Source organism: Microbacterium sp. SWDP-B6, from assembly GCF_059803615.1.
This window is the reverse complement of record NZ_JAPFGV010000001.1, coordinates 845,309-898,723: the sequence shown is the minus strand read 5'-3', so window position 1 is coordinate 898,723 and position 53,415 is coordinate 845,309. Positions and strand designations below refer to the sequence as shown.

Sequence of the window (53,415 nt, the reverse complement as noted above, 5' to 3'; positions counted from 1 at the left end):
CCCCCCCCCCCCCCCCCGACGCGATCATCGAGGACTATGCACTCACGGAGTCGCTGCTGCCGGCCGAGCGGTCGCATCGCATCGCCGCGTACCTGAGGTCGCAGCATCCGCAGGCGGTGCACGCGGTCGCGTTGGCCACGCAGTCGCCTGCGCCCGTGATGAGGGCGCTGCTCGAGCAGGTCGACGAGCGGTGGGGCTCGGCCGCCGGCTACCTTCGCGCGAACGGCATGACGGATCAGGAGCTCGAGGCTCTTCGGGCGGCGCTCGTGGAAGAAGTTGCTGAGCAAGGTTAGGCAACCCTTCGCGTCCTGTATGATGGATGCATCATGGAGACCTTCCTCGAGACCCGCAGCACGCGTGCCGAGCGCCGCGCCGCACGTCGTCGCGCTCACCACCTGGTGACCGCCGACGAGCATTCGCTCGCCGAACTCGAGGTCTTCCTCACGACTCTGCCGCTGTGCGCATCGGGCCGGATCTTCATCGAGGTCGCCGACGCATCGGACATCGGCGTGATCGACGCTCCCGGACGCATGACCGTCACCTGGCTCGCTCGAGCCCAGCGATCGGGAGCACCCGGAACCGGGCGGGCCTGCGCGCCCGGACAGGCCCTCGCGCGAGCAACCTGCGCCTGGGCTGACGAGATGCTCTGCGACGACGAGCTCGAGACCCACATCACCCTTCTCGGCGGCTACCTCGGCACGGCCGACATCGTCGAGCACCTGACCGGCACCCTCGACATCCAGCCCGCTCAGATCTACGCCCCCGAACGGTTCGGACTTCTTCCCGTCGACCGCTGAGGGCTCTGCCCGTCTACGGCTGATGGCTCTGCCTGTGTGCAGCTGAGAGCTCTGCCCTCTACGGATCAGGGCTCTGCCCGTCTACGGCTGCCCGTCTACGGCTGAGGGCGGCTGCGGCGGACGTAGTTGCCGTCTTCGAGGCCCGCTTCGATCTCGAAGCGGTTGTGCAGGGGATCCCGGCCTGCGAAGAGATAGAGCACCGGAAGCAGGAATCCATAGCGCAGCCACTGTGCTTTGTGCACCGCCTCGTGGCGCAGCATCGCGTCGCTGGGTCGGGCGTCACCGGTGAGGAAGCAGCCGCCCACGCAGACCCCGCCGCGATTGAACGTCCAGTTCGGCATCCCTCGGAACACCCAGAGGCCTGCTCGTCGTTCCACGGGGCCCGTGCTCCACAGTGAGCCCCAGATCCAGCCGACCGCCGTGCCCCACCAGTATCCGATCCGACTGACCGGCGAGCGGAGGAGGAACGAGGGGATTCTCCGGTCGAGTCGTCGACCGCGCGCCAGGGCGAGCTCGGCAGCGGGCCGCCAGTCAGCCGTCATGCGACAGCACCGACGAGGCGGAGCAGCGCTCCCAGGTCGTCGACCGCATCGGCGGGCGACCGCGGGGCGAATCCGGCGATGGTCGCGCCGGCCAGCGGCACGCGTGACCGCAGCGCGCGGATCGCTGCGCTGAGGGCCGCAGGCGCGAGCCCGAACGGGGCAGGGGAGGAGACGCCGGCGATCTCGGCGGGATCGAGCACGTCGACGTCGATGTGCACCCATACGCGGCGTGCGCCGGTCGCCTCGACCGCGTCGGCCAGGGCATCAGGCGAGTCGAGATCTTCGACGGAGAGCTGCGTGAGTCCGTCGAGAGCAGTGACCTCGGCATCGTCGAGATTGCGCATGCCCACCGTGACCACTCGATCGCGTGCGATTCCGGGCGCGAGCGTGAGCTGAGGTTCTCCCTCGCCCAGCACGGCTCGGAGCGCCATGCCCGAGAACGCGCCGGAGGGGGAGGTGTCGGGCGTGTGCATATCGGCATGGGCGTCGCACCACACGACGGCGAGGTCATCGGTGCCGCCGGGGAGAGCTGCCAGGGCGGCGACCGTCACGCTGCAGTCGCCGCCGATGATCACCGTGTCGGCCGTCATGCTCGCATCGACGAGTTCTCTGGTGCGAAGAAGCGCGCTGAGGCGTCGAACGCCCGTGCCCAGGGACTCGCCCGCCTCCACCGGCACATCGAGCACGGTGGTCGCCGCGCGCGGAAGGTCGCCGGCGATCGCCGAGGCGCCGTCGACGAGGAGCATCGCGCGCGGGGCAGGGGAGCCCTGCCATTGCGGGACGACGAGGAAACGCACCATGGGTGCCTCCAGCTGTGAAGAGGAGCGGGTGCCTCGGACACGAGGATCCGAGGCACCCGCAGGTGTATCAGGAGCCTTCGATGGCCTGACGAGGGGCGGAGCCGCCCGCCTTCAGCTCGGCGAGACGAGCCTCGACCTCGGTGAGCTCACCGAGGTCTTCGAGGCTCTCGAACTGCGCGTCGAGGCTGGAGGCCGCGAGTTCGATCTTGCCCTGGGCAAGGGCCTCCTGGCGGCGGACCTTGTCTTCGAAACGGCCCAGCTCGCTGGTGGGGTCGAGGACGTTGATCGACGAGACCGCGTCCTGGACCTTCGTCTGCGCCTCGGCGACCTTCGCGCGGGCGAGCAGCTCGCTGCGCTTGTTCTTGAGCTCGCCGAGCTTGTCCTTCATGCCGTTGAGGCCGGACTTGAGCTTGTCGACGATCTCGGTCTGTGCCGCGATCTGGGGCTCGGCCCCGGTCGCCTCGCGCTCGGCGCTGATCTGACGCTGAAGAGCGATCTTCGCGAGGTTGTCGAACTTGTCGGCGTCGGCCGCGTCGCCCTTGGTGCGCATCTCGTCGGCCTTGCGGCTGGCGGCGAGGGCCTTGTTGCCCCACTCGGTGGCCGCCTGGACGTCTTCTTCGTGGTCGCGCTCGAGCAGGCGCAGGTTGCCGATGGTCTCTGCGATGGCCGACTCCGCATCGGCGATGCTGTTCGTGTAGTCGCGAACCAGCTGGTCGATCATCTTCTGCGGGTCTTCCGCAGAGTCCAGGAGGGAGTTGATGTTCGCGCGGACGAGGGTCGAGATACGTCCGAAGATGGACTGCTTGGTCATGCGTGGTTCCTTTCAGAGGGTCGGACTCGATGTCTGGGGTCGATGTGTGTGCGGTTCAGAAGCGTCGCCCTCCCGAACGGCCGCTGCGGCCACTGGAGCGGCTGCCGCCGCCTCCGCCGAAACCGGAGCTGCGGAAACCGCCGCCTCCGCTGGAGCGCCAGCTGCTGCTGCGGGAGGAGCCACCGCCGCCTCCACCACCGGAGAGCAGACCGCCGATGATGCCGCCGAGGATGTCGCCGCCGAGGCCCGAGCCGCCGGAACCGGATCCGCCGAAGATGCTGCCACCTCCGCCGCCCCAGCTGTCGTTCTGGTACCGGCTCGGATTCATCGCCTCGACGTCGGCCTGCGCGGACGACGTGGCCTGACGGACGAGATCGAGCGAGCGACCGGCTTCGGTGAGCGCCGCCACGGGGTCGGTCGCGCGCAGGTTCAGTGCCTGGGTGAGGGAGGCCTCGGCCTGCGACAGCCGGGTTCGTGCGGTCGACCCGACCGTGCCGCGGCGCGTCTCGATGTACTCACGGGTCGCGCGGATCTCGGAGCCGGCCTGGGTCAGCGTCTGCTCGAGCATCTGCTGGGCTCGACGGGCACGCTCCGCGGCCTGCGTGCCCTGGGCGATCGCGGCATCGATCTGCGTGTTCGCGGCAGTGAGGGCGTCGAGCACCCGCCGGGGGTCGCGTGAGGCTCCGGCGAGGCCGGTCTGGGCCAGCTGCAGCTGGCGGACGGTCGCCGTGGCGACCGAGGCGATCGCTCCGTCAGGGTCTGGCAGCTGCTGCGCGGCGGCGACGTCTGCCTGCAGCTCGGTCACCAGGGCCTGCGCCTGCGCTTCGATGTCCGTCAGCTCGGAGCCGAGCGCGGTGATCGCCTGAACCAGCTGAGCCGCCTGTGCGACGGACTGCTCGGCCGTGCGGATCGCGAAGGCGGCCTCGCCGGATCTTCCCGCGGCGATCGCCTGTGCTGCGGCCTCGATCGAACGGTCTGCGAGCAGCGCGCGCTCCTGGGCCTGCGCCGGGTTGTCTGCGACGGTCGACAGGGCCGTCGAGTCGTAGGTGTCGGCGAGAGCCGAGAGAGCAGCGGCCGCGCCGTCGAGGAGAGGCTGGAGCGCTGCCCGCTCACCCTTCACTCGCTCGAGTTCCTGCGGTGCATTCTGCTCGAGCTTGCGAAGGGCGTCGAACGCCTCGGTGTTCTCGTCGAGAACATCGTCGATCTCGTCACAGATCTGGATGATGCGGATGTGCCACGCGCGACGATCGTGGACGGTGTCCTCGATCTCGTCGTCGAGCTTCTGCTTGAGATCGAAGGCCTCCGACATCTTGGCCTTGGCGGTCTCGACGGCGCCGGTGAACGCCGAGGTGGCCGCTTCGCCGAACTGCGCGACGGCGAAGCCGAGCTCTTCCCGGCTCGAGGTGATCGCATCGTCGGCCTGCACGAGGGCAGCACCTGCCTGCGTCTGCACCTGCTCGTCGGTCAGAGTCGAGAACGGATCGTTCGGATCGGGCTTCTCCGGCATGGCCCCTCGCCTGCGTATCTCGGCGTTCCTCCGCGAGCGGCGTACGAGCGCGATGACGAGCCACACGACCAGGCCGAGTGCGATGACAGCGACCACGATCAGGGTGGCTCGCAGAGCGCCCGCCCCGCCGTCACCCTCGATCTCGTCGGCAGCGAGGACGATCATGCCCTCCCAGTCCTCCTGTGCGGCCAGGCCCTGGATCTTGTCTTCCACATCGTCGAGCTTGCTGTCGCTGAGCGGACCGTCGGGGGCGGCCGAGATGTAGTAGCTGCGTCCGTCCACCGCGATGGCGAGAAGATACTGCTCGGAGCCGAGGTTGTTGCTCTCTGCGACGGTGTCGGCCCAGGCGACGTTGTCGGACGGCGAGGTGAAGTCGTCGACGAGGACGACGAAGAGGTCGGAGGAGGAGTTGTCGCTGAGCGTCTGGAGTCGCGCCTCGACAGCATCCTCTTCGCTCGCGCTGAGGACGTCGGCGTCGTCGGTCACGTACCCCGAGTCGAGAGTGACCGGATCGGTCGCAGACGCGGCCGAGGCGGAGAACGCCCCTGCGGCCGCTGCCGCGGTCAGCGCGGCCAGCGCGAGCCACCGTGTCTTCATCGTGTTCCCTCCGACCGGCAGCCGAGCCCCATGGCACGAGTCTATGCACTGAGACCGACACGCGACAGCTTCCGAGCGGGGATAGCCGTTCGCCCTCAGCGGAGACACATACGCTGGATGGCATGGACGACAGGTATGGATCGGATGTGCTCGCGGCCGGCTGGCGGGAGCGCGCAGCGAAGCCGGTTCCTCAGGTTGCGGCCGAGCTCGATCTCGTCGTCGAGGTCGCGCAGGACGGATTCTGCGGAGCGGTCACGCGGGTGCAGGGCGGCAACGTCGAGCTCGAAGACCGAGTCGGGCGCAAGCGCCTCTTCCCCCTGGGCGGCGGGTTCCTGATCGACGGATCGCCTGTTCGCCTCACAGTCCCCGCAGCGAAGGAGCAGGGACTCCGGCGCACGGCATCCGGATCCTTCGTGGCCGCTGACCAGCGAGCCAGGGTCGCACTGCCCAGCCGCATCCTGGTGGAGGGCAAGCACGACGCCGAGCTCGTCGAGAAGGTGTGGGGCGCAGATCTGCGGGTCGAGGGCGTGGTCGTCGAGTTCCTGCAGGGAGTCGATCTGCTCGATGAGCTGCTCGCCGCCGAGCCGCCGACCGCCTCCCGGCGCTACGGGGTGCTCGTCGATCATCTCGTGCCGGGGTCGAAGGAGTCGCGCGTCGCCGATGCGGTCGCCCGCGGACCGCATGGAAAGCACGTACGCATCGTCGGCCATCCGTTCGTCGACGTCTGGCAGTGCGTCACCCCGCGGGCTCTCGGAATCGCGAAGTGGCCGGAGATCCCCCGGGGGACGGACTGGAAGACCGGGATCTGTCGTGCGTTCGGCTGGCCATACGAGATGCAGGGCGACACCGGTCGGGCCTGGCAGCACATCCTGTCGAAGGTACACACGTATCGGGACCTCGAGCCCGCGCTCCTCGGCCGGGTCGAAGAGCTGATCGACTTCGTCACCGCGCCCGCGTCCTGATCCGCGGTCTGTGGCGTCGATCGCCGCCGACTACCCTGGAAGCATGCCCGAACCCCGCACCTTCCGCGACGAACCGGTCTCCTTCGTGCGCCGCAGCGGCCGGATGTCCGACGCGCAGGAACGCGCGTTCGAAGAGCTCGGACCGCACTACCTCCTGGACGTCCCTCGTGATGTCGCGTGGACCTCGGTGCACCCTGAAGCAAGGCTCGACCCGACCGTCGAATACGGACGGACGGCCGATCTGTTCGTCGAGATCGGATCCGGCCAGGGGCACGCCATCGTCGCCGCGGCGTCGTCGCGCCCCGATGACGACTTCCTCGCCGTCGAGGTCTTTCGCGCCGGGCTGGCGAGGACGATGCTCGATGCCGACCGCGAGGGCGCACGCAACGTGCGTGTGGTCGAGGCGAATGCGCCGGAGGTGCTGTCGTCTTACCTGCCCGAGGAAGCCGCAGCGGAGGTCTGGATCTTCTTCCCCGACCCGTGGCACAAGAAGAAGCACACCAAACGCCGGCTCGTCCGCCAGGGGTTCGGTGACGCCGCCGCCCGCGCGCTTCGCGACGGAGGTCTCCTCCGCCTGGCGACCGACTGGGAGGACTACGCCCTCCAGATGCGCGACGTGCTCGACGACGAGCCGCTGTTCGAGCGCGCTTTCGACGGTGACTGGGCGGAGCGGTTCGACGGACGAGTCATGACGGCTTTCGAGCGCAAGGGGATCGCCAAGGGGCGCGACATCCGCGATCTCGTGTATCGGCGGAAGCCGCGCGCGTGATCGACATCCAGCGCACGTCGACCACCTGGCCCGCCGTCGCACCTGCGCTGCTCGTGTGCCTTGCGGCTCCGGCGTTCTTCGTCGTGCAGATCGCCTGGCTCGGCTGGGTGCTGCTCGCGCTCGGCGTCGGCGCCGCCTGGCTGGTCGAACGGCGTGTGCCCTCGTCCCCGGATCAGACGGCGACCGTCGGCGCGCGGCCTGAGAGCGCTCGCGTGATCGGAGCGAGTCGTCGGGCTTCGCTCACCCGGGACCTCTCGTTGATCGCGCTCGGAATGCTCATCGTGAGCGTCATCCCGCTGGCAGCGGAGCTCGACAACCTGGCGATGCTGCGCTTCACGCTGGCGCTCGGAGGTGCGGTCGCCGTGCCGTACGTCGTCTCGCGCTTCGTCTTCCGAGATCGGGCGATCGGTTTCCCCTGGCGTGCACACCGGCGATGGGGGCGACTGCAATGGGGCTGGCTGGTGGCGGTCCTGGTGCTCGGCTGGCTGATCCTGCCCTTCTACTTCATCACGAGCGGGGTCTATCAGAACTGGCCGGTCGTCGACTCGCCTGAGCTCATCGCGCGGCTGTTCGTCGGCGTCGGCGCAGTCGGCATCTGGGACGAGCTGTTCTTCATCTGCACCGTGTTCGCACTGCTGCGCAGACACTTTCCCGATGCCCTCGCCAACGTGCTGCAGATGATCGTGTTCGTCTCGTTCCTGTGGGAGCTCGGCTACCGCGAGTGGGGTCCGCTGCTTACCATCCCGTTCGCGCTCCTGCAGGGGTTCATCTTCATGCGGACGCACTCGCTCGCCTATGTCGTGACCGTGCATCTGCTCTTCGACGCTGTCGTCTTCGCCGTGCTCGTGCACGCCCACAACCCCGGGCTGCTGCCGATCTTCCTGATCTGACAGCACGCGAGGGTCGATACGATCGAGTCATGCTCATCGTCGGACTCGTCCTCGCCGCGGCCGCTGCCGCCTTCCACGTCTTCATCTTCGCGCTCGAATCACTCAAGTGGACCGAACCTGAGACGAGGAAGATCTTCGGCGTCGCCAGCGAGGCCGACGCCGTCACGATGAAGGCCCTCGCCTTCAATCAGGGCTTCTACAACCTCTTCCTGGCGCTGACCGCGCTGCTCGGCGTCGGCTTCGTGATCATCGGCCTCACGACGATCGGGCTGACTCTGGTCTTCGCCGGCACGGGGATGATGCTCGCCGCGGCACTGGTGCTCGTGCTCTCCGACCGCACCAAGCTGCGGGCGGCCGCGATGCAGGGCACTCTGCCGCTGCTCGCCGTGATCGCGACGACGATCGGCATCTCGATCAGCTGAGCGCCGCACGCTGATCGTGTGCGAGGGGTGACTTCCCGAGTGCCACGGGCCACACTCGATGCATGAGCGACTGGGTTCTGCACGTGGACATGGACCAGTTCATCGCTGCGGTCGAGGTGCTGCGCAGACCCGAGCTCGCGGGGATTCCCCTCATAGTCGGCGGCAGGGGGGAGCCCACGGAGCGAGCCGTCGTGTCGACGGCGTCGTACGAGGCGCGCGAGTTCGGCATCGGATCCGGGATGCCGTTGAAGATCGCCGCGCGCAAGGCTCCCGAGAACGCTGTCTTCCTTCCGGTGGACCACGACGCCTACGAGTCGGCGTCGACGGAGGTGATGTCGACGCTGCGCGCGCTGCCAGGGGTGGTGCTCGAGGTCATCGGCTGGGACGAGTGCTTCCTCGGCGTCACGACCGATGATCCTGAGGGGATCGCGCGCCTCGCTCAGAGCGCGGTGCTCGAGGCGACCGGGCTGCACTGCTCGGTCGGTATCGGAGACAACAAGGTGCGCGCCAAGATCGCCACCGAGTTCGGCAAGCCCCGAGGAGTGTTCCGGCTCACCGCCGACAACTGGTTCGAGGTGATGGGTGACAAGCCCACGCGGGGGCTCTGGGGTGTGGGGCCGAAGGTGCAGAAGAGGCTCGCAGCCCACGGCATCACGACCGTCCGTGAGCTGGCTGAGGCCGATGAGGGCCAGCTCACCGCGGAGTTCGGTCCCCGGATGGGCGTCTGGTATCACGGTCTGGGGTCGGGTCTCGGACCTGCCGTGGTCGACAGCACCCCCTGGGTGGCACGCAGCCACAGTCGTGAGACGACCTTCCAGCAGAACCTCACGACGCCCGCGGAGGTGCGGTCGGCGCTGGTCGATCTGGCCGGGCAGGCCTTCGACGACTGCGCCTCCGAGGGGCGCGCGGTCGTCCGCGTGCACCTCAAGGTGCGTTACGCACCGTTCGAGACGAAGACCTTCGGTCGCAAGCTGTCAGAGCCGACGACCGAGCGGGCCGAGGTCGTCGATGCGGCTCTCGCTCTCGGTGACACGCTCGATCGCGACCGTGAGGTGCGACTGCTCGGTGTTCGCGCCGAGATGGCCATGCCGGACGGCGGCGACTCGGCCGAGCGGACGCCGGTGCGGGGCAGAATCTGAACAGCTGACGCCGGGTCAGGTCATTCGCGGATGACAGCGGCGATCGCGCTCACCTCGATCACTGCTCCGGGGACGCCGAGACCGGCCACCAGGGCTGCGGTCACCAGGGGAGGGGCGCCGTCGCGCGCGAGCGTGGATGCGACGGCGCCGTAGGCAGCGCGCAGATCGGCATCCTGATGGATGTAGATGGTCCAGCTGATGACGTCGTCGAGGCTCGCGCCGGCTGACTCGAGGGCGATGCGGGCGTTCTGAACCGCTCGGAGCGACTGCTCGGCGGCATCCGCCGAGACGAGCGCGCCGGTCTCGTCGACGCCGTTCTGGCCGCCGATGTGGATCGTCGTGGCCCCTGGGGGGACGACGGCGACATGACTGAATGCGGGGCTCACGACGAGTCCCGCGGGCTGTGCGAGCATGATCTCCATGCCGCAGAGTATGCACCCGGGCGCGGACATCCGAGAGGCGCACGGTGCTGCCGGGGCGGGCGCGAGGCCCCCCCCGGCAGTGATCAGCCGACCTTCTTGACCGTGTACCGGAACACGTCCGTGCGCAGCACGTCTCCCGACGTCTTCACGATCTTGATCGTGTGCTCCTTGTCTTTCAGATTCGAGACGGAGAACAGCTCCTGGGTCGAGACGCGCGATTCGTTGTGAGTATCGATGCTCTCGACCTTCTTGCCGTCGATGTAGACGTCGACCGTGCCCTGGTCAGGGCCCTTCGGACCGATCCACGAGACGCCGGTTCCGCGGAAGCTGAATGCCACGGACGCTCCGTCAGCCACGGTGGCGTGCACGTCATCGAGGTGGTCTCCCGTGAAGTCGAAGTCCAGGGTCGTATCGCCGACGGGAAGCGTCGCAAGGTACGACGAGCGGATCGTGACCGTGCTGCCCGACAGCGTGAAGTCGACGTCGCGCTCGAGCGCATCGCCGGCGACGCTGATCGAGGCGAGCTCGCCGGGATCCCGCAGCACGTCGACGGCGACATCGGCGGGCGCGGCCTTGTTGAAGGCTCCCGAGGTCGTGCTCAGCTGGCTGTCGAGCGTGACGACCAGCTTGTCGAGGAGCATGAAGGAGCCGGACTTCTTCACCACACGCAGGGTGTGGCTCCCGCTCGCGAGGTCGGCGACGCCGTAGACGACCTGCTGCGAGAGTCGGCCGTCCGCCGCAGGAAGCGACGTGTCCACGGTCTCCACGAGCTGACCGTCGAGGTAGATCTCGACCTCTCCCTGCGACTCGTGCTTCTCGGTGACGTATTGGATTCCCGTGCCCTGGAACGTGTGCTCGAACGCCGCTCCGTTGGTCTCTGCGTAGTGCACATCGTCGCCGTGATCGCCGAGTCCTCGATTGTTGCTGTCGCCCCACGATCCGCTGTAGCCGATGCGTGCATCGTCGTCGTTCAGCGTCACCGTGAGACCTGTGGCGGGCGGGGTGGGCGTGCCACCCCCCGGGGTGTCGGACACGGCGACGGTGAACGGCTGCGATGTCGCCGGGACTTCGTTGCCGTCGTTGCGGATCCAGTCTCCGTCGTAGCCGACGCGCAGCGAGTCATCGTTCACCGTGAGCACGGCCTGCTTCGCAGGCGTCACCTTCAGCAGGCGCACACCATGGATCGGCACGCTCTCGGCTGTGAAGCCGTCGGCCTCCGTGCCCAGGTTCTTGCCGGCCCAGAGGTCTCGGATCTTCGCGGATCCGTCGAGACCGATGTCAGACCAGTCGACGGTGATGTCGGCGTCTGCACGACCGAGGTTGTACAGCGCGACCGTATATGTGCCATCGGGGTTGAGTGCGTACCAGACCTGCTGCTTCGTGCCGGTCGAGACCGGTCGCGCGGGGACACCCGCCTGGTTCACGGCTATGACCTCGCGATTGGTGATCAGGTCGAGGCCGAACTCGTCGAGGTTCGTGAGGTCGTTGCCGAGGTACATCGGGGCGGCAGATGTCGCCCACAGCGTCGTCGCCGTGCGCCGTTCGTCGCGGGTGAGGCCGTCCATCCTGCCGTTTCCGACATTGAGGGAGTCGAGGTCGTTCCATCCGGCGGGTCCGGCGTGGCGCCACCAGTCGGAGAGCCGCGGGAACAGACGCGCGACGTTCTCCCAGGTCGTCAGCGCCTCGTCGCCGCAATAGCACTCGACGTCCCAGTCGATGCGCCAGCCGTCGGCGTACTGCTTCCAGTAGTCGGCGTAGTCGATGTCGACCGCCCACGACAGCTCGAACCAGATGCCGTTGCGTTCGAGAGCCTCAGACCAGGCGGCCACCTCCTCGCGAGCATCCATCGAGAGGTCGCCGATGCCGGAACCGGGCGTCACGCTGTCGAACTTGATGAAGTCCACACCCCACTCGCCGAGCAGGTCGGCGATCGAGTCGATGTACTTCTGCGTGCAGGGGTTGTCGAAATCCAAGCGGTAGCCGAAGCCCCAGTAGTCGCCCTCCTGCAGGGGCTGCTTGAGCAGGTTCTCGGTGGTGCAGCCCGGCGCGTTGTGGATCGGAAGCGCCTTCTGAGCGGTCTCCAGGCTCATGCCGGGGATGAGGTACAGGCCGACCTTCTGGCCGTTGCCGTGCACGTGGTCGATCACGGCATCCAGCCCGTCGGGGAACAGCGTCGTGCTGGGTATCGGGCGTCCGTACTCGTCCTGGCCGCCGTTCCACCCTGCGTCGATGTTGATGTACTCGTAGCCGAAGTCCTGCAGCTTGTCGTGCATGGCATCGGACTGCGCCATGATCTGATCGGCGGTGATCCACTGGCCGCCCTCGTAGACCTGCATGCTGTAGCTGCTCCAGCCCATGTAGGGCTTCGCGGACAGCTCGGAGATCCCGTCGTCGGCGTCCGACGTGGCTTTCGCCGCCTCCTTCGCCGGCGGTGCCTGGGTGGCATCGGGCGAGGCCGAGGGGGCGGGCTCGGATTCGGTCGGCGTCGGATCCTCCGTCGGGGGCGTGGTCTCGGGGGATTCCTCCGCCGGGGGCGGCGTCTCGGGAGAGTCCTCCGCGGGTGGTGACGGCGTGGAGACCGGGGTCGCTTCCGGCGCAGGCGTCGGGGTGGGCGTCGCCGCAGTCGCCCAGGTCGCGCCGGGGGCGAGACTCAGGACGAGTGCGGTTGCGGCGAGTGCCCCGGCGATCGAGGCCGCTCGCCTTCTCTGTCGATGGGTCTTCATTGCTTTCCTCTCGTTCGACTGCTCTGTCGTGTGGATGGGAAGGAAGAGTCGGGGTGTCAGCTGTCGGTGCGCCGGATCTCGATGAGCATCGCCTGCTGCGCGTTGAGGGTCGGGAGAGGAACCCCCACAGTGCTCAGGACCACTCCCGGCACTTCGATCGCGCCCGCCAGAGCGGTCGTCACCCACACGGGGTCGCCCCCGTGCCGACTCGCGGAGCCGAGGTCCTCGCGGATCCGGACGCTGTACGCCGCGTGCGCATCGAGCCCGGGGAAGCGCACTCGACCCGCCTGACCCGCCGCCGAGGTCGCGAACCTGCTCCACGTGAACAGCGCCGCGGAACCGTCTTGGGCGACTATCCCCGAGAGCGAGGTCGCCTGATCGGCGAGGTCTGCGTTCACCACGCGACCGCTGTGCAGCAGGTCGCGGAACTCCCGGTACATGCCGGCCCAGCGGGCGATGGCGGCCAGCTCGTCGTCGTCCACCGATGTGAGGTCCTGCTCGATGCCGGCGTGAGCCGTGAGCGAGGTGGCGAGACGGAACGACAGATCGGTGGTCCGCGCCGTGGTGTGCGAGCGAGCGGCCCCGAGGTGAGATCCGATCAGTTCGGGTGGCACGATCGTGCGCGTCCACCGTTCGATCTGGATCCGCTCGACCGGATCGTTGCAGTCGGATGCCCACACGCGGTCGGTGCGGTCGAGGATTCCGAGGTCGACCCGACCGCCGCCACCCGAGCACGTCTCGATCTCGAGCTCCGGGTGGCGCAGGCGGAGCTCGTCGAGCAGCCGGTAGAGCGCTTCGGTCTGCCGATGCACACTCGGACGATCGCCATCGGTGCCGCGACTCACCGCCTCGAGGAGGTCGCGGTTGTGGTCCCACTTGAGGTAGTCGATCGAATGCTCGCGGACCAGCGCGTCGATGCGTTCGAGAAGGTATTCGTATGCCTCGGGCCTGGCGATGTCCAGCACGTGCTGTGATCGGGATTCGGGCCCGAATCCTTCGGCGGGCCCGAGGACCCAGTCAGGATGCGACCGGGCGAGGTCGGAGTCGAGGTTGATCATCTCGGGTTCGAACCACAGGCCGAACTGCATGCCGTGTGCGCGGACGACATCGACCAGCGGGCTGAGTCCCTGCGGCCAGACCTCCTCATCGACGAACCAGTCGCCGAGGCCGGCATCCGCCTCCCGCCGACCGCGGAACCAGCCGTCGTCGAGGACGATGCGCTCGACACCCACCTCTGCAGCCCTCTCGATCAGGGCAGTCAGGCGGGCGAGGTCGTGATCGAAGTAGACGGCCTCCCAGGTGTTGAGGACCAGCGGGCGCGGGCCGCGCGGGTGCGAGTCCCGCGCGCGAAGTCTCCGGTGCAGTCGATCGCTGATCGCGTCGAGGCCGTCGTCTGACCAGACGAACAGGGCGGTCGGCGCGTCATAGCGCTCGCCGTCCTCGAGGATGATCTCGCCCGGGTGCAGGTCCTCGCCGGCGCCGAGGACCGAGCTGAATGCCCCCGCGCCCTCGGGAAGGCGCTCAGCGAGGTACTGCTGCTCGCCGCTCCATGCGAGGTGCACGGCCCAGATCTCGCCGTGACCGAATCCGAAGCCCTCGGTGCCGGCCGCGAAGAGGAAGGGAGAGTCATGGCCGGGCTTGCCACGGTGTGCAGACCGCAGGTGCGTTCCGAACCCGAACGGCGACCTCTGCGGAGACCGCTCACGACACCACTTGCCCGTGAAATCCAGGATCTCCGTCGCGCGTTCGGGAAGGGGGAGCAGGGCGAGGAACGCGCCGACCGTATACGCGGTGTCTCCGATCCGCGGGCTGAGTTCTGCGGCCCTGGTCAGCGAGGCGTCGACGGCGAGCACTCCGTGCGCGTCGAGGTGATACCGCAGCTCGGTGCGGATGCCGCAGACCTCGTCCTCGAACTCGAGCGTGATGCGGCCGCCGACTCCGTCTGACGGGATGACCACGTCGTGCCGAACGAGCCGTGGTCGCGGCGTCGTCGCGCGGCCCTGCGCGTGTCCGGACAGCGCGGGTGTTCCTGACCAGCCCTCGTACTCCGTGGGCAGAGCGGAGAACGAGCGGGGGATGTCGGGGGAGTTGTTGAGCTGAGCGGGGCTGGCGGTCAGCGCCAGCGCGTATGCCGTCGCCGCTGTGGCCTCGCCGAGGTCTGCGCCCCAGTGCAGGACACGGGGGATGGGGGCGGAGATCTGGAGAACGAATGCGACGCCTGAGGCGCGGAGTGCGACGACGGTGTCGGCACGGGAAGTCATGGGATAAGACCCTCCGGTAGTTACTTGACAACGTCAATAAATCACGTTTGCGAGGGACGTGCAAGCGATCCGCAGAAATCTCCGCCGCGAAAGTCGGCGTTTACTTTTTCCGCTGCACGTGATTTTATTACGTCGTAAAGTAACCCTGCCCTGGGAGGGCGATCATGAAGCTCAGTGCTGAGCACGCACCACCGGTCGAGGTCTCGACACCGGCTCCTCGACGTACCGACGCACGTTCCCGGTTCGCCCGCAGTCTGCGTCGATACTGGCAGCTGTACCTGCTGCTGTTACTGCCCGTCATCTGGTTCATCGTGTTCAGATACGTGCCCATGGCCAACGCCGTGATCGCGTTCAAGAACTACAACCCCATCGACGGCGTGTGGGGGAGCCCGTGGGTCGGGTTCGACAACTTCACGGCGCTCTTCCGCAATCCCGTGTTTCCGAAGCTGATCGGCAACACCTTCATCCTTGCCGTGTACACGCTCATCGCGAGCTTCCCTCTTCCGATCATCCTCGCGATCATGCTGAACGAGGTCAGGCTGCGGTTCTTCACACGCACCGTGCAGCTCGTGACCTACGCCCCGTACTTCATCTCGACGGTCGTGATCGTGTCGATGACGATCCTGCTGCTGTCGCCGAGAGTGGGGATCCTCGGGCGCACTCTCAGCTTCTTCGGTGCCGGACAGGTCGATCTGCTGGCGAGTGCCGACTTCTTCCGCCACATCTACGTGGCGACCGACATCTGGACGACGACCGGCTACTCGGCCGTCATCTACCTCGCGGCTCTGGCCTCGGTCGACACCTCCCTCTACGAGGCCGCGAAGATCGACGGCGCCTCGCGGCTGCAGAAGATCTGGTACGTCGACCTCCCCTCGCTCCTGCCCACCGCCACGATCATCCTGATCCTCGGTGTCGGCAACATCATGGCGATCGGATTCGAGAAGGCGTTCCTGTTGCAGAACGCGCTCAACCTCTCGACCTCGGAGATCATCCCGACCTACGTCTACAAGACGGGCATCCTCAATGCGAACTTCAGCCTCGGAGCCACCATCGGGCTCTTCAACGCCGTCATCAGCCTGCTGCTGCTGCTCGTCGTCAACGGCATATCCAAGCGAGTGACCGGAAGCGGGTTGTGGTGAGCACTGTGATCAGAGAACAGCCTCTCCTCACCGAGGAGATCGTCGTCTCGTCCGGCAGAGGACGCGGTCGGCGCCGACGCGACCCCCTGACCTCCGGCGTGAAGGTCAAAGAGACCCGCGCGGATCGCGTCTTCGTGATCGCCGCCTACCTGCTGCTCACGGTCTTCCTGCTCGTCGTGCTCCTGCCCCTGCTGAACATCGTCGCCAGCTCGTTCTCGAGTCCCCAGGCGGTCTCATCCGGGCGTGTGCTGTTCTGGCCCGTCGAGTTCACGCTCCGCGGCTACACGGAGGCGCTCAACAACCCGGCGATTCTCCGAGGATTCGGCAACTCGGTGTTCTACACCGTGGCCGGCACCGTCATCAGCGTCGCCGGCACCGTCGCCATCGCCTACCCGTTGTCGCGGGCCAACCTCTTCGGCCGCAAGACGCTCACCGGAGGCGTCGTGTTCACGATGCTGTTCTCGGGCGGAGTCATCCCGATGTACATCGTGGTGCAGTCGCTCGGTCTGCTCGATACGCGATGGTCGATGCTCCTCCCCAACGCGATCGGTGTCTGGCAGGTGATCATCGCGATGGTCTACTTCCGGACGTCGATTCCCGACGAGGTGTACGAGGCCGCGCAGCTGGACGGCGCGAGCGAACTGCGGATCCTCTGGACCATCGTGCTGCCGCTCGCGAAGCCTCTCCTCGCGGTCATCGCGCTGATGTACGCCATCATGCAGTGGAACTCGTACTTCGACGCCCTCCTCTACCTGCGCGACGCCGATCTGCAGCCGCTGCAGCTGGTGCTTCGAGGCATCCTCATCCTCAACGACGGCGGAGGCGGTGGCGATCTCGCCGCACAGCTCGAGCGCCGGGAGCTCGCAGACCTGCTGAAGTACTCGACCGTGATCATCGCGACGGTCCCGATGCTCATCGTCTACCCGTTCGTCGCGAAGCACTTCAGCAAGGGGATCATGGTCGGCGCCGTCAAAGGCTGATCAGACCCCACTCAGACCCACCACACACACCCGCACACCTGAACCGGTCAAAGGAGATTCCGGCAATGACACACCGCATCACACGAGGGGCGATCGCAGCGGTCACCGTCGTCGCGACGGGACTGGCGCTCGCCGCCTGCACCCCGTCGAGCGACGACAACGGCCAGCTGGTCGCATTCGGCCCACAGGGCGAGAACGGCTCGCTCAAGGACAACCTCTTCACCCAGGAGGTCGAGAAGAAGTTCGACATCGACTTCGACTGGCAGACCACCACCTATGACGGCAGCGTCGCGGGAGAGAAGCGCCAGATCTCGCTCGCCAGCGGTGACTATCCGGACGCCTACTTCCTCGTGCCGTGGGTCGACGGATTCTCGCGCAACGAGATCCTCAAATACGGCCAGCAGGGCGTGCTCATGCCCTTGGAGGACCTGATCGACGAGCACGCGCCGAACCTCAAGAAGCGCTTCGAGGAGAAACCCGACTGGGAGCAGTCGGTCACCGCGCCGGACGGTCACATCTACGCCATCACCCAGTGGAGCGAGTGCTTCCACTGCAGCTACCCGTCGAAGCTCTGGATGAACACGACGTGGCTCGACGCGCTGGGACTCGAGCAGCCGACCACCACCGAGGAGCTGCGCACGGTGCTGCGTGCCTTCAAGGACGGGGACCCGAACGGCAACGGCGCGGCCGACGAGGTGCCGCTGAGCGGATCGGCGTCGGAGCCCATCATCAACTACCTGATGAACGCCTTCACCTATGCACCCGTCGGCGGGCCCTCCAGTCCGCCGCCGCTCGTGCTCGACGGCGACGAGGTCGTGCTGAACGCCACCTCTGACAGCTGGCGCGCAGGGCTCGAGTACATCACCTCGCTCGCCCAGGAGGGGCTGCTCGACACGGCGGCGTTCACTCAGAACGGCGACGCGCTGAAGGCGCTCGGCGACAGTGCGGATGCGCAGATCCTCGGCTCCGCCGTCACTCTGCACCCCTACGTCTTCGTCTCGGCGGACTCGCCGGACGGTCGCGACAAGAACTACGACGCGGTGGCACCCCTCGCAGGACCGGACGGTACGCAGCTCGCCACCTGGCGATCGCCCGTGAACCCGGTGGGGACCTTCGCCCTCACGAACAAGTCGACCGAGGAGGAGCGCATCGAGGCGATCAAGCTGCTCGACTACCTCGCCACGGACGAGGGGCAGATCCGCGCGTCCATGGGGCCCGAGGGCGAGGCCTGGGCGCCGGCTGAAGAGGGCGATCTCGCGCTCGACCCGGAGCTCGAGCCGACCTTCCGTCCCGTCACCTACGACGAGACCTCCAATGCCGCGTGGCGTTCGATGTCGCAGTACTGGGATTCGCTCGAGTTCCGCAACGCGCAGGTGGTGCCTGAGGACATCTACACGCCGGACGGCTACGAGCGACGTCTGCTCTATGCGACGCAGGAGTACGAGCCGTTCGCGCCCGACGAGAGCGTGCTCTTCCCGGTCGAGAAGCTGTGGCCCGACCTCGAGACCTCTGCCGAGCTCGCGGAGCTGCAGACGAACATCGCCACCTACATCACGCAGGCGCAGGCGGAGTTCGTCACCGGACAGCGCGACATCGCAGACGACGCCGCGTGGGACGCCTACGTCGCCGACATCGAGGGGCTCGGACTCGCACGCTACCTGGAGCTGCTGCAGGCGGCCTACGACGCACTCTGATCGACCATGAGGTGGGCGGGACGGATCATCCGTCCCGCGCACTTCTGCGTCTGGCCGTGGCAGGAGCGGATGCGCAGCGGAGGGAGCGGATGCCGACGGCATCCGCTCCCTCCGGTCGAAGAGCTGTGGCCGACGGTCAGCGCACGAGCGACTGGATGGCGGCGGCGGATGCGCCTCGCGCCCAGTCCTCGAACGTGTGGGGCCGGGTCAGGATGCGGCAGCGCGCCGCAGCGCCGAACGCGTGCGCGTCGAACGCATCGTGCAGCGTCTTCTCGAAGAGATCGAAGTCGGAGACGCCCTCTCCGCCGATGATGACGACCTCAGGGCCGGTGAGGTTCACGAGGGTGGCGATCGCCGTGCCGATGAGGCGGGCGGCTTCTCGGAACGCGGCATCGGCGTCAGGGTCGCCCGCATGGGCGAGGGCCACGGCCTCATCGATGGCGATCGGGCGTCCGAGGGCGGCCGATACGGCTGACTCGATCGCGCCCGTCGATGCGGCCGCCTCGACGCAGCCGCGGCGGCCGCACGGGCAGACGAGAGACGGGTCGGCGAGCGGCAGGTGGCCGATCTCACCCGCGACGCCGAACGCGCCGCTGACGACCTCGCCGTTGAGGTGCAGGCCGCTGCCGATGCCGCGTCCGATCGTGACGATGGCGAAGGATGCGGTGCCGAGACCGACTCCGAACCAGTGCTCGCCGATCGTCAGGGCATGGACGTCGTTCTCCACGGTGACGGGCCAGGGAAGGCGCTCCTGCAGGAGGTCTCCGAGCGCCACATCGGCCCAGCCCATGATGTTCGACTCGCGCACGATGCCGGTGGAGCTGTCGACGTCGCCTGAGACGGCGACGCCGATGCCGGCGATCGCCGAGGCGCTCGCCCCGAGCTGGGTCTCGAGGGCATCGACGATCTCGGAGATCGTCTCGATCACGGTGCGGGGATCGTCGGCGGGGAGGGCGCGGCGCTCGCTGGCCAGCACGGTGGTCGCGAGGTCCGTGGCGACGGCGATGACCTCGTCGACGTTGACCTTGACGCCGATCATGACCATCGCGTCGAGGACGATGGACACCGGGCTCACGGGCCGCCCGGGGGTGCCGTCGCGGTGCGAGGCCGGCGGTGCATCGACGAGGCCGGCGGCGACGAGCGGGGCGACGGCCTTCGTGACGGCGGCCTGGGACAGCCCGGTCTGGCGGGCGATGTCGATCCTGCTGATGGGGCTGCGCGTCAGGATCGTCTCGAAGACCCGGGATCCCGCGTCGGACGCCGAGCGGATCAGGGTGGTACGCGCTACGGTGTCGTGGTCCATCGGGTCCTTCGGGTCGTGTCGGCTATCGTAGCGAATCCGCCGCCAGGCGGTCGGGCGCGCGCGCACCGAGATGCTCGGCTGCGAACTCCAGCGCGTTCTCCTCGTCGAGGTCCCCGCCGGCTTCGTGTCCGTTGTACGGCCAGAGCACCACGGTCTTGGGGCCGCCGTATGCGGTGAACGCGGGAAGCACCGTGTCGGGTGGTGCGATGCCGTCGAGGAGTCCCGTGCTGAGCAGCGCCGGGGCGTTCGCGCGCTTCGCATGGGTGATGCCGTCGAAATACCGAAGAGTCTCGAGAGCGGCCGCGGTGTCATTGCGACGGTCGGCGAAGTACTGCGTGAGCAGCGCGTACGGATGCTCGGAGCTCAGCACCGCCGCCCGGTCGAGCTCGCAGAGGAACGGGGCCTGCACGATCACGGCGGCAAGGTCCGGCACGAGGCCGGCGATCGCGAGCGCGATCCCCCCGCCCTGGCTCGCCCCGACCGCACCGACTCGTTCGGCGTCGACGAGGTCGATGGTGCGGAGGGCGTCGACGGCTCGCACGGCATCCGCATAGACCCGGCGGTAGTAGTACTCCTCGCGCGAGCGGATGCCGCGGGTGAGGAAACCGCCGGCCGAGGGGCCGCCGTCGGCGTGGTCGTCGTCGGTGTCGCCGTGCCCCTGCCCGCGGGCGTCGACGACGAGGTGGGCGTAGCCGGCCGATGCCCATCGCAGATCGCGCAGTGCGTGGCCACGGCCGTTGCCGTAGCCGAAGAACTGCACCAGCCCCGGAAGTGGTCCTTCGGTGCCGTGCGGCACGCGCAGCCAGGCGCGGATGGGTGTTCCGCCGAATCCGCGGAACGACACGTCGAACACGTCGATCTGCGTGAGGCGCGTGGGGTGGGCGGTGACGGTGAGGTCGAGGGGACGGCTGCGGGTCTTCTCGATCGTGTCCGCCCAGAAGACGTCGAAATCCTCGGGCTCGGTCTGAGTGGTGGGCGCGTCGATGAGACGCGTCTCACCGTGCACGGGACTCCGCCTCGTCCGCCTCGACAGAGCCGAAGCCGTGACGCGCGAGGTCGACCTGCCCGCCGGCGGGCACCAGGATCTCCGCCACCCGGTCGCCATCCGAGACGGTGACGTGCCTGTCGCGGTCACCGGGATTGCGGAGGATGCCGGAGGTCACCCGCCCGCCCACCCAGGCGATGTCGAGCACGAGGCCGGGGCGCACAGCCATGCCCTGGACGTCTCCGTGATCCCACGAGAGGGGGAGCGCGGGAAGCAGGCGGACCGTGCCGCCGTGGCTCTGCACGAGCATCTCGGCGATCGCGGCAGGAAAGCCGAGGTTGCCGTCGATCTGGAACGGCGGATGCGTGCTGAACAGGTTGGGCAGAAGGCCGCCCCACTCCGACCCGTCGACCGGGCCGTGCCGGGTGGCGTCGCCGTCGAACGGGGTGAGTGCCTCCTCGAGCAGCGAGGCGGCGACCTCGCCCTGCCGTGCTCTGGCGCGCAGCGCCACCTTCCAGGCCCACGACCAGCCCATCGCGCCGGGACCGCGGGCGTCGATCAGTCGCACGGAGGCGTCGAACAGCTCGGGGGTGCGCTCGGGGGTCACCAGGTCGAGCGGGAACAGCCCGACGACGGGGGAGAGGTGCCGATGCAGAGGTTCGTGCTCTTCGACCTCCGCGGACCATTCGAGCAGGCGCCCGTCTGAGCCGACCTGCAGGGATGCGAGAGCCGCGAGCGCCTCTCTCACCTCGGCTTCGAGCGCATCGTCGAGGCCGAGCGCATCGATCGCGACGAGTGCGCGCTCGAACAGCGAGCCGATGAGGCTGAGGTCCGAGGTCGCGGTCAGGCCGAGGGGAGTCGGCCGGCCGTCGGCGGCGACGTAGGAGTTCTCGGGCGCGGTCGAGGGGGAGGCGTGCAGGTGGCCGTCGGCGCCCGGCACGAGCCAGTCGAGACAGAATTCCACCGCACCGCGCATCAGCGGCCAGATCCTTGCGCGCAGCAGCTCGGTGTCTCCGCCGAACTCGTACGCGTCCCACAGATTGTGGGTGAGCCATACTCCGCCCATCATCCAGATCGCCCAGCTCGCGGCGCCGTGGCCGTCGCCCACGGGCAGGCTCCAGCCCCAGACGTCGCTGTTGTGGTGGGCGACCCACCCGCGCGTCCCGTAGAGCTCGCGCGCGGTGTCGGTGCCCGTGCGTGCGAGCAGCTCGACGAGCGAGAGGAGCGGCTCGAGCGCATCGGGGTCGAGCAGCATCGGAGCCGCCCAGTAGTTCATCTCGGTGTTGATGTTGATCGTGTAGTTCGACGACCAGGCGGGCTGCAGCTGGTCGTTCCAGATGCCCTGCAGGTTCGCGGCGGGGCTGCCCGCGCGAGAGCTGGAGGCGAGCAGGTACATCCCGAATTCGGCGGCGACGGTCGCGCGCAGCAGAGGGTCGGAGCCGTGAAGGACATCGCGGTCGACGCTCCACTCGCCCTCGCGCCGACTGCCGATCGCGAATCGCGCCCGAGTGATGCGTCGCCGGTCGGCGACGTGCTCGGCGAAGAGGGCGGAGACGTCGCGCTGAGCCGCGGTCTCCGCTCTCGCTCGTGCGCGATCCCGGATCGCCTCCCGAGAGGCGGTCCGCCAGTCCCCGTCGGCGTCGGCCCACCACGACCCGGCGCGCGACGATGTGGACAGGGCGATCAGCAGGCGGCGGGCATGGCGGACGATGAGGTGATCGCCGGTTCGACGCACCTCGCCGTCCGAGTCGAGCGACACGGCGACGGCCGCATAGGCATCGAACTCGGTGTCGTCATCGGCGTAGCGCAGGGGATCGACCGCGTCCTCGTGCAGCGGAGCGCCGTCGATCGGCGCCTGGACGTCGAGGACGAGGGCGTCGTGCGCATCGTGCGCATCGACGATGCGACCGCGCAGGGGCGTGGACAGCTCGATGGTCGCCGCGAACTCGACGGTCGAGGTGAGCTCGATGATCAGGACCTGTGCCGGAGCCGAGATCCAGGAACGACGGATGACGTCCCCGTTCGGGGTCCGGAGTGTCTCGGTGAGCGTCGCCGAGTCGAGATCGAGGACGCGGCACGGGGCGGACAGGTCGGCATCCTCATCGGCTTCGTGCACGCGGATGTGCAGGTCGGCGAGGGGCAGGAACTCCTGGGAGTAGGGACCCTCGAAGGCCATGAGGAGGTCCTCGGCGATGCGCACGTCACCGGCGCTGAGTGCCTCGCGAACCGCCGCGAGACGTTCGGGGCCGGCGCCCTTCGCGCGCACGTTCTGCAGTGCGCGCGCGGGGCCGTCGGGTGTCCCCGACCAGATCGTCGAGTCGTTGAGCTGATAGCGACCGTCCGATCCGCCGAATGACATGGCGCCGATGCGGCCGTTGCCGAGTGGAGTCGCCTCCTCCCACTGGGTGGCGGGGGCGTCCCAGGTGAGGCGCAGTGTGTCGGTCATCGCACTCCGGTGTGTTCGATCGATCTCGATGTCACCGTCAGCGTATGCGGTATTAATTGCCGGTGTCAAGTAATGCCGGACACCCTGCGCCTCGCCGAGATCAGAACTGCAGAAGGACCTTGCCCACGCGGCCGGCGGTGTTGCTCGCACGCACAGCGTCCGCGGCGTCTGCGGCGTCGAAGACCCCGGCGACCGGCAGGGTCAGTGTGCCGTCGCTCACGCGCTGGATGAGTTCGCCGAACAGAGCGCCGCGTGTGGCGGCATCCATCGTCTGGATGACCTTGCTGCCCCAGAAGCCCTTGACGGTCGCCTGCTTGAAGATGACGTCTCCCGAGGCGATCTCCATCGTGGGCGAGTTCATGGCGCCGAAAGCGACGAGTGTGCCGCCCTCGCCGAGGAGCGACAGCACGTCTCCCGCAGACGATCCGCCCACGGAGTCGATGCCGAAGGCGATGTGCGCGCCGCCGGTGATCTCGGCGACCTGCTCGCGCCAGCCGTCGTCGTCGGTCGAGACGACGTTCTCGATGCCCTGTTCGCGGAGTTCGTCGACGCCGGCCGAGCGGCGCACGAGGCCGATGACATTGACGCCACGAGCGGCGCCGAGCTGGGCGAGCATGCGTCCGACCGCGCCGTTCGCCGCGTTCTGGACGATCCAGTCGCCCTTCTCGGCCCCCAGGAACTGCAGCAGGCTGATGGTGCTGAACGGCATCGAGACGAGCTGTGCCGCGCTCTCGTCGCTGAGCGACTCGGGAACCGGGATGAGACCTGCGGCGTTCGCGACCACGTACTCGGCCCAGGCGCCGAACGTGCCGCCGGTGGCGACCCGCTGTCCGACTGCCAGGCTGTCGACGCCCTCGCCGAGAGCGTCGACGATGCCGAGGGCCTCGGTGCCGGATGCCGCGGGCAGCTCGGGCTTGAAGCCGTAGGTGCCCCGGATGGTCCAGAGGTCGTGGTTGTGGATCGGCGACAGCACGATCTTCAGCCGCACCTGACCCGGGCCGGGCTCGGGGGTGGGGCGTTCGGTGACGGTCAGAACCTGTTCGGGATCGCCGAAGGTGTCATGGGTGAGTGCGCGCATTGTGTCTCCTCGTGGGATCGGTCGTGGGGGATGTTCCGGGTGGATCAGTCGTCGGTGACGGTGATCTCGACGTCGATGTTGCCGCGGGTCGCGTTGGAGTAGGGGCACACCTTGTGGGCGGCGTCCGCGAGTGCCTGGGCCTGGTCGTGGGGGAGGTCGGGGATGACGACCTCGAGCTGCACGGCGAGCCCGAAACCGCCCTCGCCGTTGGATCCGATCTGCACGCGGGCACCGACCGACGAGTCGGTGATCTTCACCTTCTGCGTGCGGGCGACCGACTGCAGTGCGGAGTGGAAGCACGCGGCGTAACCGGCGGCGAACAGCTGCTCGGGGTTGGCGCCGTCTCCGCTGCCGCCCATCTCCTTGGGGATGGCGAGGTCGAGCTCGAGGTTGCCTTCGCTCGTGGCGACGCGGCCGTCGCGGCCGGCTCCTGTGGCGAGGGCCTCGGCGGTGTAGAGAGCTTCCATGGTGTGGATTCCTTCCGGTTGTGGTCAGTCGGCGCGCGGTGTGCGCGTCAGGGGTGCGGGGTGGCGCCTGTCTTCTGCAGCCGCTCGGTGAGCTCCTGCAGCTCGGCGATCAGGCGGTGACGCTGGTCGTCGTCCTGCATGCCGGCGAGGGCTGCGATCGTGGTGTGGACAGGCGCGACCTCGGTGCGCAGCGCCGTGCCCGCCTCGGTCAGCCCCACCGTGACGACCCGCTCATCGGCAGAGCTGCGGGCTCGGATCACGTAGCCCGCCTGCTCGAGGCGACGCACGAGGGGGGAGAGGGTGCCGGAATCGAGCTGCATCGCGTCGCCCAGCGACCCGATCGTCTGCTCGCCCTCCATCCAGAGGATCGCGAGCACCAGGTACTGCGGGTAGGTGAGACCCCAGGGTGCGAGGAGGGCTCGGTAGGCCTGCGTCGTCGCTCGGGCGGCGGAATACAGCGAGAAGCACACCATCTCATCGGTCACGGCCATCTCTCAAGCATTGCACACGATTAGATTGTGCACAATCTAATCGTGTTCGAGTCCTCGCTACGATGAGGCCGTGCGGCTCCGTCCCGTCGACCTCGTCGACATCTTCGTCTACCTCGTGGTGCTCGGCGTCTTCATCCAGCTGTTCCCCGAGGTCATCTCCGAGTCATTCCTTCTCGCCCTGCTGACTGCGGTGCTGCTCAAGGTCGTGCTCGAGGGAGTGCTCTACGTGAAGAAGCGCATCGTGGCGCGCATCCGCGGAACGCACAGCCGCTGGGTCAGAGTGCTGAACGTCGCCGCGTTGCTCCTCGTCCTTCCCGGTAGCAAGTTCCTCGTGCTCGAGATCGTGGCGTGGGTCTTCGGTGACGCCGTGTATCTGGGTGGGTTCTTGCAGGTGACCGCGCTCATCATCGTGCTCATGCTCGCAAGGGGTGGCGTTCGGAGGATCGTCGATCGTCCGGCCGTGGAGGCGCACGCCGACTGATTGCCGCTGAGAGGCGGTGAACAGATTCGTGACACCTGTCTAATTGCTAGCTAGGCTAGTAGTCATGGAACGCTACATTCGCCTGCGCTGGGTGGGCCTGGTCTTCATCAGCATCGCCGTGTCGCTGATCATCGTCGATTCGACGATCGTGAATGTGGCGATTCCGGCGATCGTGGACGATCTGGGTATCACCTCGACCGAGGTGCAGTGGGTGCAGGAGGCGTACACGCTGGTGTTCGCCGCCCTGCTCCTCGTGTTCGGCAGTCTGGCGGATCGTTTCGGACGACGGCGCGTGATGCTCATCGGCGTCGTCGTCTTCGCGGCGTCCTCGGTGCTCGCGGCGTTCGCAGCGGACGGCGGGATGCTGATCCTCGCGCGTCTCGCGCAGGGAGTCGGCGGGGCGATGATCCTGCCGACGACACTGTCGATCATCAATGCGACGTTCCGAGGCCGCGAGCGCGGCATCGCCTTCGCGGTGTGGGGCTCGACGATCGGCGGTATGGCAGCTGTGGGCCCTCTGCTCGGGGGATGGCTGACGACGGCGTTCTCCTGGCGCTGGGCTTTCGGCATCAACATCCCGCTCGGGATCGTCATCATCATCGGGGTGCTGCTCACGGTCGCCGAATCGCGCAGCGATCGGACGTCGAAGATCGACGTCGTCGGAGCGATCCTCGCGGTGATCACGATGGCGAGTCTCGTGTTCGGTCTGATCGAGGGGCGTACCTACGGGTGGTGGCTCGTCGACCAGCGTCCGCAGATCGGCGACTGGACCTGGCCGTCGGACGTGTCTCCGATCCCGTTCGCCTTCGCGCTGGCCGTCGTCGCCCTCGTCGCCTTCATCGCGTGGGGCGTCCACCGGGAGCGCCGCGGCAGGTCGACCCTTCTCGCCCTGCGTCTGTTCTCCATTCCGTCGTTCCGCAACGGCAACATAGCGGCGACAGTGGTGTCTCTGGGCGAGTTCGGCATCATCCTCGCGCTGCCGTTGTGGCTGCAGTTCGTCCTGGGGTTCGATGCGCTGCAGACGGGCCTGCTGCTGCTCGCCCTGGCCGGCGGGTCGTTCGTGGCCAGCGGCGCGGCGGGCGCGGCGAGCGGCAAGATCGCTCCGGTCTGGGTCGTGCGGGCGGGACTTCTGGCCGAGATCATCGGCGTCGCAGGCGTCGGCTTCGTCATCGCCCCAGACGCGTCGTGGGTGCCCCTCATCCCGTTCCTCTTCGTCTACGGACTCGGTGTCGGCCTCGCCACAGCTCAGCTGACGGGTGTCGTGCTCGCCGACGTGCCGGTCGATGACAGCGGCGCGGCGTCGGGCACCCAGTCGACGTCGCGCCAGCTCGGTGCTGCTCTCGGTGTCGCCGTGCTCGGGACCGTGCTGTTCACGAGCACGGCCGGGATCCTCTCATCGTCACTCGATGCACGGGGGCTTCCGGTCGAGCAGCGCGATCAGATCGTGTCGTCCGTCGTCGACAGCGCCGGCGCGGCGATCAGCGGGCTCGAGGCGCAGCCCGAGACCGCCGAGATCGCAGACGATGCGAAGTCGGCGTTCTCCGACGGCACCCGGTTCGCCGCGTGGACGGCGGCGGGGTTCCTGTCGCTCGGATTGCTCTCGACGATCTCGCTCGGCGCCGGTGCGGGCGCCAAGCCACGCCGGGACGAGGACGCAGCGGCCGCAGATGCAGCGCCGGGGAGCGGCGCATCCGATTGACGGAGGCCGTGTCCTAGCGGTCGCCTGATCGGAGGTCGCGTGCGGACCGTCGACGCCGGGGTCTCGTCGCAGGTCGCTCCTCTGCGGGGTGCTCCTCTGAAGGGACCGCATTCCGGTCACCGGAGAGCCACCGAAGCCATGTCATGCTCGGATCGCCTTCGAGCACCAGAGTGCGCACGAGCAGGGTGAGCGGAATGGACAGGATCGCTCCGAGCGGTCCGATGATGAAGGTCCAGAAGATCACCGAGAGGAAGCTCAGTGTGAGGCTCAGGTCGACGGCGTCGCTGACGAACTTGGGCTGCACGAGGACCTGCAGCACGACGTTGACGACGCAGTAGACGGCGATGACGCCGAGGAGCAGAGGCCAGTCGCCGACGATGAACGCGAGGATGGCCGGTGGGACGAGTCCGAGGACGAACCCGATGTTGGGGATGAAGTTCGCGACGAACGCGAGGATCGCCCAGACGATCGGAACCGGGATTCCCATCCACCACAGCGCGAGCCCGTCGAGGACCGCGACGATGGCGCCGAAGGTGGCGTTCACGACGTAGTACCTGCGGATGCCGGAGTTGAGGCGCACGATGCGCTCGATCGTCGCACCCTTGCTCGCTGCGAAGAGCACGGGAGCTTGACGGTAGCGGGCGGCGTCGACGGCCATGAAGATGATGTATGCGCACACGAAGAACAGCGCGGTGGCCACGCTGAGCGCTGTGCCGCCGACGCTGCGCGCGACGGCGAGCAGCGTCGCGGGATCGAGAACCGAGGCCGCAGCGTCCGACGACTCCGCGTCCAGCCCGAGGGATCGCAGTGAAGAGATGAGCTGATCCGCGGCGCGGGTCAGACCGCCCTCGGAGGTGAGGTCGCTGATCAGTCGAGCGAACTGCGTCCCCGCGAGCCACAGCAACGCGCCCATGGCCAGGAGTATCAGGTAGGCGAGGGCGATGACGGCTGTCGTTCCGGCCCACCGGGGCCAGCCGCGCCGATCGAGTGGTCGGCGGAGGGGCTCGCAGATCACCACGATCGCGATCGCGAGCGCGACGGGCCCGAACACCTCTCGGGCGAAGTACACCCCGGCGAGAGCGACGGTCGCCGCCGCGAGCGTCAGGAGGACGCGCAGGTTGGGGAGAGCCCTCCAGCCTCAGCGGGAGCGGGAGCGGGAGCGGGAGCGTGAGCGGTGCGTGTGGGGCCGTGGACGCCCTGCGGCCGACGATTGCGCAGCATCTCACGAATCATAGGTGGTGAGTGGCGCTCCCAGTGATGTCTCCGATCCGGGTCACACCACGGCGCCGCGTTCGCTCGGGGCGCGACGCTCGGACAGCTGATGACCGTGCGCGGTCAACGCGTAGCGGGAGCGTCGAGTGAACCAGTCCGAGCAGTGTCCGGTGCGCCGGTTCACGCGTGACTAGTCGTAGCTGCGGTGGACGTGCCAGCCGTCCTCGCCCTTGAAGACATCGAACACCAGCGACAACCCGTCGTCGTTCGTGCCCTGGAAGCGCCATCCATAGAGCCCGTGATGCTGAGTCGCCGATGCGGACCAGATCGAGTGGCGTAGGCGCGTAGGGGTGTCGGACACCCTCCATCGGTGACCAGCGAAGACCATGCGCGACGGGATGTCATTGACCATCCATAGGGTGGCCGGGAGGTGATCTGTCGTCGGTCGCATGAGTTCAGAATAGAACATAGCTTCGAATGTTGCTACCCTGAACTCAGGCCGGAGAAGGGAGCCGGCGTGGGGTCTAGCAAGCGTCTCGCTGCTCACTACGACATGCGATCCCAGTACCAGGCGATCCTCGCGGCCGCTCGATGTGGACCCCTCCAGTCCCTGACTGACCGCGAACTCGCACTTCGAGAACAGCCGGTCACCATCTACCCGCAGCCATACCGTGCAGTCCGCGCGTGGGTGCGGTTCGGGCCAGAGGCCATTCGTGTGGACGCCAAGCTCGCCCGCTCCACACCCGAGGCCGCAGGTATCGAGTTCCGTGCCGGCGAGACCACGTTCCGATGCTGGGTCTGGGGTAACGCCGTGACGGCCGACGACGCCTGACTTCGTGTCGTGCGCTCACGTCGCGCAGAGCACCAACGAGAAAAGCCGCCTGAACCCAGGCGGCTTCTCTCGTGTTTGCGGGTCCGCGTGCGAATCTCACTCGTTCCGCATGCAACCCATCATGTGTGCCCCCGACAGGAGTCGAACCTGCGACCTACGGTACCGGAAACCGGCGCTCTATCCACTGAGCTACGGAGGCGTACCGATCGACAATATCACTGCTCGGGAGTGGTCTCCGACCCACCGGCTTCGGTCACCGGCGCGTCGCCCAGTTCGCCCAGCGCCGCGGCCAGTTTTTCGGCGAGGTAACGGTGGCCGTCCGTCGACGGGTGCTTGCGGCCCACCTCGACGTCGATGACCGACAGATAGTTCTGCTCGGTGATCCAGTCCTGAGCGACGGGGGAGATGTACCACCAGCTGCGAGCCGCGGCGAGTTCGCCGAGATCGGCGTCGATGCGAGCGGTCTCGGCGCCCACGGGCAGCTCGTGGGGCGCCGGGCCCAGGATGACGATCGTCGCCTCCGGATACTTCGCGGCCATCGCATCCCACGCGGCGGTGACGGCCTCTCGGTACCCGGCCTCACCCTGTGCCCGGTCGTTGATCGACCCCTGCAGGATGATCAGGTCGGGGCTGAGCGCGGGGTCCAGAGCGGCGATGCGCTCGCCGAAGGCGGGGCCGTCGAGTCCGGGCTTGAGGTAGCCGCTGCCGCGGACGCCGTCGACGATCGTCTCGCCGTCGATCAGGGCGGCGAGCTGATAGGCGTAGCCGAGGGTCGGGTCGGTCGCCGCCGATCCGTAGGTCCAGGAATCGCCGAACACGAGCACGGTCGGATGCTCGGGAAGATGGAGCGGAACCGGCGCGATCGCGACGGCGTCTTCATTCGCGACGGCGGCCGCACCGACGGGTGCCGAGGACGGCACCGGAACCCACGGGCGCCAGACACCGAGGACGACCGCGGCGAGCGCCAGGATCACGGCGACGGCGAGGCCTGCGACGGGCAGACGGCGGCGGGCGGGGGCGGCCTTCATGGCATGACTGTAGATCACGATCCCGCCCGCGCAAATTCCGACGCGTGACGCGCCGTAAACTGGGAGGCCTATGAACCCTGAAACGCTCGCCACAGCCCTCCTCGCCGTCCTCGCACCGATCGCCGAGGAACGACGTCCTGGCGAGCCGCTCGGACTCACCGCAGCAGACATCGTCTTCGAGCGTCCTCGCAACCGCGATCACGGAGACTGGGCCTCGAACATCGCGATGCGCCTGGCGAAGCCGTTCGGCACGAACCCCCGTGAGCTCGCGCAGCAGATCGCGGACGGGCTCGCGCAGGTCGACGGCGTGCAGAGCGCAGAGGTCGCGGGGCCCGGGTTCATCAACATCCGCCTGGACGCGGCTGCAGCCGGCGCACTGGCGAAGGTGATCGTCGACGCCGGTGCCGAGTACGGGCACAACGACACCCAGGCCGGGCGCAGCATCAACATCGAGTTCGTCAGCGCGAACCCGACCGGACCGCTGCACATCGGCCACACCCGCTGGGCGGCGCTGGGCGACGCGATCGCCCGGGTGCTCGCGGCCTCAGGCGCGAAGGTCGCCAGGGAGTACTACATCAACGACGCCGGCGTGCAGATGGAGCGCTTCGCCAACTCGGTGCTCGCCGCAGTCAAGGGCGAGCCCACCCCCGAGGGCGGATACGCCGGCAGCTACATCGGCGACCTCGCCGCACGGGTGCTCGCTGCGCGCCCCGACCTGCTCGACCTGACCGGCGACGAGCAGGTCGTCGTGACGCGCGAACTCGCTTACGGCTTCCAGCTCGAAGAGCAGAAGCAGTCGCTCTCCAAGTTCAACGTCGATTTCGACGTGTGGTTCTCGGAGCGCACTCTGCACGCCAAGGACGAAGACGGGGTCAGCTTCGTCGACCGTGCCGTCGATCGTCTGCGCGAGCAGGGGCACGTGTTCGACCACGAGGGCGCTGTCTGGGTGCGCACGACCGACTTCGGCGACGACAAAGATCGTGTGATCCGTCGCTCCAACGGCGAGTACACCTACTTCGCCGCCGACGCCGCGTACTACCTCAACAAGGGCGATCGCGGCTTCGAGTACAAGCTGTACCTGCTGGGCGCCGACCATCACGGCTATGTCCACCGCCTCAAGGCGATCGCGGGCGCGGCAGGGGAGGACCCCGAGAAGAACGTCGAGGTGCTGATCGGGCAGTTGGTCTCGGTGGGCGGTGCACGTCTCAGCAAGCGCGCCGGAAACATCATCGAGATGGACGATCTGCGCGAGTGGCTGGGCACCGACGCTCTCCGCTACTCGCTCGAGCGTTCGCCCGCCGACTCTCCTCTCGCGCTCGACCCCGAGCTGCTGCAGAAGCGCACGAACGACAACCCGGTGTTCTACGTCCAGTACGCGCATGCTCGCACGCACAACGTCGCGCGCAACGCCGCCGACTCCGGGGTGGACCGTTCGGAGTTCTCTCCCGAGACGCTCACGCACGAGACCGAGAGTGCGCTTCTCGGCGCCCTGCAGGAGTTTCCTCGCATCGTCGCGTTCGCGGCTGAGGTGCGCGAGCCGCACCGGGTCGCGCGCTACCTCGAAGAGCTCGCGGGCCTCTACCACCGCTGGTACGACAACTGCCGGGTCATCCCACAGGGCGACGATCCTGTCGAGACGGTGCATCGCACGCGTCTGTGGCTCAACGACGCCGCAGGGCAGGTGTTCCGCAACGGACTCGACCTGCTCGGTGTGTCTGCGCCAGAGCGCATGTGACTCCGGTTGCCGTCCGGCGTCGTAGGGCAGGATGGCAGCATGAGCGACGACAACCACACCCTTCCTTACCCCGCTGCGGATTCCGAGCATCCGACGCTCGTGATCCCCGGCGGCAAGGATGGTGCGCCCGTCGACGGTGTCGCGGCACCCGCACGCAAGCGCAAGCGGTGGCCATGGGTGCTGCTGATCGTCGTCCTGGTGCTCGCCGCTCTCGTCGTGGTGGCGGAGCTCATCGCGCGGGCTGTCCTGCCAGGCATAGTGCGGGGCATCGTGATCGAGCAGCTCGATCTGCCCGCTGACCAGGAACTCGCGGTCGAGGCTGACGGCATCCTGCTGCCTCAGCTGATCGGTGGCACGCTCGACAGCCTGCACCTCTCCACCGACTCCGTAACCCTGGAGGGGATCACCGGCGCCGTCGACGTCACTGCCACGGGCGTCCCGCTGCGCGGCGGTGACCTGCGCGGCGCTTCCGGCACCATCCGCATCGATGAGTCGCAGTTCACGGATCTGCTGTCCGACACCGATCTCCCCATCGACTCCGTCACGCTCGACACGCCGAACGCGACGGTAGCGGGCTCCGTGAGCGTGCTGGGCATCGCGATCCCGATCTCCCTCACCGTGACTCCTGGCGTCGCGGAAGGAGACCTCGAGCTCACCCCCGTCGGGCTGACCATCGGCGGACTCGAGGTCGACGCGGATCAGGTCGGATCGACCCTCGGCGCACTCGGGGAACGGCTCACCGAGACGCAGCGCATCTGCATCGCCGATCAGCTGCCCGCGGGCATCACACTCACCGACCTCGAGATCGATGGAGCGGAGGCTGTGATCGACGTCGACGTCGACGGTGCCATCGCCACCGACGAGAGTCTGCTCGAGAAGGGCACCTGCCCTCAGGGGTGACGCTCAGTCGTCGTCGGAACCGAGGCGGGCTTCCCGTTCGGCCTGCTGGGCCGCGCGAAGCTCCGATGTCGCGAGCGCGACCTCGGCCTCAGCTCGCTGCACGCGTCGCTGCGGGAAGGTCGTCGCGCCGAACCGGGCACGCACGCGGTCCTTGCGCTCTTCCTCCGACGTGACGATGTACGCGCACGAGATCAGGATGACCTGGGTCGACAGGTTGAGCCAGATCAGCAGCGCCAGGAGTGTGGCGAAGGACGCGAGCAGCGGATTGCTCGTCGCGCCCCCGATGAACAGCCCGGAGAGCTCCTGCAGCACGAGCAGCCCGACGCCGCCGATGAGAGCCCCGATCCAGAGGGAGCGCCCCGAGGGACGGAGACCGGAGAGCAGCCGGAACACGCCCGCGATGAGCACGGTGTCGAGCGCCAGTACGACGATCAGCGAGACGATCCGGATGCCCCAGGATGCGACGGGCGAATCCTCGGGGATGCCGAGCAGACCGCTGATCCATGTGATCCCGAGCCGGCCGGCGAAGGTGACGGCCGCCGCAGCGATGAACAGCACGGCGACACCCACCGCGAGCAGCAGGTTGCGGAGCATGACCCAGATGAACAGCACGTCGGCGTGCGCGGTTCCGGCGAGGACTCGCACCGCCGTGCGCAGGGATCCCACGGCGCCGAGCGCCGAGCCGATCAGAGCGACCGTCGAGACGGCGCCCGCGATCGACAGCGAGATCGGCTCCTTGAGGTCGTCGGGATTCACGACGCCGTCTTCGCCGATGAGACCGGGCACCACGGACTGAACGGCGGAGATGATCGCATCCCAGACGTCCGGATTGCCGGCGAGCCACAGCGCGGCGATCGAGAAGCCGAGGAGAACGGCGGCGAACACACTGAACAGCGCGCGGTAGGTCACGCTGTCGGCCAGCATCGGGCCCCGACGCTCCGAGTAGAGGAGGAAGGCCCGCACCGGACGACGGGTCAGAGCCCAGCGGATCGTCGCAGTGCTGACGCGCGCGATCAGGCCGGGGCGTCGGGCATCGGGTGCTGCGGATTCGGTGCTCATCTCCACCACCTTACGAGTCGGCAGGATGTGTCCGCAGGGGGTTGACGCCGAGTGTCACCATGACTGATGCGGCATGCACGGTGCCCTAGAATCGGGGGCAACCTCGCAGTGCGCGTATCCGCCCGAGCCTCGTCCCACGATTGGTGTTCCTTGCTTTCCCCTGCCGACTCGCTCGCCCCGGAATGGCTCGTCGTGCCCGACGACGTGAATGATCTTCCCGCCGCTGTGTGGCCCGCCTCCGCAGCCCGCGGCGCCGACGGAGAACTGCGGATCGCCGGCATCTCCGCGACCGCTCTCGCCGAGACGTACGGCACGCCGCTGCTCGTGATCGACGAGGACGAGGTGCGTTCCCGCGCCCGCGCCTTCCGCTCGTCTTTCGACGCGGCGGCGAGCGAATACGGCACGACCGCGCAGGTGTACTACGCGGGCAAGGCGCTGCTGACCACGACGATCGCGCGCTGGGTGATCGACGAAGGACTCCGCATCGACGTGTGCACCGGCGGCGAGCTGGAGGTCGCGCTCGCAGCGGGCGTCGCTCCGGCATCCCTGGGCTTCCACGGCAACAACAAGTCGGTCGCCGAGCTCGAGCGCGCCGTCGAGGTGGGCATCGGCACGATCATCGTCGACAGCGCGATCGAGATCGAGCGTCTGGCGGCGATCACCGCAAGGACGGGCGCTGTGCAGCGCGTGCTGGTGCGGGTCATCAGCGGCGTGCACGCCGAGACCCACGATTTTCTGGCGACGGCCCACGAAGACCAGAAGTTCGGCTTCCCGCTCCCCGACGCCGAGCAGGCGGTCGCCCGCATCCGCGAGATCCCCGGCATCGAGTTCGCCGGACTCCACTGCCATATCGGATCGCAGATCTTCGGCGTCGCGGGCTTCCGCGAGTCGGCGGAGCGGGTGCTCGAGCTGCACGCCGCGCTGCTCGAGGGTGGACCGGTGCCTCAGCTCAACCTCGGCGGAGGCTTCGGCATCGCATACACGAGCGTCGACGACCCCACCCCGATCGAGATGCTCGCGGGCGAGATCGTCGCCGCCGTCGCGGAGGGCTGCGCCGCACGCGGGATCGCCGTGCCCGCCCTGTCGTTCGAGCCGGGCAGGGCGATCGTGGGCACCGCCGGGGTGACGATCTACGAGGTCGGAACCACCAAGGACGTCGCGCTCGACACCGGAGCCACTCGGCGTTACATCAGCGTCGACGGCGGCATGAGCGACAACGCCAGGACGGCGCTCTACGAAGCGCAGTTCTCGGCTCGTCTCGCCTCGCGGCTCGGCTCAGGGGAGCCGCAGCTCAGCCGGGTGGTCGGCAAGCACTGCGAGTCCGGCGACATCGTGGTCGACCACGAGTACCTGCCCGCCGATGTGTCTCCGGGCGACCTGCTGGCTGTTCCCTCCACCGGCGCCTACTGCGCGCCGCTCGCCAGCAACTACAACCACGTCCCTCGCCCTCCGATCGTCGCCGTGCGCGATGGCCGGTCGGCGATCATCGTCCGCGGCGAGACCATCGCCGACGTCCTGGCACGCGATGTCGGCGTCGGGGCGTCCGAGAACCACGGGTGATCCGCGCGAACGACGCGGTCCCCGACGTAGCACGACTGATCAACCCTCCTAAGGAGAGATGCAATGACGACTGAGTACCGACGACTTCGGGTGGCGCTCCTCGGCGCCGGAGCGGTCGGCTCCCAGGTGGCCGCCCTCCTTCTTCGCCACGGCGACGAACTCGCCGACCGCGCGGGTGCCACGCTGGAGCTGGCCGGCATCGCGGTGCGCAACCTCGATGCGCCGCGCGAGACCGATCTGCCCAAGGAGCTGTTCACGACGGATGCAGAGTCGCTGATCCTCGGCTCCGACATCGTGATCGAGCTGATCGGCGGCATCGAGCCGGCGCGCACGAGCATCCTGCAGGCGATCGGCTCCGGAGCCGATGTGGTCACGGCCAACAAGGCGCTGCTGGCGACGCATGGTCCAGAGCTGTTCGAGGCGGCCGACCGCGTGGGCGCATCCGTCTACTACGAAGCGGCCGCTGCCGGTGCGATCCCGATCATCCGCCCGCTGCGCGACTCGCTGGCAGGCGACCGCGTGGTGCGCATCATGGGGATCGTGAACGGCACGACCAACTACATCCTCGATCGCATGGAGACCGAGGGCGCCGACTTCGCCGACGTTCTCGCCGACGCGCAGCGCCTCGGTTATGCCGAAGCAGACCCGACCGCCGACATCGAGGGATACGACGCCGCCCAGAAGGCCGCGATCCTCGCGAGTCTCGCATTCCACACGGCTGTTCCGCTCGACGCCGTGTACCGCGAGGGCATCACGACGATCACGGCGTCGATGATCGACGAGGCGCGCGCCGCCGGCTTCGTGATCAAGCTGCTCGCCGTCTGCGAGCGCATCGAGGCCAACGGCACCGAGTCGATCTCAGTGCGCGTCTACCCGGCACTCGTCCCCACGTCTCACCCGCTCGCCTCGGTGCACGGAGCCAACAACGCCGTCTTCGTCGAGGCGGAGGCCGCAGGGTCGCTGATGTTCTACGGTGCAGGCGCCGGCGGAGTGCAGACGGCATCCGCTGTGCTCGGAGACGTCGTGTCGGCCGCTCGCCGGCACATCGCCGGCGGTGTCGGCGTGGGGGAGTCCACCAGAGCGAACCTCCCTGTGGTGCCGATCGGTCACGTCACGACCCGTTACCAGATCACTCTCGAGGTCGCGGACGCTCCGGGCGTGCTGGCGACCGTCGCCGGGATCCTGAGCGATGGAGCCGTTTCGGTCGCCACTGTCGTGCAGACCGTCGAAGGAGAGGACGAGCCCACCGCTCGCCTCGTCATCGGCACGCACCGGGCCACGGATGCCGCGCTCAGCGCCACGGTCGATGCGCTCGCCGACAGCTCTGTCGTCGAACGGGTCGTCTCGGTGCTCCGCGTGGAAGGCGAGTGACGATGGCGGCGGGGCGCACGGTCGAGGTGACGGTCCCGGCGACCAGTGCCAACCTCGGCCCTGGATTCGACACCCTCGGACTCGCGCTCAGCGTCTACGACACGCTCCTGGTGACGGAGCTCCCTGCGGGAGCGCTCGAGATCGAGGTCTCCGGTTCCGGAGCAGCCGAGATCCCCCGTGACGACTCGAATCTCATCGTCCGCACGATCGCGCATGTGTACGCGGACGTCGAGCGGCCCCTCCCGGGGCTGCGCATCGTCGCCGAGAACGGCGTGCCGCACGGTCGTGGACTCGGATCCTCAGGTGCTGCGGTCGCGGCAGGCATCCTCGCGGCCAAGGGGCTGCTCGAGGGTGATGTCGAGATCAGTGACGCGGACATGCTCCGCCTCGCCACCGAGATCGAGGGACACCCCGACAACGTGGCGCCCGCGCTGTTCGGCGGGCTGACGATCGCGTGGATGGGTGAGCGCGGAGCGCAGCACAAGAAGCTGCTCGTGCACCGCGGTGTGTCGCCGCTCGTGCTCGTGCCCTCGTACACGATGTCGACCACGAAGGCGCGCTCGCTGCAGCCGCCTCAGGTCTCGACGGCGGATGCGGTGTTCAACGTCTCGCGCTCGGCACTGCTGATCGCCGCACTCATGCAGAGCCCTGAACTGCTGCTCGACGCGACGGCCGACCGCCTTCATCAGGACTACCGAGCCGAGGCGATGCCCGAGACTCAGCGGCTGGTCCAGACGCTCCGTGCGGCGGGCTTCGCCGCCGTGGTCTCCGGTGCCGGTCCCAGCGTGCTCGTGCTCGCCGACGGCCCGGGAAGCCGTCAGGACGCCATGGAACTCGCCGCATCGACGACCGACACCCCGTGGGACGCGCTGCTGCTCGCGGTCGACGTGCGTGGTGGTACAGTGGGGAATCGAGCGGAGGGCTCCACGTAACTGCGTGAATCTGGCCCCATTGCAACTCTGCAAGACCCGCACGCAAACCCCTGTGACACTGCTCTCACCGAGAACTTCGTTCTTTCCGAGAACCCAGTGCAGAGGCTGACTGACGCCGAGCGTCAGTCCGTGCGATCGCGCGCAGCACCCGTTGTGCGCGTGCCGCTCATGTCCCCGAGACCAAAGAGGGAGTACTCGTGGAGAATTTCTCCGAGACCCAGAACGACCAGGCGGCGACTGCCGCCGAGGCTCCGGCAAAGGCCGCGAGCTCCGACGCCGCGACGACTGCCGCGACCGAGGTGGCCCCGGCCCGCAAGCGCGCGCCGCGCCGAGCGAGCACCGCATCGGCCGCCGCGAAGGCCGAGAAGGCTGCTGCGTCCGCAGACAGCACACCGGCGCCCGAGGCCCCCGCTGCCGAGGCGCCTACCGCCGACGCGGCTCCCAAGGCCAAGGCCCCCCGCCGCAGTCGTGCGAAGAAGGCCGACGCCGAGACCGCCGAGGCTCCCGCAGCCGTCGAGGCTTCTGCACCCTCCTCATCGGCTCCCGCAGCGCCCGCCGAGGCCCCCGCTGCGAAGACCGCCGACAGCAGCGACTCCGCTGACACAGCCGGCTCTGCTGACGCTGCCGGCTCGACCGACGAGCCGAAGAAGACCACCGGCCGTGGACGCCGCACGGCGAAGAAGCCCGCGGCCGAGACCGAGGCTCCTGCGACCGAGAAGCCCGCCGAGGCCGCACCGGCCGACGCGACCTCCGCCGCCGACTCGTCCTCCGACTCCGCTGACGGCGGCGAGGAGCAGGGCGGCCGCAACCGCAACCGGAACCGCAGCCGCAACCGCGGTCGCGGTCAGAACGGCACCGCACAGGGCGGCGAGCAGCAGCCTCAGCAGCAGCAGAGCGCACCCGCCGAAGACGAGGGCGGCAACGGCCGCAACCGTCAGCGCAACAAGCGCCGCGGTGGTGTGCCGACCGACGAGTTCGACACCGAGATCGGGGAGGACGACGTCCTCGTTCCGATCGCCGGAATCCTCGACGTGCTCGACAACTACGCATTCGTGCGCACGACCGGCTACCTCGCCGGCCCGAGCGACGTGTACGTCTCCCTCGGACAGGTCAAGAAGTACAACCTGCGCAAGGGCGACGCGATCGTCGGCTCGATCAAGCAGCCGCGCGAAGGCGAGCAGCAGGGGCGCCAGAAGTACAACGCCCTCGTGAAGGTCGACTCGATCAACGGCCTGTCGATCGACGACGCCGCGACCCGCGTGGAGTTCGGCAAGCTCACCCCGCTCTACCCGCAGGAGCGTCTGCGCCTCGAGACGGTGCCCGAGAAGCTGACCCAGCGCATCATCGACCTCGTCGCTCCGATCGGCAAGGGACAGCGCGGCCTCATCGTCGCACCGCCCAAGGCCGGCAAGACGATCGTCCTGCAGCAGATCGCGAACGCGATCGCTCAGAACAACCCGGAGGTCCACCTCATGGTCGTGCTCGTCGACGAGCGCCCCGAAGAGGTCACCGACATGGAGCGCACGGTCAAGGGCGAGGTCATCGCCTCGACGTTCGACCGTCCTGCAGAAGACCACACCACGGTCGCAGAGCTCGCCATCGAGCGTGCCAAGCGTCTCGTCGAGCTGGGCCGCGACGTCGTCGTGCTGCTCGACTCGATCACGCGTCTCGGCCGTGCGTACAACCTCGCGGCTCCGGCATCCGGACGGGTGCTCTCGGGTGGTGTCGACGCCTCGGCGCTGTACCCGCCCAAGCGCTTCTTCGGCGCCGCCCGCAACATCGAGAACGGCGGATCCCTCACGATCCTCGCCACGGCTCTCGTCGAGACCGGCTCCAAGATGGACGAGGTCATCTTCGAGGAGTTCAAGGGCACCGGCAACAGCGAGCTGCGCCTGTCGCGTCAGCTCGCCGACAAGCGCATCTTCCCGGCCGTCGATGTGAACGCGTCGAGCACCCGCCGCGAAGAGATGCTGCTGTCGACCGACGAGGTCAAGATCACCTGGAAGCTGCGCCGAGCCCTCGCGGGCCTCGACCAGCAGCAGGCGCTCGAGGTCGTCCTGGGCAAGCTCAAGGAGACCCACTCGAACGTCGAGTTCCTCGTGCAGATGCAGAAGTCGATCCCGACGCTGCCTTCGGGCGCGCACGGTCACGACAACAACATCCGCTGAGCGGAGCTGACGTGTTCGAGTCCGTCCAGACTCTGATCGACGAGCATCGCCGGGTGCAGGAGGAACTCTCCGACCCGGCGGTGCACGCCGATGCTGCTCGGGCGAAGCGCGTCAATCGTCGCTACGCCGAGCTGTCGAGGATCGTCGCCGCCTATGAGGCCTGGGTGGCGGCATCCGAAGATCTGGACGCTGCGCGTGAGCTCGCTCGCGACGACGAGGCGTTCGCCGCCGAGGTCCCGTCCCTTGAAGAGGGTCTGCAGACGGCGCAGGAGAAGCTCCGGCGTCTGCTCATCCCTCGTGACCCCGACGATGCACGCGACGTGATCATGGAGATCAAGGCGGGGGAGGGCGGTGCCGAGTCGGCGCTGTTCGCCGCAGATCTGCTCCGCATGTACATCCAGTACGCGGCGTCCAAGGGATGGAAGACCGAGCTGCTCGAGCGGAACGAGTCCGACCTCGGCGGCTACAAGGATGTCCAGGTCGCGATCAAGGGGTCGTCGACCGACCCGGCCCAGGGCGTCTGGGCGCACCTGAAGTACGAGGGCGGCGTGCACCGCGTGCAGCGCGTGCCGGCCACCGAGTCGCAGGGGCGCATCCACACCTCGACCACCGGAGTGCTGGTGTTCCCCGAGGTCGATGAGCCCGACGAGATCGCCATCAACCAGAACGACCTGAAGATCGACGTGTTCCGCTCATCGGGCCCTGGCGGCCAGTCGGTGAACACCACGGACTCGGCTGTGCGCATCACGCACCTGCCGAGCGGCATCGTCGTGTCGATGCAGAACGAGAAGTCCCAGCTGCAGAACCGTGAGGCGGCGATGCGCGTGCTCCGAGCGCGGCTGCTCGCGAAGCAGCAGGAGGAGCTGGATGCAGCGGCATCCGACGCGCGCAAGTCGCAGATCCGCGGGATGGATCGTTCGGAGCGCATCCGCACGTACAACTTCCCCGAGAACCGGATCGCCGACCACCGCACCGGCTTCAAGGCGTACAACCTCGACCAGGTGATGGACGGTGCGCTCGAGCCGATCATCGTCAGTGCCATCCAGGCAGACGAAGAAGCCCGGCTCGCCGCGGTGGGCTCCGACTCCTGAGCCGATCGCGCCTCGGTCCTCGCCTGTGCTCCGATCAGGTGCGGGCGGCGTATCGGTGCTCGGGTCGTCCGGTCGCGCCGTAGCGCAGCCGCACCTCCACGACGGTGCGAGCAGCGAGAGCCGCGAGGTGACGCTGTGCAGTGGCGCGCGAGATCCCGACGAGCTCCCCGACCTCGGCCGCCGAGGCCTCGCCATCGCCGAGTGCGGCGAGCACCAGCTGCTCCGTCGCCGAACGCGAGACCGACACCGGTTCTCCGGCGCCGTGCAGGATCGCCAGAGCACGGTCGGCGTCCTCCTGACGCAGGGGCCGGTCGCCGGCGAGCAGGTTGCGGTACCGCGCGTAGCGCTCGAGCAGGCCGATCAGCGCGCGTCGGTCGAAAGGCTTCAGCAGATATCCGACGGCACCTGATCTGAGCGCCCGGCGCACGGTGGGTGCGTCGTCAGCCGCCGAGATGAGGATCGCGTCGATCCCGGCCTCCCGCACCAGAGCGATGCCGTCTCCGTCGGGGAGGAAGACATCAGCGAGGAGCAGGTCAGGGCGCGCCGAGCGGATGCGCTCCCTCGCCTCGGCGAGAGACCGCACCGGCTCCAGGGCGGTGAAGGCCGGTTGGTCGTCGACGATGCTCTGATGCAGCAGGCCGACGCGGAAGTCATCGTCGAGTATCAGTACGCGGAGGGGGTCGGTCATTGCTTCTCCTCGGTCGTCGGAGTGTCGGACACGGCGCGGCCGATGCGCGCGGCGAGAACGGCGCCGTGCTCCCCGCCCCCCGCGTCGATGATCCAGAGGTCTCCGCCACGGCGGCGCGCGATGTCTCGAGCCAGGGGGATGCCCAGACCGTGGCCGTGCACGTGATCGTGGTCGTCCTCACCCGGCGTCCGCGGCGCCATCGGATCGATCCCCGCGAGTCCCGGCCCGGAATCCGCGACCGTGACGACCAGCGCGTCGCCGTCTCCCAGCACCGCGACTTCCACCCAGCGGGGGATCCGCTCTCCGGAGGCGGCTGCTTTCACCGCGTTGTCGACGAGGTTGCCCAGCACGGCTGCGACGTCCTCCGGCTCTGCCACACTTCCGATCAGCTGGGTCTCGTCCGCGATCCGCAACGCGACGCCGCGCTCACCGGCTTCGATGCCCTTGGCGCCGAGGAACGAATGCAGGAAGGGATCGCTGAGCAGCTCGAGCCCGGCGACGGGGAACGCGACCGAGCCCCGCTCGACGAGCTCATCGAGAAAGCCTCTGGCGTCGTCGATCCTGGCCGCATCGATGAGTCCGGCGACCACGTGCATGCGATTGGCGAACTCGTGGCGCTGCACGCGCAGCGCAGTGGTGACCGCGCGCACGGTCTCCAGCCGCTCCGTCAGCGCGATGAGGTCGGTGCGGTCGCGGATGATCAGCACGTCTCCGAGCGGCCTCCCGTAGCGGATGACGGGTCTGGAGTCGAAGTACAGGACGCGTCCGCCCACCACCGCGGTCGATGTGGTGCGCCTGCCCGTCGCGGTCTCGACGACAGCCGGAGGAAGTCCGAGTTCCGCCAGCCGATGTCCGACCGGCGAATCGAGGCCGAGCATCCGGTCGACCGCATCGTTGCTGACCCGCACGACGCCGGCGATGTCGACCGCGAGCACGCCGTCGTCGACGCCGTTGAGCACTGCTGTCTGGTTCTGCACGAGCGCCACGAGCTCTTCCGGCTGCACGCCGAGCGTGAGCCGCTCCCAGCGACGACGCAGCAGAAGGAACGCGATGATCGCCAGGCACACCGCCCCCGCGGCTGTGGCGCCGATCACGGCGAGCAGGGGTGGGAGGTCGTCGAACACGCCCGTGCGCTCGAACCCCACGCTGACCTCGCCGACGGGCACGCCGGCCTCGTCACGCACCGGCACCTTGGCTCTCGCCGACTCGCCGAGGGTGCCGGTCTGCCAGTCGACGACCTCGTTCCCGGCGAGAACCTCCTCGAAAGGCGTGCTGACCATCTGGCCGATGCGTGAGCTGGTGGGGTGGGCCAGGCGGATGCCGTCCGAGTCGGCGATCACCACGAAGAGCGCGCCGGTGCGGTCGGACACGTCCGACGCGATGCGCTGCAGCTCGCCGTTTCTGAGCACCTCGGCCTCCGGCGTCTCCTGCAATGAGGAGATGCGCGCGACCTCGGCGCGAACCTGCGGGTCCTCGGCCAGGGTCCTGGCGATGCCGAGGGCGGTCGACTCGGCTTCGGCGCGCAGCTGCTGCACGGCGAGTGCGAGGTACACACCGGTGCACAGCGCGACCACGAGCGCGACCGTGCCGAGGTGCAGCAGCAGCGTCCGTGTCGCGAACCGAGGTCTCGTCGTCGTCTTCGACACCCTGTTCCCTTCGCACGCGACCATCGCGCAATATGCGCAGAACTCACGCTACGCGCACAACGTCCGGGAATGCGGCATACCGCGCTCGCAAGCGACGGATTGCCTAGTCTCGTCAGGATCCGTCGGAGTCGACGGATTCCCGACGAAGGAGTCACAGCATGCCCGACGTACTCACCGGCCTGTCAGCGGCCGCCGAAGAGACGCCGACCTACGACGTCGCGTTCGTTCCGCCGGAGTGGGTCCTCGTCCTTCTCGGATTCACCATGGTGCTCGCCTTCATGACTCTGATCATGACGAAGCGGCTGACTCCCATGGTGGCGTTGATCCTCGTGCCGACCGTGTTCGGGCTGTTCGCCGGCGCCGGGCTCGGTATGGGCGACATGATCCTCGACTCGATCGCCACCATGGCACCGACCGCCGCACTGCTGATGTTCGCGATCATGTTCTTCGGGATCATGATCGACGTCGGCCTGTTCGACCCGCTGATCCGCGTCATCACGCGCGTTCTCGGTGACGACCCCGCGAAGGTCGTGCTGGGCACGGCGATCCTCGCCGGCGCTGTCTCTCTCGACGGCGACGGCTCGACGACGTTCATCATCACGACCTCGGCGATGCTGCCGATCTATCTCCGTCTCGGCATGAGCCCGGTCGTCCTCACCTGCGTCGCCGGGTTGATGAACGGCACGTTGAACATCGTGCCGTGGGGCGGGCCGACTGTGCGCGCCGCGACCGCTCTGGGGCTGCAGCCGACCGACATCTTCGTTCCCATGCTGCCGGCGCTCGGCGTCGGCATCGTCGTGACGCTCGGTTTCGCCTGGATGCTCGGTCTGCAGGAGCGACGTCGTCTCGGCCGCCTGGACTCCGAGGCGCTGCTCACAGGCGCAGACGGCGGAGCCTTCTCGACGGTGCCGAAGATCTTCCGCGGCTCGGATGCGACGCCCGGTGCCCGTGCGGCGCTGCGCACCGGCAACATCGTCGTCGTGGCGGGTGGGCGCAGCCCGGTGGCCGCGGCGAGCGTGGACCCTGCGGACACGGCCATGGCGGACACCATGCTCGACCCCGCACGGCCCACGCTGCGGCCGAGGCTCATCTGGTTCAACCTCGCCCTCACGCTCGCCGTGATGGTGCTGCTCGTGCTCGACATCATGCCGCTTCCGTACGTCTTCATGGTCGGTGCAGCGGTCGCGCTGCTCGTCAACTTCCGGGGGATCAAGGAGCAGGCGTCGGAGATCGTCGCACACGCCCCGAGCATCGTCGGGGTGGTGTCGATGGTCATCGCCGCCGGAGTTCTGGTCGGCGTGCTGACCGGCACCGGCATGGTCGATGCGATGGCGACGTGGATCACCGATGTCCTGCCGCCGGCGCTCGGGCCCTTCCTCGCACCCATCACCGGAGTCCTGTCGATCCCGTTCACCTTCTTCATGTCCAACGACGCCTTCTACTTCGGCATCCTTCCTGTGCTCGCCCAGAGCGCAGCGACCTTCGGAATCGATCCCGTCGAGATGGCGAGGGCGTCGATCATCGGTCAGCCCGTGCACCTGCAGAGTCCTCTGGTGCCGGCGATCCTGCTGCTCGTCTCGCTCGCGAGCGTCAACCTCGGCGATCATCACAAGAAGGTGCTCTGGCGCGCGGTGATCGTGTCGTTGGTGATGCTCGCCGTCGGCATCCTGTCGGGAGCGATCCCCTTCTTCGTCGCGCAGTGAGAGCGATAGGCTCAGGCCGTGATCACCCTTCTGTTCCGCGCGCTCATGTATCTCGTGTCCGCAGGTCTCGGCCTCATCGCCGCCGACCTCCTGCTCGAGGGCTTCCAGATCGAGTGGGACAAATGGTGGGGATTCGTGGTCTGCATCGTGATCTTCGCGATCCTGCAGAGCGTTCTCGCTCCGTGGGTCAGCAGGATGGCCGATCGCTACGCGCCCGTGCTGATGGGCGGCATCGGGATCTTCTCGACGCTCATCTCGCTCGTCATCGTCGTGCTGCTGCCGATCGGCGGGCTGCGCATCGTCGATCTCTCGGGGTGGCTGCTCGGATCCGTGATCGTCTGGCTCATCACCGCACTGGGCAGCGTTCTGCTGCCGTTGATCTTCCTCCGCAAGAAGGTCGACAAGGTGCGGTCGCGCCGCGGCGCGTGATGCACTCGCGAGAGCGTCAGATCGAGTAGTCCGGCGCGGTCAGCACGGCTCTGGTGTCCTCACCCATGATCCGTGCCCGCGGCTTCGCCGGCACTCCGACGAGGATGCTGTCAGCCGGGGCGTCACGGGTCACCACGGCGTTCGCCCCGACCACCGAGCCCTCGCCGATCGTGACCGGCCCCAGGATCTTCGCCCCCGCGCCGACGGCGACACCGTCGCGGAGGGTGGGGTGACGCTTGCCGGCGTCTCGCGTGCGACCGCCGAGCGTGACGCCGTGGTAGAGCATCACGTCGTCGCCGATCTCCGCCGTCTCGCCGATCACCACACCCATGCCGTGGTCGATGAAGAAGCGTCGGCCGATCCGCGCCCCCGGGTGGATCTCGATGCCGGTGAGCCAGCGCGAGATCTGCGAGGTGGCCCGGGCGACGAGCCGCAGCCGTCGGCGCCAGAGCGCGTGCGAGACGCGATGCGCCCAGATCGCGTGCAGCCCCGGATACAGCAGCGCCACCTCAGCGCCGCTGCGCGCCGCGGGGTCGCGGATGCGCGCTGCCGCGATGTCCTCGCGCATTCGGCCGATCATGCCCATCGAGCGGATCAGCCTTCGCGAAGGTCTTCGTACACGGCGGTCGAGAGGTAGCGCTCGCCGAACGACGGGATGATGACGACGATGGTCTTGCCCGCAGCCTCGGGGCGCTGCGCGACCTGCAGAGCGGCCCAGATCGCGGCGCCGCTCGACATGCCCACGAGGATGCCCTCCTTGCGCGCGGTCTCACGCGCGACACGGATGGCGTCGTCGAAGGTGACGTCGATGACCTCGTCGAGGACATCGCGATCGAGGATGGGGGGCACGAAGTTCGGTCCGATGCCCTGGATCTTGTGCGGTCCGGGGTGCCCCTCGGTGAGAATCGGGGAGTCCTTGGGCTCGACGGCGATGATCTGCACGCCGGGGACGCGCTCCTTCAGAACCTGGCCGACACCGGTGATGGTTCCGCCGGTGCCGATCCCGGCGACGAAGTAGTCGACCGAGCCCTCCGTGTCGCGGAGGATCTCCTCCGCTGTGGTCTTGCGGTGGATCGCGGGGTTCGCCTCGTTGGCGAACTGCTTCGCCAGCACCGCGCCCGGCGTGCGGGCGGCGATGTCCTCCGCCTCGGCGAGAGCGTGCGTCATGCCCTTGGTGGGGTCGGTGAGCACGAGTTCGGCGCCGAATGCCTTGAGAAGCATGCGCCGCTCCTTCGACATCGACGCGGGCATCGTCAGGATCACCTTATAGCCGCGGGCGGCGCCGACCATCGCCAGGGCGATACCGGTGTTGCCGCTGGTCGCCTCCACGATCGTGCCCCCTGGCTTGAGCTCGCCCGATGCCTCTGCGGCGTCGACGATCGCGATGCCGAGCCGGTCCTTGACACTCGAGGCCGGGTTGTAGAACTCGAGCTTGGCCAGCACGGTGGCACCGAGGCCCTCGGTGACCCGGTTCAGGCGAACCAGGGGAGTGTTGCCGAAAGCGGTGGTGATGTCGGAGTGGATTCCGGGCATGGGGAGAGCCTTCCTGTGCGGGGGGACTGCGCGCTCCAGCCTAGGCGAGCACTCTGGAGGGGTGGGCAATATGACACCTTCTGCGCTCTACGCTTGATCCATGCCCGATCTCACCCTCGCCTCAGCCGTGCATGCCGCGGCCCGACAACTCGCCGACGCGGGCGTCTCGGATCCCCTCGTCGATGCCGAGCTGCTCGCGGGCCACGTCCTGGGTCTGCGACGGGGAGAGGTGCAGGCCGTCATCATCCGCGGCGATGCGGTCGAGGAGGCGGATGCGGATTCACTGCGAGCCCTGGTCACCCGCCGGGCGGGCAGGGAGCCGCTGCAGCACATCACCGGAACCGCGCCGTTCCGGCATCTGGAACTCGCCGTGGGTCCGGGGGTCTTCGTGCCTCGACCGGAGACCGAGACCGTGGTGCAGTACGCGATCGACGCCCTCCTGGGTTCCGCGCTTCCCGCGCCGATCGGCATCGACCTCGGCACAGGCAGCGGCGCGATCGCTCTCGCCATGGCCACCGAGGTGCCCCATGCGGGTGTCTTCGCGACGGAGCTGTCGCCCGACGCCTACCCGTGGGCGGTACGCAACACCGCTGGCGTGGACAATCTCACCCTGGTGAATGAAGACCTGGCGCATGCGTTCCCCGAGCTCGACGGCACGGCGTCCGTCGTGATCTCGAACCCGCCGTACGTCCCTGACGCCGCTGTTCCCCGCGACCCCGAGGTGCGCCTCTTCGATCCGTCGATGGCGCTGTACGGGGGAGAGGACGGCCTCGACGTCGTGCGCGTGCTCAGCGTGCGCGCCCTCGAGCTGTTGCATACGGGCGGGCTTCTGGTCATCGAGCACGGCGAGTTGCAGGGCGAGGAGATCCGCAGCATCCTCACCCGCGACGGGTGGCGGGCGGCGGCGACGCACCGCGACCTCACGCTCCGAGACAGAGCGACGACCGCTCTGCGCCCCTGAGACGCGGACACGAACCGCACAGGCATCCCCAACTAGAATCGGATCGTCATGTCCTCCATCTTCGATTGCGGCGATGAGGCCCAGCTCCTCGCCGGCATGCGCCACGCCCGCCAGGCGATCAGCCGCGGCGAACTCATCGTCATGCCCACCGACACGGTCTACGGCGTCGCCGCCGACGCTTTCTCGCCCGCAGCGGTGCAGCGCCTCCTCGATGCCAAGGGACGAGGGCGCAACCAGCCCCCGCCCGTGCTCATCGGCACGAAGGAGACCCTGCACGCGCTCGCGGAGTCCGTGCCGGAGCCCGTCCAGCGTCTCGTCGATGAGTTCTGGCCCGGCGGCCTGACCATCGTCCTGCCCGCCCAGCCCTCCCTCGTCTGGGACCTGGGAGACACGGAGGGCACAGTCGCCGTCAGGATGCCCGAAGGGCGCGTCGCACTCGAGCTGCTCGCCGAGACGGGACCGCTCGCGGTCTCCAGCGCCAACCTCACGGGCCGTGAGTCGGCGATCTCGGCGCTCGATGCCGAGCGGATGCTCGGGGACAGCGTCTCGGTCTATCTCGCCGACGGTGTCAGCCGCGACGGGATCGCGTCGACGATCGTCGACGCGACCTCGCTGGTGCCCCGCGGCGCTGAGCCCACCACGGGCGGCGTGCGCATCCTCCGGGTCGGCGCTGTCAGCCGCGAGCGGTTGGAGGAGGTGCTCGGCGATCTGCTCGAGCCCGACGCGCAGGCACCGGAATCGGACGGGGATTCGTGAAGCAGTACCTCTTCACGATCATCCTGACCGCCGCGATCACATTCGCGTTGACCTGGGCGGTCTGGCGGCTGAGCCTGCGGTTCAAGCTCTACCCGACGATCCGCGAGCGGGATGTCCACACCACCCCGACGCCGCGTCTCGGCGGCGTCGCGATCTTCCTCGGCATCGCCGCAGCGATCGGATTCTCGGCCGCGAATCCATTCTTCGCCACCATGTGGATGCCGCCGCAGACGATGTGGTCGATCCTCGCCGCGTCGCTGCTGATCGCCGTCATCGGCGTCGTGGACGATCTGTGGGATCTCGACTGGATGATCAAGCTCGGCGCGCAGTTCCTCGCCGCAGGGATCATCACCGTGGGGGGCGGGCTGCAGATCCTCTCCCTGCCGTTCGGTGATCTGATCGTGTTCTCGAGCTGGTTGAGCATCACCATCACGATGTTCGCGATCGTCATCGTGATGAACGCGGTCAACTTCATCGACGGACTCGATGGGCTCGTCGCCGGCGTCTGCCTGATCGCCAACGGAGTCTTCTTCGCGTACTCCTACATCCTGACGCGTGACACCGGCGCGTCCAGCTACTTCAACCTCGCCTCGTTCCTGGCGGCTGTGCTGATCGGCGCCTGCCTCGGATTCCTGCCCTTCAACTGGAGCCCGGCGAAGCTCTTCATGGGCGACTCGGGCGCTCTGGTCCTCGGCCTGCTGATGGCGACGTCAGCGATCGCCGTGACCGGACAGCTCGAACCCTCCGCCCTCGACCCCGAGCGCCTGGGCCGATCGCAGCTCCTCGGCGCGTTCATCCCGATCCTGCTTCCGCTGCTGGTGGTGCTGCTGCCGCTCCTCGATTTCGGGCTGGCCGTTCTGCGCCGGATGAACGCGGGAAAGTCGCCGTTCTCTCCCGACCGCAAGCATCTTCATCACCGCATGCTCGACCTCGGCCATCGCGACCGCGACGCCGTGCTGATCTTCTACGCCTGGACGGCGGTCATCTCCCTCGCCGTCCTCCTGATGTACGTGGGCGCCCGCGAGGACTGGCCCGGCCAGTATCTTCCCGGGGTCGTCTTCGGCCTCGTGGGAATCGCCGCGTGCCTCGTCATCACCCTGAATCCTCTGCGCCGACGGAAGCCCGCGGCGTCTGCTGAGTCCGACCCGACACCCGTGGAGTCCCCGTGAGCCCGAGCCCCGTTTCCAGCAATCCGATCCTGCGGAGGACGCTGCTCTGGTCCGCCCTCTCGATGGTGGTCCTCGCGATCATCGCCGGAGGTGTCGGTCTTCTCGTCGGCGGGGGAGAGGGCCTCGTGAGCGGCCTGCTCGGCGTCGTGCTCGCCATGCTGTTCCTCGGGATCACCGCGCTCAGCATCCTGATCGCCAACCGCTGGTTCGGCGACCCTCTCTACGTGCAGCTGTTCTTCGCGATCGTGCTCGGCGGCTGGCTGCTGAAGCTCGGTGTCTTCCTGCTCGTGATGATCCTCCTCGCCGGTCAGCCGTGGCTGGACCCCATGGTCTTCTTCCTCTCGATCGTCGCCGGCGTGATCGTGTCGCTGGTGATCGACGTGATCGTTCTCACGCGCATGCGGCTGCCGAACGTGAGCGATGCCACTCTGCCCTCGGAGGCGCCGACGGACCACGCGCCCGGTGTGCAGCTGCCCACCGTCGTGCCCGAGGATCGCGCGCCCGGCAGGCACAACCTGATTCCCGAGCCCCGTGATCAGGACGGGCCGGCCGAAGACGCCCCTCGGTCTTAGGACACCCTCAGATTCTGATAGTGTTGACACGTGCCCGCCGCTCGTTCGCGAGCGCTTGCGCTTGAAGCACACCGACCATCGTCGCCCCGGTTCTGACCGGTGCCCCGAAGCTGGAGCCCGCGCTGTTCAATCTTGCTGCGACCCTGATGCCCAAACTCGCCTCTGACGGCGAGTTCCACGGACCTTCGATCGACGAGTTCTTCCCGGAGATCCTCTTCAACGCGTTCGGGGTCATCCCCGTCCACCGGATCCACCTCGTGCAGTTCCTCGCCGTCGTGGTGGTGGTCCTGCTCCTGGTTCTCGGAACCCGTCGCATGAAGATCGTCCCCGGCCGCTTCCAGAGCGTCGTCGAGATGGGTCTGGACTTCGTCCGCACCAACATCGCGCACGATCTGCTCGGTCGCAAGGACGGCAACCGATTCCTGCCGATCCTCACCACGATCTTCTTCATGGTGCTGTTCATGAACATCACGGGAATCATCCCGTTCCTGAACATCGCCGGCACGAGCATCGCCGCCGTGCCGCTGACGCTCGCACTCGTGAGCTACGTCACCTTCATCTACGCGGGTATCAAGAAGAGCCCCCTGGGCTTCTTCAAGAACGCGCTGTTCCCGGCCGGTGTTCCGTGGCCGGTCTACGTCATCGTGACGCCCATCGAGTTCCTCTCGACCTTCATCATCCGGCCCGTCACGCTGATGCTCCGACTCCTGATGAACATGGTCGTCGGCCACATGCTCCTGGTGCTGTGCTTCGCGGCAACCCAGTTCTTCTTCTTCACCGCAGGTGGCGGCTGGGCCGCTCTCGGTGTCGGAACCCTCGCCTTCGGCGGCGCCTTCACTCTCTTCGAGATTCTTGTCGCCGTCCTCCAGGCATACGTCTTCACCGTCCTCACCGCGGTCTACATCCAGCTCGCGGTCGCAGAAGAGCACTGAGCGGGTCGGCAACTGCCGTCCCACCCAACGAAAGGAAAAACCCGTGGACGCTACTACGGTTCTCGCAGACATCAACGGTCACCTCGCATCGGTCGGCTACGGCCTCGCCGCGATCGGTCCGGCCATCGGCGTGGGCATCGTCGTCGGCAAGACCATCGAGGGCGTCGCCCGTCAGCCCGAGCTGGCCGGTCGCCTTCAGGTCCTCATGTGGATCGGTATCGCCTTCACCGAGGCGCTTGCATTCGTCGGCATCGCCGTCGGATTCATCCCCTTCCCGTAATCTCTACCGACTTCAGAAGGAGACAGGATGCTGAACGCTCTTGTCACGAACCTCGCGGCTGAGGGAGAAACGCCTAACCCGCTGATCCCTGCGTGGTACGACATCATCTGGTCGGGTCTGTGGTTCCTCATCATCCTCGTCGTCGTGTGGAAGGTCGCCCTTCCGAAGTTCACGGCGATGCTCGACAAGCGGTCCGCCGCCATCGAGGGCAACATCGCCAAGGCTGACGAAGCACAGAAGCAGGCTGAGGCCGCGCTCGAGGAGTACACCCGCCAGCTCGCTGAGGCACGCACCGAGGCCGGTGAGATCCGTGAGGCCGCCCGCGAGGACGGCAAGAAGATCGTCGCCGAAGCCAAGGACGCCGCGTCGAGCGAGGCTGCTCGCATCACCGCGACCGCGCACACGCAGATCGAGGCCGAGCGTCAGACCGCTCTCGTCTCGCTGCGCAGCGAGGTGGGCTCGCTCGCCATCGACCTCGCCGGTGGCGTGGTCGGCGAGACGCTCTCCGACGACGCACGTGCGACCGCAGTGGTCGACCGCTTCCTCGCAGACCTCGAAGCATCCGAGAAGGCGGCTCAGTAATGGGCAGCGCGACCACTCAGGCACTCGCGGCATCCACTCAGACGCTTGCCGCAGCGACGGACGTCACTCTCGACACGGCACGGGAGCTGTTCGCAGCCGCGCGTGCCGTGACGGAGTCGTCTCATTTGAGCGGCGCGCTCGCCGACGCCTCGGCTCCGGTCGAGGCGCGACAGAACGTCGTCGCAGCGGTGTTCGGCGGGTTCTCTCAGGACGCCCAGAGTGTCTTGAAGACCGTCGTCGCCGAGCGCTGGTCTTCGGCGTCGCAGCTGGTCGACGGCATCGAGGAGCTCGCCATCCGAGCTGCTGCCCTCGCCGAGCCCCAGGCCGACATCGCGGGAGAGCTGTTCGGCTTCACCCGCGTGATCGCCGCGAACGCGGAACTCGAGCTCGCGCTCGGGAGCCGCCTCGGGGGAGAAGACGCCAAGGGTGCACTCGTCGACAAGCTGCTCGCAGGTGGCGTCAGCGACGCGACTGCGGTGATCGTCTCGTCGCTGGTCCGCCAGCCTCGTGATCGCCGCGTGCGTCAGATGCTCGGTCGCGCAACGCGGGTCGTCGCAGATCAGGGCGACCGCGTGGTGGCCACTGTGCACAGCGCCAAGCCGCTCACGGATGCGCAGCGCACTCGTCTCAGGGACGCACTCTCGCGTCGCTACGACGGCAAGATCTCGCTCAACGAGGTCTCTGACCCCGCCGTCGTCGGAGGCCTGCGCGTGCAGATCGCCGATGACGTCATCGACGGCAGCATCTCCGCCCGTCTCGCCGACCTTCGCCAGAAGCTCGCCGGCTAACACGACTTCGCGCGGGGAACCGCGCACCCAGATACAAAGGGAAGACAATGGCAGAACTATCGATCAGCCCCGACGTCATCCGT

Annotated in this window: 52 protein-coding genes and 1 tRNA gene (1 of these 53 running past the window's edge); 31 read left to right on the top strand and 22 right to left on the bottom strand. The window is 68.1% G+C overall.

The annotated features are described in order from the left end of the window. The coding region (locus OPU70_RS04520; RefSeq protein WP_498557223.1) for a tyrosine-protein phosphatase at positions 1 to 293 on the top strand (293 nt) is incomplete at its 5' end. Positions 294 to 326: 33 nt separating this feature from the next. Continuing rightward, the gene (locus OPU70_RS04515; RefSeq protein ID WP_042541887.1) at positions 327 to 797 is read left to right on the top strand and encodes an SIP domain-containing protein; all 471 of its coding nucleotides are present in this window, start codon (positions 327 to 329) and stop codon (positions 795 to 797) included. A 95-nt stretch (positions 798 to 892) separates the two neighbouring features. Here OPU70_RS04515 and OPU70_RS04510 read toward each other — a convergent pair whose 3' ends face one another. From OPU70_RS04510 to OPU70_RS04495, 4 genes are all read right to left on the bottom strand, one after another. After that, the gene (locus OPU70_RS04510; RefSeq protein WP_042541886.1) at positions 893 to 1,339 is read right to left on the bottom strand and encodes a hypothetical protein; all 447 of its coding nucleotides are present in this window, start codon (positions 1,337 to 1,339) and stop codon (positions 893 to 895) included. Next, on the bottom strand, positions 1,336 to 2,139 hold the full coding sequence (locus OPU70_RS04505) for an arginase family protein (RefSeq protein WP_079112611.1): 804 nt from the start codon (positions 2,137 to 2,139) through the stop codon (positions 1,336 to 1,338). Before OPU70_RS04505 ends, OPU70_RS04510 begins: the two co-directional genes overlap by 4 nt. A 67-nt stretch (positions 2,140 to 2,206) precedes the next feature. Further along, positions 2,207 to 2,950 carry a PspA/IM30 family protein gene (locus OPU70_RS04500; RefSeq protein WP_042541884.1) on the bottom strand — a complete coding sequence of 248 codons (744 nt, stop codon included), beginning with the start codon at positions 2,948 to 2,950 and terminating at the stop codon, positions 2,207 to 2,209. Between the two features lie 55 nt (positions 2,951 to 3,005). Continuing rightward, on the bottom strand, positions 3,006 to 5,054 hold the full coding sequence (locus tag OPU70_RS04495) for a TPM domain-containing protein (RefSeq protein WP_498557222.1): 2,049 nt from the start codon (positions 5,052 to 5,054) through the stop codon (positions 3,006 to 3,008). Positions 5,055 to 5,176: 122 nt separating this feature from the next. Here OPU70_RS04495 and OPU70_RS04490 point away from each other — a divergent pair, with 122 nt between their 5' ends. The 5 genes from OPU70_RS04490 (at position 5,177) to OPU70_RS04470 (ending at position 9,236) form a co-directional block, all read left to right on the top strand. Beyond that, positions 5,177 to 6,016, top strand: coding sequence for a DUF3097 domain-containing protein (locus OPU70_RS04490; protein ID WP_498557221.1), 840 nt, complete (start codon positions 5,177 to 5,179; stop codon positions 6,014 to 6,016). A gap of 43 nt (positions 6,017 to 6,059) precedes the next feature. After that, a complete protein-coding gene (gene trmB, locus OPU70_RS04485) occupies positions 6,060 to 6,785 on the top strand; it encodes a tRNA (guanosine(46)-N7)-methyltransferase TrmB (protein WP_498557220.1) in 726 nt (241 codons plus the stop codon). Further along, complete coding sequence (locus OPU70_RS04480) at positions 6,782 to 7,675, top strand: CPBP family intramembrane glutamic endopeptidase (RefSeq protein WP_498557219.1); 894 nt, start codon at positions 6,782 to 6,784, stop codon at positions 7,673 to 7,675. The genes trmB and OPU70_RS04480 overlap by 4 nt, the downstream gene beginning before the upstream one ends. A 29-nt stretch (positions 7,676 to 7,704) precedes the next feature. Further along, entirely contained in the window at positions 7,705 to 8,097 is a 393-nt protein-coding gene (locus tag OPU70_RS04475; RefSeq protein WP_498557218.1) for a DUF1304 domain-containing protein, read from the top strand. A 62-nt stretch (positions 8,098 to 8,159) separates the two neighbouring features. After that, positions 8,160 to 9,236 carry a DNA polymerase IV gene (locus OPU70_RS04470; RefSeq protein WP_498557217.1) on the top strand — a complete coding sequence of 359 codons (1,077 nt, stop codon included), beginning with the start codon at positions 8,160 to 8,162 and terminating at the stop codon, positions 9,234 to 9,236. A gap of 20 nt (positions 9,237 to 9,256) precedes the next feature. Here OPU70_RS04470 and OPU70_RS04465 read toward each other — a convergent pair whose 3' ends face one another. The 3 genes from OPU70_RS04465 to OPU70_RS04455 form a co-directional block, all read right to left on the bottom strand. Next, positions 9,257 to 9,658 carry a RidA family protein gene (locus OPU70_RS04465; protein WP_498557216.1) on the bottom strand — a complete coding sequence of 134 codons (402 nt, stop codon included), beginning with the start codon at positions 9,656 to 9,658 and terminating at the stop codon, positions 9,257 to 9,259. 83 nt (positions 9,659 to 9,741) lie between these two features. Next, positions 9,742 to 12,381 (bottom strand): X2-like carbohydrate binding domain-containing protein, encoded by a 2,640-nt coding sequence (locus OPU70_RS04460; RefSeq protein WP_498557215.1) that lies wholly within the window; start codon positions 12,379 to 12,381, stop codon positions 9,742 to 9,744. A 56-nt stretch (positions 12,382 to 12,437) separates the two neighbouring features. Beyond that, a complete protein-coding gene (locus OPU70_RS04455; protein WP_498557214.1) occupies positions 12,438 to 14,642 on the bottom strand; it encodes an alpha-galactosidase in 2,205 nt (734 codons plus the stop codon). A gap of 164 nt (positions 14,643 to 14,806) precedes the next feature. Here OPU70_RS04455 and OPU70_RS04450 point away from each other — a divergent pair, with 164 nt between their 5' ends. From OPU70_RS04450 to OPU70_RS04440, 3 genes are all read left to right on the top strand, one after another. After that, positions 14,807 to 15,781 (top strand): ABC transporter permease, encoded by a 975-nt coding sequence (locus OPU70_RS04450; RefSeq protein WP_079112616.1) that lies wholly within the window; start codon positions 14,807 to 14,809, stop codon positions 15,779 to 15,781. Next, complete coding sequence (locus OPU70_RS04445; protein WP_231567638.1) at positions 15,778 to 16,761, top strand: carbohydrate ABC transporter permease; 984 nt, start codon at positions 15,778 to 15,780, stop codon at positions 16,759 to 16,761. Before OPU70_RS04450 ends, OPU70_RS04445 begins: the two co-directional genes overlap by 4 nt. Positions 16,762 to 16,826: 65 nt before the next feature. Further along, a complete protein-coding gene (locus OPU70_RS04440) occupies positions 16,827 to 18,455 on the top strand; it encodes a type 2 periplasmic-binding domain-containing protein (RefSeq protein ID WP_498557213.1) in 1,629 nt (542 codons plus the stop codon). Positions 18,456 to 18,591: 136 nt separating this feature from the next. On the opposite strand, the gene OPU70_RS04435 is transcribed toward OPU70_RS04440, so the two are convergent. From OPU70_RS04435 to OPU70_RS04410, 6 genes are all read right to left on the bottom strand, one after another. Continuing rightward, entirely contained in the window at positions 18,592 to 19,758 is a 1,167-nt protein-coding gene (locus OPU70_RS04435; RefSeq protein ID WP_475435977.1) for an ROK family transcriptional regulator, read from the bottom strand. Positions 19,759 to 19,780: 22 nt separating this feature from the next. Next, complete coding sequence (locus OPU70_RS04430) at positions 19,781 to 20,764, bottom strand: acetylxylan esterase (protein ID WP_475435975.1); 984 nt, start codon at positions 20,762 to 20,764, stop codon at positions 19,781 to 19,783. Continuing rightward, positions 20,754 to 23,189 carry a glycosyl hydrolase family 95 catalytic domain-containing protein gene (locus tag OPU70_RS04425; protein ID WP_498557212.1) on the bottom strand — a complete coding sequence of 812 codons (2,436 nt, stop codon included), beginning with the start codon at positions 23,187 to 23,189 and terminating at the stop codon, positions 20,754 to 20,756. The genes OPU70_RS04430 and OPU70_RS04425 overlap by 11 nt, the downstream gene beginning before the upstream one ends. 100 nt (positions 23,190 to 23,289) lie before the next feature. After that, positions 23,290 to 24,267, bottom strand: a complete 978-nt coding sequence (locus OPU70_RS04420; protein WP_498557211.1) for a zinc-binding dehydrogenase — start codon at positions 24,265 to 24,267, stop codon at positions 23,290 to 23,292. A 44-nt stretch (positions 24,268 to 24,311) separates the two neighbouring features. Then, the gene (locus OPU70_RS04415; RefSeq protein WP_042541872.1) at positions 24,312 to 24,734 is read right to left on the bottom strand and encodes an organic hydroperoxide resistance protein; all 423 of its coding nucleotides are present in this window, start codon (positions 24,732 to 24,734) and stop codon (positions 24,312 to 24,314) included. A 47-nt stretch (positions 24,735 to 24,781) separates the two neighbouring features. After that, the gene (locus tag OPU70_RS04410; protein WP_052493008.1) at positions 24,782 to 25,225 is read right to left on the bottom strand and encodes a MarR family winged helix-turn-helix transcriptional regulator; all 444 of its coding nucleotides are present in this window, start codon (positions 25,223 to 25,225) and stop codon (positions 24,782 to 24,784) included. Between the two features lie 70 nt (positions 25,226 to 25,295). On the opposite strand from OPU70_RS04410, the gene OPU70_RS04405 reads away from it, so the two are divergent. Continuing rightward, on the top strand, positions 25,296 to 25,706 hold the full coding sequence (locus tag OPU70_RS04405; RefSeq protein ID WP_079112621.1) for a hypothetical protein: 411 nt from the start codon (positions 25,296 to 25,298) through the stop codon (positions 25,704 to 25,706). 64 nt (positions 25,707 to 25,770) lie between these two features. Then, a complete protein-coding gene (locus OPU70_RS04400; RefSeq protein ID WP_079112622.1) occupies positions 25,771 to 27,405 on the top strand; it encodes an MFS transporter in 1,635 nt (544 codons plus the stop codon). 13 nt (positions 27,406 to 27,418) lie between these two features. On the opposite strand, the gene OPU70_RS04395 is transcribed toward OPU70_RS04400, so the two are convergent. After that, the gene (locus OPU70_RS04395) at positions 27,419 to 28,510 is read right to left on the bottom strand and encodes an AI-2E family transporter (RefSeq protein ID WP_498557235.1); all 1,092 of its coding nucleotides are present in this window, start codon (positions 28,508 to 28,510) and stop codon (positions 27,419 to 27,421) included. A 297-nt stretch (positions 28,511 to 28,807) separates the two neighbouring features. Then, positions 28,808 to 28,978, bottom strand: a complete 171-nt coding sequence (locus OPU70_RS04390) for a hypothetical protein (protein WP_498557210.1) — start codon at positions 28,976 to 28,978, stop codon at positions 28,808 to 28,810. A 156-nt stretch (positions 28,979 to 29,134) separates the two neighbouring features. Here OPU70_RS04390 and OPU70_RS04385 point away from each other — a divergent pair, with 156 nt between their 5' ends. Then, a complete protein-coding gene (locus OPU70_RS04385) occupies positions 29,135 to 29,449 on the top strand; it encodes a hypothetical protein (RefSeq protein WP_228385686.1) in 315 nt (104 codons plus the stop codon). A 126-nt stretch (positions 29,450 to 29,575) separates the two neighbouring features. Here OPU70_RS04385 and OPU70_RS04380 read toward each other — a convergent pair. Both OPU70_RS04380 and OPU70_RS04375 read right to left on the bottom strand, forming a co-directional pair. Further along, positions 29,576 to 29,648 (bottom strand) — tRNA-Arg (locus OPU70_RS04380). Positions 29,649 to 29,664: 16 nt separating this feature from the next. Further along, positions 29,665 to 30,477 carry an SGNH/GDSL hydrolase family protein gene (locus tag OPU70_RS04375; protein WP_079112624.1) on the bottom strand — a complete coding sequence of 271 codons (813 nt, stop codon included), beginning with the start codon at positions 30,475 to 30,477 and terminating at the stop codon, positions 29,665 to 29,667. 70 nt (positions 30,478 to 30,547) lie between these two features. On the opposite strand from OPU70_RS04375, the gene argS reads away from it, so the two are divergent. After that, positions 30,548 to 32,212 carry an arginine--tRNA ligase gene (gene argS, locus OPU70_RS04370; RefSeq protein WP_079112625.1) on the top strand — a complete coding sequence of 555 codons (1,665 nt, stop codon included), beginning with the start codon at positions 30,548 to 30,550 and terminating at the stop codon, positions 32,210 to 32,212. Between the two features lie 39 nt (positions 32,213 to 32,251). Next, positions 32,252 to 33,112: an LmeA family phospholipid-binding protein gene (locus OPU70_RS04365; RefSeq protein WP_079112626.1), complete on the top strand. Its 861-nt coding sequence runs from the start codon at positions 32,252 to 32,254 to the stop codon at positions 33,110 to 33,112. A 3-nt stretch (positions 33,113 to 33,115) separates the two neighbouring features. On the opposite strand, the gene OPU70_RS04360 is transcribed toward OPU70_RS04365, so the two are convergent. After that, complete coding sequence (locus OPU70_RS04360) at positions 33,116 to 34,171, bottom strand: YihY/virulence factor BrkB family protein (protein WP_079113956.1); 1,056 nt, start codon at positions 34,169 to 34,171, stop codon at positions 33,116 to 33,118. Positions 34,172 to 34,321: 150 nt separating this feature from the next. Here OPU70_RS04360 and lysA point away from each other — a divergent pair, with 150 nt between their 5' ends. The 5 genes from lysA to prfA all read left to right on the top strand — a co-directional run bounded on the left by lysA (position 34,322) and on the right by prfA (position 41,293). Continuing rightward, the gene (lysA, locus tag OPU70_RS04355) at positions 34,322 to 35,731 is read left to right on the top strand and encodes a diaminopimelate decarboxylase (RefSeq protein WP_056376558.1); all 1,410 of its coding nucleotides are present in this window, start codon (positions 34,322 to 34,324) and stop codon (positions 35,729 to 35,731) included. A 63-nt stretch (positions 35,732 to 35,794) separates the two neighbouring features. Then, entirely contained in the window at positions 35,795 to 37,102 is a 1,308-nt protein-coding gene (locus OPU70_RS04350; protein ID WP_498557209.1) for a homoserine dehydrogenase, read from the top strand. A gap of 2 nt (positions 37,103 to 37,104) precedes the next feature. Next, positions 37,105 to 38,034: a homoserine kinase gene (gene thrB, locus OPU70_RS04345; protein WP_309687674.1), complete on the top strand. Its 930-nt coding sequence runs from the start codon at positions 37,105 to 37,107 to the stop codon at positions 38,032 to 38,034. 197 nt (positions 38,035 to 38,231) lie between these two features. Further along, positions 38,232 to 40,202 carry a transcription termination factor Rho gene (gene rho / locus OPU70_RS04340; protein WP_475435957.1) on the top strand — a complete coding sequence of 657 codons (1,971 nt, stop codon included), beginning with the start codon at positions 38,232 to 38,234 and terminating at the stop codon, positions 40,200 to 40,202. An 11-nt stretch (positions 40,203 to 40,213) separates the two neighbouring features. After that, a complete protein-coding gene (prfA, locus tag OPU70_RS04335; RefSeq protein ID WP_042541861.1) occupies positions 40,214 to 41,293 on the top strand; it encodes a peptide chain release factor 1 in 1,080 nt (359 codons plus the stop codon). Positions 41,294 to 41,327: 34 nt separating this feature from the next. On the opposite strand, the gene OPU70_RS04330 is transcribed toward prfA, so the two are convergent. Further along, positions 41,328 to 41,981, bottom strand: coding sequence for a response regulator (locus OPU70_RS04330; protein ID WP_079112630.1), 654 nt, complete (start codon positions 41,979 to 41,981; stop codon positions 41,328 to 41,330). Then, positions 41,978 to 43,627, bottom strand: coding sequence for a sensor histidine kinase (locus tag OPU70_RS04325; protein WP_498557208.1), 1,650 nt, complete (start codon positions 43,625 to 43,627; stop codon positions 41,978 to 41,980). The genes OPU70_RS04330 and OPU70_RS04325 overlap by 4 nt, the downstream gene beginning before the upstream one ends. Before the next feature lie 158 nt (positions 43,628 to 43,785). Here OPU70_RS04325 and OPU70_RS04320 point away from each other — a divergent pair, with 158 nt between their 5' ends. Next, entirely contained in the window at positions 43,786 to 45,330 is a 1,545-nt protein-coding gene (locus OPU70_RS04320) for a CitMHS family transporter (RefSeq protein ID WP_498557207.1), read from the top strand. Between the two features lie 18 nt (positions 45,331 to 45,348). Beyond that, the gene (locus OPU70_RS04315) at positions 45,349 to 45,759 is read left to right on the top strand and encodes a phage holin family protein (RefSeq protein ID WP_079112633.1); all 411 of its coding nucleotides are present in this window, start codon (positions 45,349 to 45,351) and stop codon (positions 45,757 to 45,759) included. A 16-nt stretch (positions 45,760 to 45,775) separates the two neighbouring features. On the opposite strand, the gene epsC is transcribed toward OPU70_RS04315, so the two are convergent. Together epsC and cysK are read right to left on the bottom strand one after the other, a co-directional pair. Next, positions 45,776 to 46,345: a serine O-acetyltransferase EpsC gene (gene epsC, locus OPU70_RS04310; protein WP_042541858.1), complete on the bottom strand. Its 570-nt coding sequence runs from the start codon at positions 46,343 to 46,345 to the stop codon at positions 45,776 to 45,778. 8 nt (positions 46,346 to 46,353) lie between these two features. Then, positions 46,354 to 47,292 carry a cysteine synthase A gene (gene cysK / locus OPU70_RS04305; protein WP_498557206.1) on the bottom strand — a complete coding sequence of 313 codons (939 nt, stop codon included), beginning with the start codon at positions 47,290 to 47,292 and terminating at the stop codon, positions 46,354 to 46,356. Between the two features lie 100 nt (positions 47,293 to 47,392). Between cysK and prmC the strand changes: the two genes are divergently transcribed. From prmC to atpA, 9 genes are all read left to right on the top strand, one after another. Next, complete coding sequence (gene prmC, locus OPU70_RS04300) at positions 47,393 to 48,253, top strand: peptide chain release factor N(5)-glutamine methyltransferase (protein WP_498557205.1); 861 nt, start codon at positions 47,393 to 47,395, stop codon at positions 48,251 to 48,253. Positions 48,254 to 48,301: 48 nt separating this feature from the next. Further along, the gene (locus OPU70_RS04295; protein WP_042541855.1) at positions 48,302 to 49,009 is read left to right on the top strand and encodes an L-threonylcarbamoyladenylate synthase; all 708 of its coding nucleotides are present in this window, start codon (positions 48,302 to 48,304) and stop codon (positions 49,007 to 49,009) included. Continuing rightward, positions 49,006 to 50,178: an MraY family glycosyltransferase gene (locus OPU70_RS04290; protein WP_042541854.1), complete on the top strand. Its 1,173-nt coding sequence runs from the start codon at positions 49,006 to 49,008 to the stop codon at positions 50,176 to 50,178. Before OPU70_RS04295 ends, OPU70_RS04290 begins: the two co-directional genes overlap by 4 nt. Continuing rightward, positions 50,175 to 50,750, top strand: coding sequence for a Cg1360 family ATP-synthase-associated protein (locus tag OPU70_RS04285; protein WP_042541853.1), 576 nt, complete (start codon positions 50,175 to 50,177; stop codon positions 50,748 to 50,750). The genes OPU70_RS04290 and OPU70_RS04285 overlap by 4 nt, the downstream gene beginning before the upstream one ends. A 146-nt stretch (positions 50,751 to 50,896) precedes the next feature. Continuing rightward, the gene (gene atpB, locus OPU70_RS04280) at positions 50,897 to 51,682 is read left to right on the top strand and encodes a F0F1 ATP synthase subunit A (RefSeq protein WP_042541852.1); all 786 of its coding nucleotides are present in this window, start codon (positions 50,897 to 50,899) and stop codon (positions 51,680 to 51,682) included. 43 nt (positions 51,683 to 51,725) lie between these two features. Beyond that, a complete protein-coding gene (gene atpE / locus OPU70_RS04275) occupies positions 51,726 to 51,962 on the top strand; it encodes an ATP synthase F0 subunit C (protein ID WP_042541851.1) in 237 nt (78 codons plus the stop codon). A gap of 27 nt (positions 51,963 to 51,989) precedes the next feature. Next, the gene (locus OPU70_RS04270; protein WP_042541850.1) at positions 51,990 to 52,544 is read left to right on the top strand and encodes a F0F1 ATP synthase subunit B; all 555 of its coding nucleotides are present in this window, start codon (positions 51,990 to 51,992) and stop codon (positions 52,542 to 52,544) included. Continuing rightward, positions 52,544 to 53,332, top strand: coding sequence for a F0F1 ATP synthase subunit delta (locus OPU70_RS04265; RefSeq protein WP_042541849.1), 789 nt, complete (start codon positions 52,544 to 52,546; stop codon positions 53,330 to 53,332). Before OPU70_RS04270 ends, OPU70_RS04265 begins: the two co-directional genes overlap by 1 nt. A gap of 47 nt (positions 53,333 to 53,379) precedes the next feature. After that, positions 53,380 to 53,415, top strand: the 5' portion of a protein-coding gene (gene atpA, locus OPU70_RS04260; RefSeq protein ID WP_042541848.1) for a F0F1 ATP synthase subunit alpha. Its footprint extends 1,605 nt past the window's final position; the window shows 36 of its 1,641 coding nt (coding positions 1-36); its start codon is at positions 53,380 to 53,382; its stop codon lies beyond the right edge, outside the window.

What these genes read in the sequence shown, in the direction of transcription:
- OPU70_RS04515 (WP_042541887.1), top strand. Translation starts at nt 327, where the DNA reads ATGGAGACCTTCCTCGAGACCCGCAGCACGCGTGCCGAGCGCCGCGCC.
- OPU70_RS04510 (WP_042541886.1), bottom strand. Translation starts at nt 1,339, where the DNA reads ATGACGGCTGACTGGCGGCCCGCTGCCGAGCTCGCCCTGGCGCGCGGT.
- OPU70_RS04505 (WP_079112611.1), bottom strand. Translation starts at nt 2,139, where the DNA reads ATGGTGCGTTTCCTCGTCGTCCCGCAATGGCAGGGCTCCCCTGCCCCG.
- OPU70_RS04500 (WP_042541884.1), bottom strand. Translation starts at nt 2,950, where the DNA reads ATGACCAAGCAGTCCATCTTCGGACGTATCTCGACCCTCGTCCGCGCG.
- OPU70_RS04495 (WP_498557222.1), bottom strand. Translation starts at nt 5,054, where the DNA reads ATGAAGACACGGTGGCTCGCGCTGGCCGCGCTGACCGCGGCAGCGGCC.
- OPU70_RS04490 (WP_498557221.1), top strand. Translation starts at nt 5,177, where the DNA reads ATGGACGACAGGTATGGATCGGATGTGCTCGCGGCCGGCTGGCGGGAG.
- trmB (WP_498557220.1), top strand. Translation starts at nt 6,060, where the DNA reads ATGCCCGAACCCCGCACCTTCCGCGACGAACCGGTCTCCTTCGTGCGC.
- OPU70_RS04475 (WP_498557218.1), top strand. Translation starts at nt 7,705, where the DNA reads ATGCTCATCGTCGGACTCGTCCTCGCCGCGGCCGCTGCCGCCTTCCAC.
- OPU70_RS04470 (WP_498557217.1), top strand. Translation starts at nt 8,160, where the DNA reads ATGAGCGACTGGGTTCTGCACGTGGACATGGACCAGTTCATCGCTGCG.
- OPU70_RS04465 (WP_498557216.1), bottom strand. Translation starts at nt 9,658, where the DNA reads ATGGAGATCATGCTCGCACAGCCCGCGGGACTCGTCGTGAGCCCCGCA.
- OPU70_RS04460 (WP_498557215.1), bottom strand. Translation starts at nt 12,381, where the DNA reads ATGAAGACCCATCGACAGAGAAGGCGAGCGGCCTCGATCGCCGGGGCA.
- OPU70_RS04455 (WP_498557214.1), bottom strand. Translation starts at nt 14,642, where the DNA reads ATGACTTCCCGTGCCGACACCGTCGTCGCACTCCGCGCCTCAGGCGTC.
- OPU70_RS04450 (WP_079112616.1), top strand. Translation starts at nt 14,807, where the DNA reads ATGAAGCTCAGTGCTGAGCACGCACCACCGGTCGAGGTCTCGACACCG.
- OPU70_RS04440 (WP_498557213.1), top strand. Translation starts at nt 16,827, where the DNA reads ATGACACACCGCATCACACGAGGGGCGATCGCAGCGGTCACCGTCGTC.
- OPU70_RS04435 (WP_475435977.1), bottom strand. Translation starts at nt 19,758, where the DNA reads ATGGACCACGACACCGTAGCGCGTACCACCCTGATCCGCTCGGCGTCC.
- OPU70_RS04425 (WP_498557212.1), bottom strand. Translation starts at nt 23,189, where the DNA reads ATGACCGACACACTGCGCCTCACCTGGGACGCCCCCGCCACCCAGTGG.
- OPU70_RS04420 (WP_498557211.1), bottom strand. Translation starts at nt 24,267, where the DNA reads ATGCGCGCACTCACCCATGACACCTTCGGCGATCCCGAACAGGTTCTG.
- OPU70_RS04415 (WP_042541872.1), bottom strand. Translation starts at nt 24,734, where the DNA reads ATGGAAGCTCTCTACACCGCCGAGGCCCTCGCCACAGGAGCCGGCCGC.
- OPU70_RS04410 (WP_052493008.1), bottom strand. Translation starts at nt 25,225, where the DNA reads ATGGCCGTGACCGATGAGATGGTGTGCTTCTCGCTGTATTCCGCCGCC.
- OPU70_RS04400 (WP_079112622.1), top strand. Translation starts at nt 25,771, where the DNA reads ATGGAACGCTACATTCGCCTGCGCTGGGTGGGCCTGGTCTTCATCAGC.
- OPU70_RS04375 (WP_079112624.1), bottom strand. Translation starts at nt 30,477, where the DNA reads ATGAAGGCCGCCCCCGCCCGCCGCCGTCTGCCCGTCGCAGGCCTCGCC.
- argS (WP_079112625.1), top strand. Translation starts at nt 30,548, where the DNA reads ATGAACCCTGAAACGCTCGCCACAGCCCTCCTCGCCGTCCTCGCACCG.
- OPU70_RS04365 (WP_079112626.1), top strand. Translation starts at nt 32,252, where the DNA reads ATGAGCGACGACAACCACACCCTTCCTTACCCCGCTGCGGATTCCGAG.
- OPU70_RS04360 (WP_079113956.1), bottom strand. Translation starts at nt 34,171, where the DNA reads ATGAGCACCGAATCCGCAGCACCCGATGCCCGACGCCCCGGCCTGATC.
- OPU70_RS04350 (WP_498557209.1), top strand. Translation starts at nt 35,795, where the DNA reads ATGACGACTGAGTACCGACGACTTCGGGTGGCGCTCCTCGGCGCCGGA.
- thrB (WP_309687674.1), top strand. Translation starts at nt 37,105, where the DNA reads ATGGCGGCGGGGCGCACGGTCGAGGTGACGGTCCCGGCGACCAGTGCC.
- OPU70_RS04330 (WP_079112630.1), bottom strand. Translation starts at nt 41,981, where the DNA reads ATGACCGACCCCCTCCGCGTACTGATACTCGACGATGACTTCCGCGTC.
- OPU70_RS04320 (WP_498557207.1), top strand. Translation starts at nt 43,786, where the DNA reads ATGCCCGACGTACTCACCGGCCTGTCAGCGGCCGCCGAAGAGACGCCG.
- epsC (WP_042541858.1), bottom strand. Translation starts at nt 46,345, where the DNA reads ATGGGCATGATCGGCCGAATGCGCGAGGACATCGCGGCAGCGCGCATC.
- cysK (WP_498557206.1), bottom strand. Translation starts at nt 47,292, where the DNA reads ATGCCCGGAATCCACTCCGACATCACCACCGCTTTCGGCAACACTCCC.
- prmC (WP_498557205.1), top strand. Translation starts at nt 47,393, where the DNA reads ATGCCCGATCTCACCCTCGCCTCAGCCGTGCATGCCGCGGCCCGACAA.
- OPU70_RS04295 (WP_042541855.1), top strand. Translation starts at nt 48,302, where the DNA reads ATGTCCTCCATCTTCGATTGCGGCGATGAGGCCCAGCTCCTCGCCGGC.
- atpB (WP_042541852.1), top strand. Translation starts at nt 50,897, where the DNA reads ATGCCCAAACTCGCCTCTGACGGCGAGTTCCACGGACCTTCGATCGAC.
- OPU70_RS04270 (WP_042541850.1), top strand. Translation starts at nt 51,990, where the DNA reads ATGCTGAACGCTCTTGTCACGAACCTCGCGGCTGAGGGAGAAACGCCT.
- OPU70_RS04265 (WP_042541849.1), top strand. Translation starts at nt 52,544, where the DNA reads ATGGGCAGCGCGACCACTCAGGCACTCGCGGCATCCACTCAGACGCTT.